The organism is Pseudomonas mandelii (assembly GCF_002251635.1).
GTDB classification, from domain to species: domain Bacteria; phylum Pseudomonadota; class Gammaproteobacteria; order Pseudomonadales; family Pseudomonadaceae; genus Aquipseudomonas; species Aquipseudomonas mandelii_B.
The window spans coordinates 1-47183 of the sequence record NZ_NMOJ01000071.1 but is presented as its reverse complement, the minus strand read 5'-3'; the positions used below and the strand labels follow the sequence as shown (position 1 = coordinate 47183).

Here is a 47183-nt window from a genome sequence, read left to right as displayed (position 1 = left end):
AGTAGCACTCAAAGGTTAATCGCCCATGCTCACCGGCCTCAACCACCTGACCCTCGCCGTCACAGACCTGAACCGCAGCGTGGCGTTCTATCAAGACCTGCTGCAACTGCGCCTCGAAGCCACTTGGGACACCGGCGCCTATCTGTCACTGCCGGGTTTGTGGCTGTGCTTGTCCGTTGATCCGCTGCGCAACTCGGGACCCGCCGCCGATTACACCCATTACGCCTTCACCCTCAGCGCAACCGATTTCCCCGTGTTCGTCGAACGCCTGCGATCCGCCAACGTGCAGGAATGGCGCGACAACCGCAGTGAAGGCGCGTCCTTCTATTTCCTCGACCCGGACGGCCACAAGCTCGAAGCCCACGTTGGCGATCTGGCGTCTCGGCTGGCCGCCTGTCGCGTGCGGCCGTATGCGGGAATGAAGTTCTTCGACGATCAGTCAGTCGATATTCCCGGGACCTGATATAGACTTGCGCCCATTCACCAAATAGTTAAAAGGTTTTCCAATGACTCCATCGTTGCTAATGGCCGTTCTCGCCTCGGGTTTTATCTACGGCATCACGCCGGGGCCGGGTGTGTTGGCGGTGTTTGGCATCGGTGCTGCGCGGGGACGACGNGCCGGGGCGGGTTTNCTNTGCGGGCATTTGCTCGGGGATGTGGTGTGGTGCAGTACGGCGCTGATCGCCATTGTTGGCGCGCGGGAAGTCGGTAGCAGTGCGTTTGATGTACTGGGCGTGCTCAGCGGGCTGTACCTGTTTTGGCTCGGGTTGCGCGCCATACGGGCGAAGCGCAGCAGCGCCGATACGCCTCAAGGCCCGGCTCGCCAGCCCTTTTGGCACGGCATTCTGTTTGGCCTGACCAATCCCAAGGCCTACCCCGTGGCAGTAGCGACGTTCACTGCGCTGCTGTCCAGTCGTGCGGAGTTGCTGCACTGGTCAATGCTGCCGTGGTTGATTGTCTTGAGCTTTGTCGGTGGTCTCATGGCCTACGCTATTCTCATTGGCATTGTCGGTGCGCGGCAGGTTCGCACCTTGTATCAACGCCATGAATTGGCGATCACCCGGTTATGCGGGGTGATGTTTATCGGTTTCGCCATCAACGCCCTCGCTCATGCACTGCCGGGGCTGGTGACGAACAAGGCTTGAGGTTGAGCGCACGGATGCGTCAATGCCCGATGGGTCATGGAGGGGCTTTTTATTGCTGCATTGTCCGGAAACGCTTATCGCACCATGGCAACCAGAAATTCCGCGCCGTTGGCGAGCTACATCGATCTCTTGCTGGACGCCGTCTGTGCGGTGGATAAACAAGGTCGCTTCGTATTTGTCAGCGCGGCCTGCGAGCGTATCTTCGGCTATACCCCTGACGAACTGATCGGCCAGCCGATGATTGATATGGTGCATCCCGCCGATCGCCAACGCACCCTCGACGCTGCACGCGAGATCATGGGCGGCGATCCCAAGCTCAACTTCGAAAACCGCTACCTGCGCAAGGACGGCGGCGTGGTGCATATCCTATGGTCGGCGCGCTGGTCTGAAGTCGATCAGTTGCGCATCGCTGTGGCCCGGGACATCACCGAGCGCAAGCAGGCCGAATCCCGGCAAGCGGCGTTGTACGCGATCTCCGAGGCGGCTCACGCAGCGGAAGATTTGCTGGCGTTGTTCAAGCGCATCCACTTGATCATCGGCGAATGGCTGCCGGCACTGAATTTCTCCGTGGCGCTGTATGACGAGCACTGCGCGCAGCTGAACTTTCCGTATCACGTCGACGACCATGAACTGCAGCCCGAGCAGCCCGGAACCATGACGGGGCGACTCTGCGCCGAGGTGATTCGCAGCGGCCAGCCGATTTTGCTGACCCTGGATCAGGACACTCTGCCAGAAGGGTTTGAGGCATCGGTCGCCGGACAGGACTCGCCTTGCTGGCTGGGTGTCCCGCTGAGCTCGCAAAATGGCACCATCGGCGCGCTGATCGTCAAAAGCGTACCGGGTGGCGAGCGCTACACCGAGCAGGACAAGGAGCTGTTGCAATACGTCTGCGCCCAAGTCGCCACCGCCATCGAGCGCAAGCAACTGCATGCCCGACTGCAGCGCATGGCGCAGTACGATCAACTGACCCAACTGCCCAATCGAGAGTTGCTGCGTGACCGGCTCAAAGACTCCCTCACGCTGGCGCGAGCGGATTCCGGACGAATGGCGCTGCTGTACGTCGACCTCGACCGCTTCAAGGAAGTCAACGACACCCACGGCCATGCGGTCGGCGACATGCTGTTGCAAGCGGTCGCCAATCGGCTCAAGGGCTGCGTGCGCGAGACCGACACCGTGGCGCGTATCGGTGGGGATGAGTTTGTGGTGTTGTTGCACAGCATTCACGCGTCGGAAGACGCTGATAATGTTGCGGGAAAAATCCGTCAGGTGCTGGCGCAACCCTTGCGCCTGGACGGGCACAGCGTAAACATCCAGCCGAGCATTGGCGTCGCGCATTACCCCGAGCACGGCACCGAGGAAAAGCAGCTGTTCCGGCACGCCGATGAGGCCATGTACGCCGCCAAGCGCCGAAATCACCAGCACCTCGGGGCGTGAAAAAATGGACCACCGTTCGTCGCGGCGATTTCATTTTTTCTAAACCTTTGCGGTGATCGAAATTCAGATTCTATGCGGGCTCCTGCTCGCCGCGATCATCACCAAGAGGTAGAGAATCATGCCTAACTCAAGAAACTCGAACTCGGGAAACTTCGCCAACGATCGAACGAAGGCGTCAGAAGCCGGTCGCAAAGGTGGGAAAACTACCACTACGACCGTCGATAAAGACCCTGCGAAACCCGACATGGGCCGCAAAGGTGGTCAGAAGTCGAAGTAGTCGCAAGGTAGTTTTGATTGAGAGGCGGGGGCGAAAGCTCCCGCTTGAATTTTTATAGAAGGAGGGCGCGACCATGAGCCGGATGGCCACCCGATTACGCACTGCCAGTTTTGTCTCGTTGCTGAGCCTGTTTGCCAACAGTGCCTTCGCCCAGTCGCCCGCCGAATTCATTAACGATGCGTCGGCCAAAGGCATGGCCGACATCGAAGCCAGTCGCCTGGCGCACCAGAAAACCGAATCCAAAGAGGTCAAGGACTACACCATCGTGGTCATCAATGACCGCACGACCGCCAACCAGCACCTGGCGAAAATCGCCAAGCAGCTGGATTTGCCGGTTGCCCCTCGCGAAGAAGTGGTCGACAAGGCCAAAGCGTTGATGCCGGAAGTGAAGGACGGCGCATCCTTTGACCAGGCTTATACCGCCAGTCAGGTGAAGACGACCCAGGAAGCCATCGAACAGCTTCAACAGGTCGCTCAGACAACCGACGTTCCGCAAATCAAAGCCTTCGCAGAGGAAACCTTGCCCAAACTGCAAAACCACCTGGAAATGGCCAGAGCGCTGCAAGCCAGTCGCTAGACCAGGCGGTTAACGCTGTTGGATGCAAACGGCGCGTGATTCACATCACGCGCCGTTTTGTTTGTGCTCAGCACTCATTCAAGTCCTGTTTGTGCTTGCTTGTAGTGGCCAGCCCCGCCAGGCCATGCACGTCTTTTTCGCCCATGGCGCGATAGTGTCTACGCAGGGCTTCCAGTTGCTTGAGGTCCAGTAACTCCAGCCCCAGCATTGCGTTCTGCGCCTCCTTGTTCACCCGCAATAACTCATCGATTTTCAGATGCAGGATGTCGGTGTCGCGGTTCTGCGTGTTCTGGATCAGAAACACCATCAGGAACGTGATGATCGTGGTTGAGGTGTTGATGATCAGTTGCCAAGTGTCGTTGTAATCAAAAATCGGCCCGCTCAACCCCCACAACGCAATCAGAATCAAAGCCCCCATGAACGTCTTGGGACTGCCGGCCCACAGGGCGAGTTTCTGTGAGATTTTTGCGAATTTCATTGCCGTGTTCCTTATAGGGATGCGCCTGATTTTCAGACAGCGACGGCGGGTTGAAAATTCGACTTAAAAACCCCAATTCTGCGACGCCCAACCTCTGTAGGCGCTGTGTAGGAGCTGTCGAGTGAAACGAGGCCGCGATCTTTTGATCTTGATCTTTNTTGACCTATCGCTCGACGAACGGTCGATATAGTTATGACCTCCGATGATTTGGCGATAAAAAACCACTCACTCAAAACCTCTTGCGCCATAGGTCGGATAGGGCAGGGCCTGCCGGTCGAGGTATCGTAGCGAACCGGTTGTGCGCCGCTGGCCACAACAACGCACCGACAGGAGAACGCAATGAGTTGGTCCGCCAAACAATACGTCGCTTTTGAAGATGAACGCACCCGCCCAGCTCGTGATTTGCTCGCGGCGATTCCGCCCGTGGACGCGCGCTCGGCCATCGACATCGGTTGCGGCCCCGGCAATTCGACCGAGTTGCTGGTGGAGCGCTTCGCCAATGCCTCGGTGCGTGGCCTGGACAGTTCGACCGATATGATCAAGGCCGCCCGCAAGCGCTTGCCGCAGCTGCAATTCGACACGGCTGACATCGATACCTGGAACGAACCGGGACCGTTCGATGTGATTTTCGCCAACGCGGTGTTGCAGTGGGTGCCCGACCACGCGACGTTACTGCCTTCGCTGGCCGCCCGACTGACCCAGGGCGGCAGCATGGCCATCCAAATGCCCGATAACCTCAACGAGCCGTCCCATCGGCTGATGCGCGAAGTCGCTGCCGATGGGCCGTGGGCCGCCAAGTTGGAGGACGCCGCCGGGCAACGCACGGAAATGGCCAGTGCCAGCGATTACTACTCGATGTTGCGACCGCACTGTGCGCGAGTCGACGTGTGGCGCACCACCTACCATCACCCGCTCGCGGGCGGGGCGTCGGGTGTGGTCGAGTGGTTCAAGGGCAGCGGCTTGCGGCCGTTTCTCGAACCGCTGGATGAGGCGGAAAAAGCGCAATACCTCAAGCAATATCAAGCCGCGATCAAGCAGGCTTATCCGGCGCTGAGCGATGGTTCGGTGCTGTTGCCATTTCCGCGGTTGTTTATCGTCGCGACGCGCTAGGGCAAAAAGGGACGGACAACGCCGAACGTTATCGGTCCCTTTGTCTGGCACTCAGGTATTCAAAAATAAACGAAGCAAAGCCGAACAACCCGATCATCGAAATGATCATGATCCCCAACTCTGAATTGTCCATGTTGATCTCTAGGTGGTAGGTGAGCCTGAAGCATAAAGTATCTGCGGTCAGGCCCAACGCAGCGCTACGGCTTCTTTACCGGCTTGCAGGCATCTATACGCAAACTATACGAGTACAGGGCACGACACTCAGCGCTGGGTACTGACCAGCATCATCATCGGTCGCTCCCGCTCTTCGGCCAGGGCCGGTTGTGCCGCCACCTCAGCATCGGTTGGCCCCCATTCGTTGACATGCCGGATGCTGAAACCTGCGCCAATCAGCGTATTGAGCAAAGTGCCGAGGGTGCGGTGCTGTTTGATCACACCTTCGGCCAGCCAGTTCGTCACCCGCTCACCTTCCCGTTGATAACTGTCTAGCGGCCAGCGCTTGTTCCCTTCGCCATCAATCAGCCAGCCCGGATTACGCGGCGCCATGAAGATTGGGTGTTCGATGGAAAATACGAAGCGCGAACCGGGTTTTAGGGCTGTGTGGATTTTGGCGAACAGACCCGGAAGATCCTTGATGTAGTGCAGCGCCAGGGAGCTGTAGGCGAGGTCGAAACTGGCTGCGGGCAGGTCGAGATGTTCCAGATCGGCGCGGGCATATTGGATGTTGTCCGCAGACGTGGTCTTGCGCGCCTGCTCCAGCATTTTTTCCGAGACGTCCAGACCCAGCACGTTGTCGGCACCGTGTTCACTGGCCCAGCGGCAGAACCAGCCGTAACCGCAGCCGAGGTCTACAACCTCCAGGCCTTTCATCGATGGCAGCATTGCTTTGAGGGCCGGCCATTCCGGTGCGGCGTCGAGGCCGCCGATGGAGCGGGGCATCTGGCTGTAGCCCTGGAAAAACTCCGGGTCGTCGTAGATGTTTTGAGTCATTTTTGGGTTGCTCAATAAAAATCACACTTTCATATCGCGGCCATTAACCCTGCTGCAATACCTTGAGCGCTGCCGAGGCCAGAAACCCGGAACGGCTTTTTTCCTCAGGATGATGCAGCACATACTCGATGCTAGCGGGTTGGGCGGGGAGGGGACATCGATCCCACCACCAGGGCGATCAGCGCACTCAGGCGAAGCTTTTGCGTCGGTTGCGACATGCGACATCCCCTTTTCACAGCACTGAACTTGTGGCGAGGGAGCTTGCTCCCGCTGACTGCGCAGCAGTCCCTCTTCGGGGCCGCTTCGCGATCCGGCGGGAGCAAGCTCCCTAGCCTCAAATGGATAAACTTTAACTAAATGGATAACGGATTTAACCGTTTATTAGTAACNGCGTTACGGAACGCCAACTGCGTCCGGTGTCACGTTAGAGCTACTCTGCATCCATGCGTCGAGCAATGACATCCAGCACATCGCAACCGTCGCGCAAGGGTACGCAACAGAGCAACGCAAAGTCGCTGAGGATCACCGCGTCAGACGTGATGTCTCCTCGCATCGCGAGGTTTTCAAGCAGCTGCGTCACGGCCAGGATTCTGTAACTGGCGGTGCTGAGCAGTGAATGCAGCGGTTGAGTGGTGTTGACGTAGAGCGAGGAAAGGTCGTCGGCGTTGCTGGTTAAAGCCATATATTCGTTTATGAATGAGTACCGTTAGTAGGGGAAAGACCTACCACTCAATCGTCGCCAAACAATAGGGTGGCAGCTGTACGCAGGTTGGCGAACCGGACAACGGTAAAACCGGCAGACCCGTAGGTCTCCCACGCACAGCTACCAAAAAAACGCAGCACAGTGCAGTCAGAAAACTCCGAAAAAGCTCGGAGTGAATCTGAATCGTTGTCATCGAGTCGCCAAACCCGATGCGTCTTTTGGACGCGCTCGGACTATAGGCCTCGTGACAAAAACACTGCAATGCGCAAGTCTACGGACAATTCCCACCGTCGTGTAGGACCTTGCCTTTCTGAAAGTCGGCTTCGCTCGAAGCCCCGAAAGATGGGCAATCGGTACTGAGTTTGGCCGCGACCGAGACATTAATGGATTGAGAGAAAATGATGCGAGAAACCTTGAGGCAAAAGATGATCGAGGTCTGCAACAAGAAAATAGAGCAGAAGGGACCGACTGTCGGGCTCTCGTTCTATGCTTTCTTTGCAAACAAAAATGATGATCCAGTGCTTTTAATGGAAGCAGCCCAATGGTGGATCGCTAAGCACAAGCTCGACCATTTTGAAAAGGCCGTAAAAATAAAGCAGATGGTAGAGCGGAAAGATTAGCTGGTTGTTTTACAGGTGCTCAAGGACATCATGCAGAGAGTATTCTGGTGTAGGCATCGATTCGAATCCATTCGAAGGATTGAAAGCGTAGCAAGGAAAACTCCGAAGCGATATCAAGGACCGGTTTTTTGTCAGGGCTGCACGTCAGGCAACACCCGCAAGCAAACTTTCGTAAGGTATCCGCAACCCGTCGTGTAGACGTTTGATCATCGCCAGGCTCAGCTTTCGCTTGTGATTCAGCACTTCGGACACTCGCCCGCTCGTACCGATAAAAGGCTCCAGGTCGCGGGCAGTCATGCCCAACTGCTCCATGCGAAATTTAATCGCTTCCACTGGGTCCGAAGCCGGCATTGGAAAATGTTCCGCCTCGTACTTCTCAATGAGTACGGCGAGGATTTCCAGCTCGTCACCCTCTGGCGAGCCGACTTGCGCTCCCCATAGCTGCTCGACGCGTGTGAGCGCCGCAGTCAGGTCTTCCTGGGAATGAATAGGTTTGATGTTCATCACACGGTCTCCGCGTTGATCTGGTCGTATTGCGCATGGGTCCCTACGAAACGGATGAAACCCAGCTGTCGTTGATAGTCGATCGCCATGATCACTCGGTACTTGTTGCCGCCCACGTTGAAAACAACCCTGCCGCCCTTGAGAATGCTCGCCGTTCTAAGCTCATCTTTGAGTGCCTGCGGCGTGGCGTAAATAGTCTTCTCCATGTGGCGATACAGCTCGACCAGCGGCGTTTTGGCCTCGATATTTTATACTAAAACTGTCATTCCCAAAAAAACGTTAACGAAACTCAGCTTAGTCGTAACCGCCGTACCGGTAAGGGCAAAAGGCAATTCCACCAAACCCCAGACACAAAAAAACCGGCCATCAAGGCCGGTTTTTTCTTTACCTGCATCTCCCGTCAAAAATCAACGTGAGACAAAAATTCGATTGGAGCGGGTGAAGGGAATCGAACCCTCGTTATCAGCTTGGGAAGCTGGAGTAATGCCATTATACGACACCCGCTCAGAGCGGCTGACGGTGCTAAAAATCGTTATAAATCAATGCATTAAAACCACATTTCTAGTCTCACTGCGTATCAGGTAATCTGCTGTTAATTCCGGCTAACAGACACCTCTAACAGACACCTTACCTGATGCTAACAGACAAACAGATACGATCAATGAAACCCGGCGAGACCGACTACACGCGATCCGATCAGCGAGGTTCTCGCGGCAGCGGTGTACTGGTAGTCAAGGTTAAAACCACCGGCGTCAAAGAGCTTTATTACGTTCGCTATATCCAGCAGAAGATCCGCCGCAAAAAGCTGGGCAATTGGCCGGACATGACATTGTCCGATGCGCGGCTCCTTTGCAGTGAGGCCGGCGAAACCGATGCGTCTGGTGGTTCACTCTCGCTGCTCCTCGATTCGTATGTTTCAAAGCTCAAGGCCGAAGGCGCGGCATCGCACGATGATGTGAAGTGGTCATTCAAGAAATACGTCACCGAGCCGCATCCAGAGATTGCGAAGCTGCCGGCCACCCTGGTTGAACCTGGCCACATCAAGGACATTCTGTCGAAGATGATTCAGGCCGGTGTGACCACGTTTACGAACCGAGTCAGAGCCCGGCTGCATGCGGCGTTTCAGCACGGACTCAACCAGGAAAACAACCCTCGGGAGTATCTGAAAGACGGTATTCAGTTCGGGCTGAAACACAACCCGGTGGCGGGAGTGCCGGTGCAGAAAGATTGGGAGAAGCCGGGAGAGCGGGCGCTATCGGTAACAGAGCTGGGCGTGCTGTGGAACCTGCTGCCGGAAGAGCTGAGTATCGTGACGTCTGAGCTAATCAAGTTTCTTATCGCCACGGGTGGCCAGCGACCTACCCAATTGCTGACCTCGGACCGGAGCATGTATCACAAGGATCACGTCTTGATCCGGGATGCGAAAGGCAAGGCGGGGGAGCGCACTGCGCACGCTGTGCCGCTTAATGAGCTGGCATTGGGTTGCCTGGAGCGATTGTCGATGATCACTGCCAAAGATGCATACCCGTTCTCCGGCAAGGATCTCACCGAATCAATTCACACCAACTCGTTGTCGCGGGCGGTCAGCAAGCTTTACTCAAGGCATAAGAAAGACTTCGCCGGACCATTCACGCTGAGGGATATTCGCAGGACGTGTAAAACCTTGATGGGGGTGGCTGGGATCAGCAAGGAAATCCGGGACCGGATTCAGGGGCATGCATTTTCTGATGTTTCGTCCAAGCACTATGACCGCTATGACTACTTCAAAGAAAAACAGGCAGCCCTGGATGTCTGGGCTGCTTGGCTTATGAAGGAAGCAAAGGTCGTAGTTTAGGGATTATTGACGTTCCATGGGTGGTCGTTCTCGACCACGAGTCGATAGCGATACAATCCCATGGAAAATAGTGGATGAGTTGGTTGCAGGTGAACACTTGCTACCGTGATAAATGGTTTACGCAGTCGATAGGGAAGATGTATGCGCGATTCGATCAAGGCTACTTTGCAAGCCTGGGTTAGCCGCTTGGAAGCTCAAACGGCCACTGAAACAGACTATGACGATTACGAATATTTTCTAGACTATAAAGTCCTTGGCGCTGCAACGTTTCTGAAACAAGTCGCTTATCAACAGGACGATTTGGAACTGCTCGCCATCGCCACTAAGGTGGAGATGCAGGTGGAGCGGCTCATCAAGGCCGAAGAGGACGCTGAAGAAGAGGCTGAGCGTGAGAGGCAGGAAATGTGGGAGCAGGTCTCTGAGGCCGATGAGCAAATTAGAGCAATTTGCATCCGCCACTTCTACACAGAGCCCGCCTTCTCGGTAGACATGTCGGAATACGTGTCGATTGTTGAAGCTTCCTCCGATTGCTTTTCTGATCCTTACAAGCTAGCCAGCCTGAGAAGGTATGTCGATGAGGAGCAGGTGCTGAATAAAGTTTTCGAGAAAGTGAAAAGCCGTCTACGGCGCACGAATTTGTCCGGGCTGGTTCCAACTTTTGATGACGTGTCGAAGGCATTTGGGATCGAGCTTAAAGAGGTATATCGCCTTGCAAACGCTCATGTGGAGAGGACGATCATGAAGTATGCCAAGGCTCAGTCTCTTGCTTAACATTTCGACTGCTATGTCTACTTCAGGGAAAACTTGCAGCCCTTGATTCAAAGGCTGCATGTTGGTAGATGAGGAAAAAGTGGTGGCCTGATCAGGCCGCTTCACGCTGACCCCACTCGGCGGGTGCGCTTTGCCAGATGGCAATTTCGGATGCCCGCCAGCCAACTCGACCAGGTGAAATGCGTACCTGTGCGGGGAACCTTTTCGCTTTTACTTCGCGCCACAGAGTTGCATGGGAAAGCGAAGTTACTCGTAGCACCTCTGCCTCCCTAAGATATCTGTCCAGTCCGTCCATTACTGACTCTCCTGGGCTCGACGTGCGATGCCTTCAGCTTGGCGCTGCTTGCTGCATTGTTCGTGGTTGCCATGGGCCCGCGACTTGTTGCACTTGTCGCAGATCGTGACCAGGTCGAGGGGCGGCATTTGCCCGCGACGGATTCGGACTGTTCGGCGAAGGGCGGTCATGGTTTCACCTGTTTGAACTCGACTACCCAGACCCTTGGGTTTGCGTCCCGGCGACGGATGACCAGAGCAGCTCAAACGATTTTAGCGGGTCAGCGCTGTAGGTCTCGATCCCCTCGACGTGCCACCAATCACCCAGCTCAGCATGATCGGTGTAGAGGCGCACGCCTTCGGCCTTGGCCTGCTCGTCGCTGATGTCCTGCAACCGCTCGACGCGCACGTCGGTGATCTCCAGCAGGATGCGGCTGGCCCAGCGGGGCATATGGATTGATGGACGCCACGCGCCCTCATACAACATTTCCTCGGTATCCGGCTTCCAGTCCGCTTTCTCGGGGATTTGCCAGAGCCCATACTCGGCAAGGGTGCAGGATGCACGGTAAATTCGCGCAGCCTCGCTTCGAAATGATCACAGAACCAGGTCTCGCGTACCCACAGTCTGTCGCCAGGCTGCCCATACGGGCACTTGAAGTCCCAGCCGGCGCTTGGCACGCCATTCAGGTGCCCATGCTTGGGTCGCCAGTACCAATCGATCGTGGCAGGCCCGTGCGGGAAGTTGCGCCGGGGAATGGCGTCGGTAACTGGCACGTCGGGCTGGAACCGGATAGGCCGTCGCGTAACCGTCTTCCGGCCTTCCTGAATTGCGCGCACCATTGGTGCACTAAATAGAATCGGGCGCTCTTTGATAGTGGCAGTGTTCATGATGCCTCCCCATTGGATAGAGGATCGGCATAAAAGACTTCCTTCGGAGCGTCCGCCCATTCCTTTCGAATAGCCTCAAAGTTGCCTTCATTCCAGCACCGCAGGAACTCCATCGGCTCTTCCATTCTTCCGGCGCCGGTCATATAGCTCACAACGGCGGACCAACATTCGTCTGCTCGCTGCAATTCTAAGTTCTCCGTTCTGAGCTGGTCGGCCAGGTGCCAAGGCGTCCAATATCCATCCTCCATGGGTACCACCAGTGGTTGGCTGGGGCCGTTCCAGCGGAGTCCATAGCGTGGCAACCCTTGTCCCTCGGGTGGACGGGGCGGCAGACCTGGCGTCAGACCTATCAGCGCGAAAATCTCGGCTTGCAGTCGAGTGAAGTGTGCGCGGTCGATCAACTCGGTTCCGACGGGTACTGCGTCAATGGCATCCCGATGGATCACCATCGTTTCCGGAAAAGCACTTTCCGTTTCCGCTACGACCGCCAAAACTTCTGGTGTATCGACGGCAGATACCTTGCCAGTCACTCGCGCTTCGATCATCGTCCACACACGTTCGTATTCCGGCCAATCCGCCTCAACAACGACGCACTCGACACGAGCGTCTTCAAGAAAGGCGTTGTTCAAGGCTTCAAGCTGCTTTGCCTTAACGAAAGCATCAGAGTCGAGTTTTGAAATTTTGAACACGACGTAGCGCTCTTCGCGCTGAAATTCATTGTTCATGCTCGGCCCTGCGCAAGAGAATGGTCGAACGAAACCTTGAACCCAGCTGCATTGCGATGTCCGCCGCCGCCGTATTGTTTGGCTATCTCGGATACGTCCATGCCGGCGTCCGTGCTGCGCAGACTGAAGATTCGACCATCAGGAGTATCGAAGTAAGACCCGGCGAAGAGCTCGCCTTCAGCCATAAGCTGCCCGGCATCGCTCGCAAACATGTATGGCAGATTGGCCACGGGCACATCATGCCCGCCGATAAGCATGCGGCGTCTGGTGGTGCTCACCAGGTCTGCTACGGTCTTTTGGTGCTGGCGATTGATGGCTACTCCATCGAGGCGTATCCAATTGATTTCGTCGGCGAAGAGGCGGTCCCAGGTCGCGAAGTTTTGTGGGTAGCTGAATAGGTCCGCCATGATCTCGCGGGTGCCTTCGAGCTTAAATAGCCACAAGTCACGATCCTCAATGTGGTTGATCAATGGCGGACGTGACTGTTCCGGGAAAAAGAAGTCCCAGGCCAGGCCCGCGCCTGATCGATTCATGTCAAAAAGGGCGTGAAGTTTGCCGGTTCTATTTTTTTCCTGTGCTTCGTAGTGCGGTTCTGCCGGCGGTATGTCGACCAGGTCAGCCATGGCCGTCTTGTGGTGATCAATCACGAGTACAGACGCGGCTGTATCTGCCAGCGCGACGAGCACGTCGTATTTGTAGGAGAAGTCGACAATGATGACGTTCTTGCCGGTGACGTTTGGGGCGGGGTCACCGTAGCGTGCAGAATGGAATTCGACATCGGATCCCAGAGCTTTTCGGACAACCCAGGCGGCGCCGAACCCGTCAGCACAGTTGCCGTGATAGATGCAGAGGGTAGCGATTTTTTGGTCACTCATGCTGCTTTCTCCTGAGCTACCGGCGCCAGAAGATCCGCCATGGCGAGCGCTTGATCGCGGAGTGCAACCGTGTCTCGTTCGAGTTTTTTGCCAGTGCGAAATGCGCTGAATGTCTCGGCCGCGATTCGCAGTTTTTCTGCGATGTCCAGCAGAGTCAGCCGATCTCGTTCCCCTAGTTTTGAGGCGGCCAAGGCGCGCTCATAGTGGGCGTACAGATGCTTGCGGTGGTCCTGCGCCTGATCAAGCATCTGCTTCAGGTCCTGGATCGTCCCTGAGCTATCGGATTGCTGAATGGCCTTGCCTTCGTCGATACCTTCGTTGCGGCCATCAATCAGGCCACCGCGATAGCCTGCCCAATAGGTGAGGCCAACAAGTACGATCAGAACGATCAGCGCGCCAACTTGAATTGTGGTCATGTGCTGTGAACCTCAGTAGAGCCCACCGCCGTGATTTTTGGTGAGAGGCCGGCGGCGGGTTGTTGCTTGGGGTTTAGTTACAGGGTGGCTTCGTACAGTGGTACGTCACCGATTGCGCTCTGGATCTTCTGCCGAACGGCGTTGTAGGCCTCTTCAAGCACCTTGTCGGGGCGCACCAGCTCGAACCACATTTGCAAGCGACCTTCCAGAATGCGATAGCGAAACCGGGCAGGGACGCAGAACGCGTCACCACCAAGGAACGGCTTCACGGCAATGAAGAATTGTTCGGGGATGCGCAGTTGGCCTGCTTCGCCGGCACGACCGTCGATTTCTTCGTTGTAGGTCAGTTGAACCTGGCCGTTGTCGAGTCGGGTGCCTTGGCGGAAGGTGATGTTTTTCTTGGCTTCGAGAGTGCGGCTGATCTCCAGCATGTCGGCAGCGCTTGGGTCGTTTGCTTCGTTTTCGCGCTGAGTGATGTCCTTGACATTCTCTTCGATGAATTCGGCGAAGGTGGCCTGATCCATGCGCTTACGGTCGGTCTCTTTCCAGCGGCCCCATTCGATGGTGGTCGGGCAGCGGTAAGTGGCGACATGGTCGCGCCAGGCGGGGCTGGTTGGTTGGTGATAGTCGATGACAGCAGAGAAGGTGCGGCCTTCGGGGCCGTTGCAGAACACTGCGGTAGCGTCATTGGCAAATCGATTCACATACGCAATGAACGATTCTGCGTCCAGCACAGTGAGTTTCTGGCGCGTGCGAGTGGGGTTCGGCAGCAGGTGTTCAAGGTCTTTGATGCTCACGCTATCGGGCAGCAGTGCAATGGGCGCCGACAGCCCTGGGTGATCAATCGGCTTGCCGATTGCTTGGGCGAGGGTGACCAGTTCTTGAATCGCTTGTTGCATTGGATGTGCTCCATTGGGTGATGCTGTGGTGAGAGGATTTGGAGTCAGGATTAGTGACTGACGTGGCGCAGTTTGTCCGGCGCCTGATCTTCGCTGACCGTGCGTAGCGGCAGGTCCTGTTGTCGTGGATCGCGGCGGGTCAGGTTGCCCTCAGGCGTCAGGAAGAACAGCGATGTGCCACGAGTCAGGATCGGTTCTTTCGCTTTGACGTCAGCCTTGATGGTCATCTGGCCGCTGCCGTCTGGCTTGTAAGTCAGCTTGATGGTCAGCTCTCCGCCCTTGCCGGTCTGGCGGATAGCGTCGATCAGGCTGTGTTGGGTTTCGCTGAGTTCATCGAGCAGACCTCCGGCTTCGATATCTCGTAACGTGTCGATGAAGGGGCGTGCTTTGCTCATGTGCTGTGCCTCATTGAGTGCTGGTTGTTTGCCCCTGGACGGCAGGGGCTACCGTTGCATTAGGCCGCTTGCTTCGCCGCTTGGGCATCGAGGTAGGCGGCCAGGTCGTGCAGGTACACAACTGCTGTGCCTTTATTCCCTGCTCCGCCTAGGCGGGTCACTTTCAACTGAATCCGCCCGGCGCTGATGCGGCGTAGTAGGTAGCGATCGCTAGATATGTGAGAGAAGTAACGCTCGCGGATGGCCGATAGCGTTGGGCATGGTGTCGCCCATTCCTTTCGCAGTTGGTCAATGGTATTGCTCACGCCGCGTCCTCCCCGAACCCCTCCAATCGGGGCACCAACTTGAGGCGGATCAATTCGGCTAGGCCTTCTTTACTTTTGCCCTTGGCAGCGGCACAAATCTGGCCTTTCGCATCGGCGACCACGGCGCCGAATGGATACTCGGGCGAGTTGGTCGGTGTTACATAGGCCACCTGGCCTTCTTGAATCACGTCGTTGACGCAGCGAAAGACTTCGGCTAGTTCCACTGTGCGGCAAGGCATGCTGTCCAGCAGGTCAATGGCTTCGCTGGCGGCCCCGATGAGCGTGGCACGGCTGACCACGCCCGGGCTGTCCAGATAGATTGGAATCAGCCGCAGGGCGCCGAGGGCTTGGGTGTACGCATTGAAGTAATTGGTTTTCATGCGGCGGCGTCCTTGTGTGTGATGGCGATGCCAAGCTTCTTTGCCAGCCATGGCACGCCGGCCTCGGTGACCATCACCACGGCGTAATGCTTGTAACGGTTGGTGGTCCCGATCTGGACGCTGCGAGGGTCTGAAAACAGATTGCCGCCGCCACGGTGGTGGCTGGCCAGGTCGCCGCTTTGCGTCAGCACGCGGAGCGCACGCAGTTGGTCGCGGAACTTACGGGGTTTGAGGCCGAGCACGGCGGCGGTTTCGTCCAGGGTGCGGTTCATTGCGCGGTCCTCAAGCGGCGAGCAGTTGGCGTACGCCTTTAATCAAGGCTTCCGACTCGTCCAGCATTCGATGTATTTGCGCATCGCGGCTGGATTGTTCCGGAGTTGGCTCGGGCGGGTCGGGGTCGGGCTTCTGGTCATCCGTCATTGAGGCCGGAGCAAGCAGGGCCGACTCAATGCGCCCATTCGCGATGTCTTGGATAAAGTCACGAAGGTGCAGATGGTTTGCTCGATCTGAGCGTTTGAGGGTCAAGTGGCCCGAGTGCCCGCCTAGGTCAACGTTGATGACTGCGTTGTCGTCGGTGAGCTCGACTTCAAAGCTTGCGTGGATGGTTTGCTCTGGTCGTTGAAGGGGGCACACGGCGGTGCCGCCAACCTGCAACATGAGGTGCAAGAGCTCTTGTTTTGCGAGTGGGATGAGATAGCTGTTCATGCTGCATCACCCCCGAACGGCCAGGAGCTGTCATCGGCGGCGGCAGTGTTGAGGGGCTTGATAGCCTCGGTGCGACCTTTGGGGCTGGTGATCACCAGCAGTCCGGTGCGGCGCTGTATGGCTTCTACGGCGGCCCGGCTACTGCATGCAGATGGGTGCAGGAAGACGGGGCAGCGGGTGTTGCTATGCTGTGTGGTTTGCATGACTCGTACTCTTGGTGAGAGGCTTACGAGTCAACATTACCTCAAGGTAAATTATTCGTTCAATACCCGTGGGTACTTTATTTTGTTTTTCAGGTAATTTTTATTTTTTATGACGAAAAAAAACCGCCCATCAGGGCGGTTGTGTTCAATGATTGATGCTCAGTAATTAATTTTGCTAGGGGGGACAATTCCACCAACGTAGTGAATTTGCTCGATCTCTTTCCGATCTATAGAGAGGCGTCCATATCCGTCGTTGACAGCCATGAGGCTGACCTCATCGTCATTTTCGTAAAGCAGCTCTTTAACCATGCACTCGCCATTGGACCTTCGCACCATTACGTATTCACCAGGTACAAGCCTGTGATTGGGTTCGCACCAAACAACCCAACCGCTACGTATGGCGGGTGCCATTGAATCCCCTTTGACTCGTAGCGAATATGCACCGGGGTCTGAGCTTGGGACGTCAATCCAGCCGTCCGCTAAACTCAAGGCCTCCCAGTATCCATCTGGTCCCAATTGCGCAGTTCCTAAAATTGACGCTCTTTTAAAGGGCCTTGAAAACTCCGGGCCTTTTTCTAGGGTGTTGAGGTCGGTCGAATGACCCTTGTCATCCAGTTTTACGCCATCGGTTGAGTCCAACGACCCCGGCGGGAGTTCCAATTTGCTCTCTATATGGCGAGCGAAATCTTCGCCAATTCTTTTACGGTTTTTCTCAATTGTCGTGAGGCATCTAGAGACATAGCTTGCCTGCCGGTCGAGCGCAGCAGCCAAGCCGGCCCGATAGCCCCGAAACCTAACGGTTAGGATTTTTTGAAGGTTTTGTCTTCGAACGTCATGAATATCCATGTTGTTGATATTCCTTCCTTGTTACTCAGAGGTAAATGTCCTGTAGGTATTGCTTTGTCATTACCTTTGGGTAATATTTGTCGTCGTGACGACTAGGAGACGCGACATGCGACCCAAAAACACAAAGCTCCTTGCATGGCTGAAAACCGCAGATGACGAGTCTGTTGCCAAGACGGGGACAACTCGCTCTTACCTGCGGGCTATTGGTTATGGCTACAAAACTGCGGGGGCGGAGATTGCTTCAGCAATAGAGTTGGCGACCGACGCGGCAGTCACTCGAAAGGATCTGAGAGACGACTGGTTGGCGATCTGGCCGGAGTTGAATAGTAACGAAGATACCTAAGGGTGCCGAGCTGGGGCCTCTCACCATAAGAATCCCCCAGCCCAGCGGTGGCGATACGCAGCACACACCATACCGCCACATGAAACACCAGCCTGAAACCTCTCACCAAAGAAACACCAGGCCGGAAGTAACGAGCTACACGTACATGCAAGTCGCTACATAGCGCGTCGGCCCAGGACCTCTCACCATAAGAATCCCCTGGGCCGACTGGAACGATGAACCGTGCTGCACAGCACGATTCGCACAGCACATCGGTCGTGGTCGTAGAATAGAGCGTGTTTGGCTCTACGGCCACACCGTAAACAGGGGATTTACGGTTATGAGTCGCACAGATCTTTTGCCGGGCGCAGGTCCGGTTCTTTCGCTACGCAAAGCCCTTTACCGGGCAGGCCATGATTATCGGGGCGGTGTGACTGCTCTGGCACTGGACATGGTCATCGATTACGACACCCTCCAGAAGAAACTAAAGCACGACGAAGAGCGCCGGTGGCTTGATCCTGATGAGCTGGAAGAGGTGATACGCCTGACGGCAAATCCCTTGTTGCTGGACGCCCTGATGCGGCCCGCTGGTATGGTCTGGTACAAGCCGGAAGCGGCGGCGCCGACCAAGGAAGCTTTGCTGGCGGTCAGCAAGGTGCTGCACCAGACCGGCCTGTTTGTTTCCAGCATGCACGAAGGTGCGGCCGACAACGTCTGGGAGCCGCGCGAAGTTGAATGCTTGGAGAAACACGGCGCCGACGTTATCCGCGCGGTGTTGGGCATCATGGCCGGGGCCAGGGAAGCGATGGAGGCCCGCCAAGATGACTGACGTTATCGATATTGCCAACGACCAGGCCGAGTACTTCCTGCAAGTGGCGTTGGATCGCCGTCCGCGCCCAACGAGCGCCGTCAGCGCGCAAATCTGTGAAGATTGCGACGAACCTATCCCGTTGCTTCGCCAACAGACGATCCAGGGTTGTGCGACCTGCGTCAGTTGCCAGGGGTTGCGGGAGCGGCGCAGATGAGTGATCACGACAATCGATTGCCTACCGCTGATTGGGCTCAGTTTTACATCGATGCATTCGGTTTGGCGTTAGTCCCGATAGAGCCCGGTGAAAAGGGTCCGAAGGGGAAGGGGTGGAACAAGCCGGGCGGCTACTTCACGGACTCGGCGAAGGCTGCCGCGTTCTGGGAAAAGAAGCCCCAGCACAACCTCGGTGTTGTATTGGGGCCGAGTCGGATCTGTTCTCTGGATGTTGATGATGTTCAGTGGGCTCGGCACGTGCTGTATGACCTGCTGGAAATTGACCTTGATGCGATGGCTCTGGTATTTCCGACTGTAGTTGGCAACCCGGTGCGCTTCCGCATTATGTTCCGCGTTCCTGATGGTGTTGAGTTGAGCCGGGTTGCACTTGCGTGGCCCAATGAAAAAGACCCTGATGGTTCGATCCACAAGACTCTGACCGCAAAGGCCAAAGCGGCAAAAGACGCTGGTGATGCAGTAGGTGAGGCCGAGGCGCGGGCCGAGGCCGACGAATATCAGCGCATCACCGTGTTCGAATTGCGTGGTGGGCCGGTGCAAGACGTGTTGCCGCCATCGATTCACCCTGGCACTGGTAAGCCCTACACCTGGCGCACACCACCAAGCTCTGTCGATGGCTTGCCCGTACTTGCGCCTGAGCTGCTGAAGATCTGGAACCATTGGGACATCTTCAAGCGTGACGCCGAGGCCGCGTGCCCGTGGGCCCCCAAGCCGAAGACACCTCCGGCGAAAGTTATCAAACGTCCACCGCCTGCCGCAGACAAGCCGTCTGTTATCGATGAATTTAATCGCAGCCACGACGTTGAAGAGCTGTTGCGGGCGCACGACTACATCAAGCGCGGCAGTAAGTGGTTGTATCCGCACAGTAGCACCGGGATGCCGGGTGTGACGGTCAGCGACGATGGTAAGGTTTATTCCCACCACGGCGCTGATCCGCTCGCGAACGGGCATCAGAACGACGCGTTCGAGGTGTTCTGTTTGTTGCAGCATGGTGGTGACCAGTCGAAGGCGGTGAAGGACGCTGCGCGGATGCTGGGTATGCAGTATTCAGTGAAGCCTGACCCGCGTGATCTTCCCCCGCCCCCATCCGGTGATTCGAGCGGGCCGCACCCGGCGGCCGCTGTCGCGCCCAGCGAAGCCGCTCCTGCATCTGACGGGGGGGCGGGGGAGGTTATGACACTTGAACACTTGCTCCGTCGTTTTGCTTTGGTCGAGGGGACCACGCACGTTTGGGACTGTGACCAATCGCGAGTGATGAAAAAATCAGCATTCGAAGCGCGGGTCGGCAAGCCGCTGGCCAAAGCCTGGTTGGATGACACGAGCAAGCGGTTGATCTCTGATGAGCATGTCCGTGACATCGAGCAGACGCGACGCATGTCGGGCAAAAAAGGTGGTGCCTTGGGCATGCCGCCTACCGATCGCTATGTGTACATCGACGGCACCAAGGATGTGTGGGACCGGGAAAAGAAACGACGTGTAGCGGAAGGCGCGGTAAAAATGGCCTTGGGTGACGCTTATGCACTGTGGCTGAACAGCAGCGAGCGGCGCACGGTGGATGTGGACCACATCGTGTTTGACCCGACCATGACCAAGGATCCGGCGGTGTACATCAATACCTTTGATGGACTGCCGCTGGAGCCGGTCAGGGACGATGCGGCTTGTGCCAACTTGCGGTGGCTAATTTCGTTCTTGTGTAACCACGATGAAAATGCGGCGCTCTGGTTGACGCGCTGGTTGGCATTTCCGCTACAGCATCTGGGCGCCAAGATGGATACCGCAGTGCTGATGCATTCCAGCATGGAGGGTTCGGGTAAGAGTCTGTTTTTCGCTGATACCTTGGGCAGACTTTACGGTCAGTACGCTGCAACAGTTGGGCAGACCCAGTTGGAAAGCAATTTCAACGCCTGGCAAAGCCGTAAGTTGTGGGCAGTTTTCGAAGAGGTCGTGAGTCGAGATCAACGCTACAACCAGGTGGGCAAGATCAAGCACCTGGTCACTGGCAAAACGGTTCGGATGGAATCCAAGTTCATCAATGGCTGGGAGGAATCCAACCATATGAACGCGGTTTTCTTGAGCAATGAGATCATGCCGTGGCCGATCAGTGACAGCGACCGCCGGATGTTGGTGGTTTGGCCCTTGGAGACTTTGCCGGTGGACCGCCAGAAAGCCATCGGCCAGGAGTTGGAGCATGGTGGCGTCGCGGCCCTTTACGGCTGGCTGCTGTCGGTTGATTTGGGCGACTTCAATCAGCGAACACGCCCGCCATCCACTGACGCCCGTGAGCGACTGGTAGCCCTGAGTCGGGCCGGCTGGCAGACATTCCTACACCTGTGGAAATACAGCGAGTTGGGTCAGGGGCTTTGGGGGCCGTGTCTTTCCACTGACCTTTACTCACTGTTCCTGGAGTGGTGTCAGCGCAACAAGGAACACGTGATGAGTCAGACGAAGTTCTCGCTTTTCATCAACTCCGAAGTGGAAAAAACGCGTTCGATACCGTGGACGGATGGCAGTAATCGCAAGTTTGGCGCGTTCTTCTTTCCGGTTGATCAGGATGCTTCCCCGCCCCCATCACTGAAGTCGGCCGAGCTTGGTGCGATGGTCGTTGCCTGGCGGGCAAAGGCGAAGCTGGCAGGCTGGAATGTGGACAACTGGGACCACATCAAGGCGGCTGCCGCATGACTACGCCTAAAAGTGTGTTGGGTGTGTCGGGTGTGTGTCGGGTTGGTTTTGGCTACCCAACACAGTGTAAGTCCTTTGTTTGCGCGGGTTTCCGGTGGTTGTGTTGGGTGTGTTGGGTTTGGCGTCGCGTGCGCGCATGCATGACGTTATTTTCACCGAAGGCGATGGTCGTAAATTTTTCTTATGCGAGGACAGAAAAACCCAACAAACCCAACACACCCAACTCAAAGTTAATAAGAGTATTGATTTTAAAGAGATTTAATTGTGTTGGGTTTGTGTTGGGTAGTGGTTTTTCTGTGTTGGGTTCGGTTTTTCGGGGGAAAGGGCGATGATCGAAGAAATGGAAGCATTGATGCAGCATTGGGGCGCCCAGCACTGCCAGGTTGGCGACGGTGGTGGTTTGGGAAGTCCGATGGCGACAATCATGCAGTACGGTGGATGTGCTCCACGTGGCACACCTGGATCGCGCGATCTGATGATGTCGGCCGGTGGTGGTATGGATCACGCCAGTACCGAGGTTGCCGCCGCAGTTGCACAGCTTGAGCGTCAGTCGGAGAAGGGCGCTCAGTTGGCTTTACTGGCTCGCAATCGTTACCTGGCCCAGCCGCCGATGACCGTGCGTGAACAGATGCGTTTGTTGCAGCTCGCCGAGGATGCAGACCGGACTTACAGGAATTGGGTTCATCGTCTGCATCAACAGGTGCAACTCATCCTCACGGTTCGCACTGCTACTACCCGGGGACTTGATCGACGCAGCGGTGCGCTTGATACCAACCTAATCCGAGCATCAACAAGCAAGCGTGCTCGGGCCTACTAACTACCGTTCGTCGGGGTGTTTTGTCGTATTGTGGTCGTATTGTGGTCGTATTCATGTCGTTTACTGACCTACCGAAAATCACCCCTTTTCGGTTTTTCCGGAGGGGGGTAAAAAGTGCCCACGATATGAAATTTGCGCCTTGGCGCTCCCCGAGCACGTGCTGTGCACTCCGTCCTGGCTTTTGTCATGACACTGAAACCCTGCCCCCCGGCGGGGTTTTCTTTTTTGTGTCCGGCACACTCCTTCACTTGAGGCACAACATGACAAATGAGCAGCAAGCGCTGGCAGAGATGCCGATCTGGTTAGTGATCGTCCTGGCTTTGGTCGGTGGCGTTTCGGGTGAGATGTGGCGAGCGGACAAAGACGGCGCGCGCGGTTGGGTGTTGTTGCGCCGATTGGCGCTGCGGTCCGGTGCCTGCATTGCCTGCGGGGTGTCGGCGATGATGCTGATGATCGCGGCTGGGATGTCGATCTGGGCAGCGGGCAGCTTGGGTTGCCTGACCGCAATGGCCGGTGCCGATGTTGCCATCGGTCTCTATGAACGCTGGGCTGCCAAGCGGTTGGGCGTCAGCGAAGTGCCCACCGAATCGAATCGCTCTGAATAGCTCTCACCCAGCCACTCGTTAAGCAGGTCTCTAGACATGAATGAATCCAGGCAGCAGCAGATGCTCGCAGGGCAATCTTCCATCGCTCAAAAAATCTTTGGTTATGTACCCATTCAATCATGCTGGACCGCTCGTGATATTCACGGCGCCGTCCTGGCTGCCAACGTCAGTGGCGCATCCGCCTATGCCATACGCCGCGCACTTGGTGAACTCAAAGATGCCGGGCTGATCAGGGAGCCAATCGGCGGAAAGTTTCGGCGCGATGTAGCCACCCCTAAATCCAACAAGGAGACAACCATGCCTCAGGCAGCCAAGCAGCCCGTTGCATTGACCAAAACAACCGCTGGAGCGCTGGACGTTTTGGCGGCCCTGTCGGGTGAAGTGGTGAGCCTGTCTGATGAGTTCAGCAAGCGCATGAAGGTGTTGGCTGGCCGCATTGAAGAGGTGGCGCTGTCGGTAGAGGCTGAGCGCGAAAGTAATGCTGAAGCCATTGTGAAAGCCAAGCGACTGCAAGAGGCGCTGCGGGAGTTTGCGTAAGTACTCGGCTTTGCGCACCCTGGGCCGTCAAGCGGCTGGGCGTCAGCGAGGCGCCTCCGGCAGGCGGCGAACAGGGGTGATGCACCGTTCCGGGGCGCCGAAAATCGCCGGGGACCCTGGGGGTATTCGGTGGGTACGGGGTCGGAAACCCGCGGGAAGTTGTTAGCGGCAGGGTTGCCAGCTTACTGAAATTCAATCCATTGAAATCGAAAGGTTCCATTGAAAAGCCGTTGAAAAGGAGGGGCTTATGACAGAACCAATGTACCTGTCAAAGAGCGCCTTCGCGGCTCGGATCGGCAGGGCGCCCAGCTACATCACCTGGTTGAAAAACAACAACCGCTTGGTGCTGACTGCCGATGGTAAACAGGTCGATGTTTCGGCCAGCGAAGCATTGATTCGCGACACCGCTGACCCCAGTAAGACTGCTGTCGCTGACCGCCACCACCAAGATCGGCTTCAGCGTGACGTTTACAGTCAGCTATCCAGCCAGGTCGAGCCGACTTCAACGGCTGCGCCGCCGCTCGCGATGGCCCCTGCGGGACAGCTCCCCGATTTCCAGAAGGCCCGCGCATTGCGCGAGCACAACCTGGCCCAGCTCGCCGAGATCGAGTTGCACAAGGCCAAGGGATCGCTGGTAGCTCTGTCGGCAGTTCAAACCGGTGCTTACAACGCCGGTCGCATGCTGCGCGATCAACTGCTGGGGATGCCTCCGCAACTGGCTCCGGAACTGGCATCGATGACCGATCCTTGGGAAATCGAAAAGCACCTCACGGCGGCGATCCGCCGCTCGCTGGAAGACGCCGAACGCATGTCTTCAGCGGACCTTGAACACGTACTGACCACGAGTTAAGCCCATGCCCACTGGAATCCCTGACGGTGCAGAGGTGTACCGCGAGGCGTATTTCCGTGGGCTACGGCCCGACCCGGACGTCTGGATCGATCAGTGGGCCGACGAGTACATGCGGATCCCGCGTGACACCGGCGCCGCTGAGCCGGGCCAGTACCGCACCTCGCGTACGCCGTATGCCCGCGAGCCCATGCGTTGTCTGTCACCGGCTCACCCCTGCAAGCGCGTGATCACCATGGTCGCGTCGCAGTTAATGAAAACCCAGATCGGTCTGAATTGGATCGGCGGCCTGATGCACATGGCGCCGTCGAATATCCTGGCGCTGCTGCCAAGCCTTGGTCTGGCCAAACGGGTGTCCTCTCGGATCGGCAAAACGATCAAGGCGACGCCGGTTTTGCGCGAACGTGTGGCGGCTAACCGCTCGCGGGATTCGCGCAACACCATGGACACCAAGGAGTTCGAGGGCGGCACGTTGTACGTGACCACCGCCGGCTCGGCCGCCAACTTGTCGGAGCTGTCAGCGCGCTACGTGTACGGCGACGAGATCGACCGCTGGGAGGTGGACATCGGCGAGGAGGGTGACCCTATCGAGCTGGCAGAAACCCGGGGTAGTACCTTTGGCCGCAACGCCAAGTTTTACTTCTCCAGCTCGCCGACGATCAAGGGCGCCTCTCGAATCTCCGACCTGTTCGATGGCAGCGACCAGCGTCACTACTACGTGCCATGCCCGACCTGTGGGCACATGCAAATCCTTGAGTGGGAGCGGTTGCACTACTCGCCGGACTTCAGCGTGGTGCATTACCAGTGCGCCGGACCTGAGTGTGACGTGCTGATCGAGGAGTACCACAAGGGCGAAATGCTCGCCAACGGCGAATGGCGAGCTCACTCCGAAGGCGACGGCGAAACGGTGGGCTTCCACCTCAACGCCCTGTATTCGCCGCTGGGTTGGATGGACTGGAAGTCACTGGCCAAGCAATTCGAGAAGGCCAAAAAGGCCCAGGCCAAAGGCGATCTTGAGCCCATGCAGGTGTTCTACAACACCCGTCTGGCGAAGGTTTGGGACGCGGCGCAAGAGCAGACCAAAGCAGACGTCCTGAGGCAGCGGGCGCGGTTGGAAGGATACAGCCTTGGCTCAATGTCAGCGGCGGTGATGATGATCACCGGGGCCGTCGACGTTCAGGCAAACCGGTTGGAATTCATGGCCATGGGCTGGGGTGCCGGCATGGAGCGCTGGGTTATTGATTTCCAGATCGTTTCGGGCGATCCCGCAGACGAACGCACCTGGGCGGCGCTGGATGAATTGCTCAAGGCTAAATATCGCCATCCGTGCGGTGTGGGCTTGGGTATTCTGGCCACCGCCGTCGACTCCGGCGGTCACCACACCGATGAGGTTTACCAGTTCTGCCGTGTTCGTCGCTGGCGCAACGTGTTCGCTATCAAAGGTGCAAGCAAACCTGGGAAGCCGGTCATTGCTCAACGCCCCTCGATGGTCGACGTGACCTGGAAAGGCCAAACCGAACGCAACGGTGCTGAGCTGTGGTTCGTCGGTACCGACACGGCAAAGGACTGGATCTACAACCGCTACCCGTTCGAATCCGGTCCGGGTGCGTTGCACTTTGCCAATGACTTGCCGGATGACTTCTTCGATCAGTGCGTCGCAGAGCGCAAGGTTGCGCGCTACGTGCGCGGTCATAAGCGCATCGAGTGGGTCAAGGGCAAAGCCGAGCGCAACGAAGCGCTCGACCTGATGGTGTATTGCCTGGCCATGGCGCATTACCTGGGCCTGAATCGCTACAAGGAGCACGACTGGGAGCGCGTGCGTCAGTCCCTGGCGCAATCGGGTCTGTTCGACGAAGCGCTGGGAATTAAACCGGTGCAAGGCGAACGGGTCGATAGTCCTGGTCCAGCAACGCCTTCTCGGCAACCGGCGTCACCACCCGTTGTTCCGCTCGTGCAAACGCGCCCCGTAGCAACACCACCTCAACGCCGCAGTTCCACCAGCGGTTACCTGAAGAGACGCTGATATGTCATTTACCCAGAAGCACCTCGACGCGGTTGAGGCGGCCATCGCTCGCGGTGAGAAAGTCGTCCGCTACACCGATCGCACCGTGGAGTACCGCACCGTCGACGAGTTGCTCAAGGCACGCGAAGAGATTCGCACGTCGCTGATCAGCGCCGCTGGACCACGCTCTCGCGTGGTCAGGCTGTATCACGGAGGCAAGGGAGTCTAATGGCCCGTCACTTTCCGACGCTCACCCGTAACGGATTCGTGTTGCCGTCGAACATCAAGGCCAGTTACGAAGGCGCCGGGGAGGGCCGACGTTCCACTGGTTGGGATGCTCCCGACAACGGGATCAACAGCATCAACACCCCGGCATTGCGCAACCTGCGTTCGCGCTCTCGGGCAGCGGTTCGCAATGACCCGTATGCCTTCAACGTTATCGATAAACGCGTCAGCAACCTGATCGGCACGGGCATCACCCCCCGGCCGACCACTGACGACGATGCTTTACGCAAATTGCTGCAGGAGCTGTGGGGCGATTGGGTCGATGAATCGGATGCGGATGAACGCACCGACTTCTACGGCCAGCAGGCCCTGGTAGCGCGCACGGTTGAAACCTCTGGTGAGTGCTTTGTGCGGCTGCGACCGCGCAGCCTGGACGAGGGTTTGGCGGTTCCGCTGCAGCTGCAGATTCTGGCGCCGGAGTTTGTCCCGCACGACAAGTACGAGAGCACCAAATCCGGCAACGTTATCCGCGCCGGGATCGAGTTCAATCCCGGCGGCAAACGGGTGGCGTACTGGATGTACCTGTCACATCCACGCGACGCGTCGTCGCTGAACGCCGGCTACAACCAGCTGGTGCGGGTGCCGGCGGCCCAGGTGCTGCACATTTTTGAACCGGTCGAGCCGGGTCAGCTGCGAGGCGTGCCGCGATTGTCGCCGGTGCTCAAGCGTTTGCGCAGTCTCGACAACTACGATGACGCGGTGTTGTTTCGCCAGGAGGTGGCCAACCTGTTTGCCGGCTTCATCAGCCGGCCGGCTCCGGACTCGGGGCAGACGCCACGAGATCCGGTCACCGGCCAGCTGTTGGATCTCGATCGTGACGGCTTCACACCGATGGTCGCGCTGGAACCCGGAACCATGCAGGAACTGGGGCCAGGTGAAGAGGTGGAGTTCTCCAAGCCACCGGACGCGGGCAACAACTACCCGGACTTCATGCGGCAGCAACTGATGGCCGCCGCCGCTGGGTCCGGCACGCCTTACGAGATCCTCACCGGCGACATGCGCGGGATCAACGACCGAGCGTTACGTGTGGTGCTCAACGAGTTTCGGCGCCGCCTGGAACAACTGCAATTCGGTGTTTATGTCCACCAGCTCTGCCGCCCAGTGCGGGCCGCCTGGATGGACATGGCCGTGTTGTCGGGTGTCCTGGTACTGGGCGATTACGCGCAAAAGCGTCGCGACTACCTGCGTACCCGTTGGGTGCCGCAAGGTTGGGCCTACATCCAACCGGTGCAGGACGTTCAGGCACGACGGATGGAAGTGCAGGCCGGCTTTGCCTCACGCAGCGAGATGGTCCTGCGCACTGGCTACGACGCCGAAACAGTCGACCTGGAAAACGCCGCCGATCTGGCGCGGGCCACCGCACTGGGACTCAACTACAACACCTTGGATGCCGTCGAGCCAATCGACGACAAGGAGCAACCATGAGCAAAAAAGCGCGACCGCGCGTTTACAACCGGGCAGGCCAGCGTGTGCAAGTTCAGGACAAAACCTGGTACGCGTTGCAGTCTAGCGGCGAGGACACCGAGAGAGTGATCGAAGTCTTTGTCTATGGCGAGATCGGCACTTGGGGCATTACTGCCAATCAATTCGTGCAGGATCTGCGCGCCATGGACGACGGCGTCTCGCCGGTGATCGCGGCATTCAACAGCATCGGCGGAGATTTGTTTGACGGGTTGGCGATGCACAACGCGCTGTCGCGTCTGGGCGAGCGCTGCACCGGCCGGATTGATGCGTTGGCCGCCAGTGCGGCCAGCGTGGCGGTGTGTGGTGCACACCGTGTCGTCATTGCATCGAACGCCATGCTGATGATCCACAACCCTTACACCTATGCCGGAGGCGACGCTGAGGACTTCCGCCGGGTCGCTGATGTGCTGGATCAGACCCTGGAGGCGATCATCGCGGCCTACAAGGCCAAGGCGTCGGACATCGATGACGCGGAGCTGCGGCGCATGGTCAACGCCGAAACTTGGCTGACGGCCAATGAAGCGGTGGCACTGGGCCTGGCCGATGAAGTCGGCGACGGCATTACGGTCAAGGCCTGCCTCGGCCAAGGGGCCGTGCTGCAGCGTTACCAGCATGCACCGGCTGAACTGGTGGCTCAACTCGATGAACCACCGGAAGTGGATCCCGACCTGGATCAGCTCGATCCACCCTTGGTGCCGCCGGTGGTCGATTCGGCCAAGTTGGCACTGATGATCACCCAGCGCTGCACGGCGGCGGGCATCAGCAATCTTGTTGAGCCGCTGCTCAGTTCGACCCAGCTCGAAAGCGAAGAGATCGTCCTGGCCGGACTTACCCGTGCCAAGGCCGTGAATGACCTGTGCGTCGCGGCCCGTTTGCCGGAGTTCAGCGCCGAGTACGTTTCAGCGGGACTGGATGCGGCGGCGGTTCGAGCCCGTCTGTTCGACAAAATTGTCACCAGCGGTAAGGGCTTTGAAATCGACAACAGCCTGCCGCTCGACCACGACCCGGCACCCAAGGTGCTGGCCAAACAACCTGATCCCACCTCGATCTGGGCTTCGCGACAAGCGGCTCAATCTGGAACCGCGCACGGCGCGAAAGGAGCAAGAACATGACCATCAAAAAAGAACCGTTCCACGCGGGTGAGTTTCTCCTGTCCGAGGGCGCTGGAAACATCTCGCGGGAAACGATCAACGTTGCCGCTGGCCCTGCGCTGAGTCCGGGTCAGGTTCTCGGTCTGGTGACGGCCACAGGCGAATTTGCGCCGTATGCTCCGGCCGCTGAAGACGGTACCCAGGCTGCCGTGGCGATTCTCTACGGGCCACTGGGAGAGTCGGACATCGTACGCCGGGGTCGCGCCGTTGTGCGCATGGCGGAGGTCAGCGAAGTGCACCTGACCGGGTTGGACCCCGAGGCCGAAAAAGACCTGGCCGCCCATTTCGTGATCGTTCGTTAAGACCGTCAATCACGTTTGCCCAGCCCGCCTTGAGCGGGTTTTTTCATTTCTGGAGAGTACCCATGGCCGAGATCGCCATTTTTGACGACGAAGCGTTTACCGTTACCGCGTTGACTGCTGCACTCAACGATCAACCCTACGTGCCGGGCCGCATCAGCGCCCTGGGCCTGTTCCGCGAGGAAGGCATTACCACCCTGACCGTTCAGATCGAAAAGGACGGCGACACCCTGGCACTGGTGCCAGCCGGGGAACGCGGCAGCTCTGGCCTGGTAGTCGCAGCCAGCAAGCGCAACTTGATCCCGTTCAACACCGTGCACTTGCCAGAACGCTTTACCATCAAAGCCGACGAGATCCAGGGCATTCGTGCATTCGGTACCCGCACCGAATTGCAGGCGGTGCAAGATGTGGTCAATGCCCGCCTAGCCAAAGCGCGACGTCAGTTGGATGCCACGCACGAATTCCAGCGCATGGGCGCCCTCAATGGCCTGATTCTCGACGCCGATGGCCAAACACCGCTGTTGGATATCTATGCATCCTTCGGAGTGCAGCGTCAGAAGCTGCCCATGGGCCTGGCCGATCAGAGTACCGAGCTGCGAGTTAAATGCGGCGAAGCACTGGATATGCAAGAGGACGCTCTCGGTAGTGTGACCAGTACCGGTTCTCGCGCCTTCTGCGGCAAGCATTTCTGGAACAAGTTGATCGTTCACAAGGCAGTCAAAGAAACCTACCTCAACAGCCAGCAAGCGGCAGCGTTGCGCGGTGATGCTCGGGAAAGCTTCGAGTTCGGTGGCATTGTTTGGGAACGCTACCGTGGCAAGGTGGCCGGTGTGTCATTTGTCCACGACGACAAGGCCCTGCTGGTTCCTGAAGGCGTCCCGGATCTGTACATCTCGGTGTTCGCACCGGCTGACTACATGGAAACGGTCAATACCCAGGGTATCCCGTACTACAGCAAGATTGAGCCGATGCAGTTCGGCAAGGGCATGGCCGGCGAAGCGCAGTCCAACCCGCTGCACCTGTGCACCCGGCCTCGCGCACAGATTCTGCTGGAGCTCTGACCGTGGGCTTTCGCGACCTGATTGCCGAGGTCGACGCGGTGGTATTCGAAACGCTGGGCGACAGCGCGCGGATCGAGGGCCGTGCTGAACCGGTGCTCGGCATGTTCGCCGCGCCCTGGTTACAGCCCAAGTTCGGCAAGCTCAACACCGGGTTGCGTGAGCCGAGGTTCGAGATCCGCGTCAGCGATTCGCATGGCCTGGAGCAGGGCATGCTGGTCAGCATTGATCTGCCCGCGCTGGATGGCGGTGGCGATTACGACCTGCTGCAGCTGGAACCGAGCGGTGACGGTCTGGTCGCCTTGATCCTGAGGATGCGCGCATGAGTGTCGGCAGTTACTTCAAGCCCTCGGCCGGTGGCGGGATGATTTCCATCCAGTCCTCGACGTCGGACCTGAAAGCGTTCGAGGACTTCGCCAAGCTCGTGCCCAAAGCCGCCGCAGCCGCGCAACGTCGAGCGATCAACAAAACGTTGGGTTGGCTGCGTACGCACATTGCCCGGGCCGTCAGTCGGCAGGAACGTATTGCCGTTGCAGCGGTTCGTCAGCGCTTGCGCAGCTACCCGGTCGCCGGCGGGGCCACCAGCGGCAAGTTGTGGTTCGGTTTGAATGCCATCGAGTCCAGTCGGATAGGTCGGGCACGACAGTCTGGTAATGGCGTGTCGGTGGCCGGTCGACGTTATCAGGGCGCCTTTCTCAAGAAGGTCTACGGCAACAAGCCCGACATCTGGATCCGCACCGCGAGCAAGCACTTCAATGCGGGCGATTATCCCGATACCACGGTGTCTTCAAATCGTGGCGCCAGTTCGGGTTGGGTGGCGGAAAACGGTAGTCGCTTTCCGCTGGCCAAAGCCAAGGTGTCACTGGAACAAGCCCGGCCGCACTTTGACAGTTGGGTCAAACGCGCCGACGCGCGCCTGCTGGAAATCTTGCGGCAGGAATTCAACTTTGAGCTGCAAAAGTATTTGAAGGGGACGACCAATGCCTGACGAGCCTTTTAGTTTTGACCAGCTTTACCGGGCAATTGAGCAGCACCTGAAGGCTAATCTGCCGGGCGTTCACGCGGTGACAGCTTGGCCGAACATCAAGGATCGCATTGCATTGCCGGCGGTGTTCATTGAACTGGCTGAGATGGAACCCGGTCTCGACATCGGCACAGGGCAGACGAGCGTCATTTGCAAGTTTGAGGCCCGAATCATTGTCGACCCCATACGCCCCCAGCATTGCCAGCAAGCCGCGCACCTGGCAGCACAGCTGGCTGTCTTGTTGCGACTGCAAACGTGGGGGCTTGAGGTAGAGCATGCCGAGTTTGTTCAGGCGATGCAGGACTGGACCAAACCGGAGCTGGATGGCTACGTGGTCTGGTTAGTGGAGTGGACGCAGCAGATCTACCTCGGCGAGGAAGAATGGCCATGGCCTGACGAGCCACCGGGTACCCTGATGCTGGGCTTCAACGACGACGGCAAAGCCGACTTTTTCAAACCTGAGGACCTGCCGTGAGTTACGCGAGCGCCGAGCATGATCGCATGATTGCAGCCATGTTGATGCCGTGTGCGGTGGTCGGTGTGGATCTGGCCGCGGGCATGGTGCGCGTCACCAATGGCGAGTGGACCAGCGCCTGGGTGCGTTGGCACAGCTTGGCCGCCGGTAAGGCGCGGCACTGGCGGTCACCGAGCTTGGGCGAGCAAGGGGTGTTGCTCAACCCCAGCGGCCAAGCCGGCCTTGGTACTTTTGTTCCGGGGCTGTACGGCAATGCTGGCGCGCCGCCGGATAACCGCGATCATGTGGAGGTTTGGCGCTTTGATGACGGTGGTTCGCTGGTCTACGACTGGCAGGCCAAGTCTTACACCATCACCTTGCCGAGCGGGACGGTGACCATCAAAGTCGCCAGTACTGAGGCGGTCGTCACCGATGCCGCCGTTACCGTTACGACCGGCAATATCAACCTGAAAGCGGCGGTGACCATCGACGGCGCGCTACACGTCACGCAGGGCATCACCAGTGCTGGGGCGATTATTGACGCCGGTGGCAACAGCAATCACCACACGCATTGATTTCAATTCCAAATCAGCCCGCCAAGTGCGGGCTTTTTCATGCCTGGAGTGGGCCTTATGAGTAAGTCTAGAACCGATGCCAATTCGAATGATACTGGCGAAGCAATCGCAGTGCCGGGATTGAAACCGGCACCGTTGGGTTTTCCGGCTATGTCTGACGCGGTTGAGGCCGTCGGGCCACTGCGCGTATTTCGCGACAAGGTTTTCACCTCGCGGACATTGATCCTACCCGGCGGCGGCACTCTTGCTGTTGTCGCGGGTCGTGTCGCTGCCTTTGGTGATGATCAATATGAGTTTCTGAAAGCGCATCCAGATTTGGAGCTATTGCCGGAGTAATCAAATGATCGGAATGGATCGCCACACCGGCCAACCCATTTCCGGCATCGCGCATCTGCGCCAGTGCATTGCCGACATCCTGGGCACGCGGGTGGGCAGTCGCCGGCACCGGCCGGAGTACGGCAGCAACATCCCCTTGTACGTCGACATGCCGGTGAACGAAGGCTGGAAAAGCTCGGTGCAGGCCGAGGCGGTCCGGGCGATCAGTCGCTGGGAGCCGCGCGTCAAGCTGGAGCGCGTCCGCGCACTCTCGGTGCTGGGCGGGCAAATCAATCTGAGCATTGCCGGCGAATACCTCGGCGACCGTTTTCTGTTTGAGGTGAGCGTATGAGCATCGTTGATCTGTCGGCGTTGCCGGCGCCGGACGTGTTGGAAGGTCTGGACTTTGAAGACACTTACGACGAAGCGCTGGGCACCTTTCGCGGCTACATGGGCGATAACTGGAGCGCGCCGCTTGAGAGTGATCCGGTGGTGAAGTTGCTGGAGGTGGCCGCCTATATGAAGGTCGCTAACCGTGCCCGGGTTAACGATGGCTGCAAGGCGCTGCTGTTGGCCCATGCGATCGGCCCTGACCTTGATCACCTGGGCGCCAATTACAACCTCAAGCGCCTGGTGATTCAGGCCGAGGATCTGTCGGCGGTGCCGCCGGTGCCGGAGGTCAAGGAGCAGGACGACCCGTTTCGCGAGCGCATCCAGTTGGCCTTTGAGGGGCTGACCACGGCCGGCCCGCGCGCAAGCTACATCCTGCATGCCCGTAACGCCTCGGGGTTGGTGATGGACGCCACGGCGGAAAGCCCGGCGCCGTGTTACGTCACCGTCACGGTGTTGAGTTCCGAAGGCAAGGGGGTGGCCAGTGCCGAGCTGCTGGCCACGGTCAAGGCGGCGCTGAATGACGAAGACGTGCGGCCGGTGTGCGATCGGGTCACGGTGCAGAGTGCGCAGATTATTGATTATCGCATTGACGCCATTTTGCACATGGCCGGCGTGGGGCCTGAAGGGGATGCCAGTTTGGCCGAAGCCAACCGACGCTTGGCGGCGTGGATCAATCCGCGCAAGCGCTTGGGCGTCGAGGTGGCCCGTTCGGCGGTCGACGCGCAATTGCACGTGGCCGGCGTGGCCCGGGTTGAGCTGGTCGGCTGGGCGGATCTGGCCCCGACCAAGGCGCAGGCGGCGTACTGCGTGGGCTATGACGTGAAACTGGCGGGGGCATCATGAAAAGCCTGCTGCCGAGCAATAGCACGCAACTGGAGCGCGCCCTGGAGGCGGCGTTTTATGAGCGAACCATTGTCCCGTTGCGCACCTTGTACAACGCCGATACCTGCCCGGTGCATCTGCTGCCGCATTTGGCGTGGGCGTGGTCGGTCGATCGCTGGGACCCCGGATGGACCGAGGCGACCAAGCGCGCGGCCATCAAGGCGTCCTATTACATCCATGCCCACAAGGGGACCATCGGCGCGTTGCGCCGGGTGGTCGAGCCCCTGGGCTATCTGATTGAAATCGTCGAGTGGTTTAACACGGTGCCGGAAGGCCCGCCGGGCACCTTTGCGCTGAAGGTCGGTGTGCTGGATACCGGGATCACCGAAGAAATGTATCAGGAGCTGGAGCGCCTGATTGATGACGCGAAACCCGTCACGCGGCACCTGACCGGGCTGGCGATCAGCCTGGAAACCCAAGGCGTTTTAGACATCAGTGTCGCCGTGTATGAAGGCGACGAAATCGACGTGTATCCGCCGGTCATGCGTGACATCGAAGTCACCGGCACCTTCGGCGTAGTCGGCCGCGAACACTCCATAGACACCCTGGACGTTTATTATGATTGATGCGAATTCGCAGTTTTTTGCGATCCTCACGAACGTGGGGATGGCCAAGCAGGCGAACGCCGACGCGCTCGGCATTCCCTGGAAGCTTACGGAAATGGGCGTGGGTGATGCCAACCTGACCGACCCGATTCCGAGCGCAACGCAAACCCAACTGATCCGCGAATGGCGCCGCCGTCCGCTGAATCAGCTCAAGATTGATCCAGCCAATCCGGCGGTGATCATTGCCGAGCAGGTCATTCCGGCCGATGAGGGTGGTTTCTGGATTCGCGAAATCGGCCTGTATGACGCGGACGGCGATCTGGTGGCTGTGGCCAACTGCGCGCCGAGTTTCAAGCCGGTGCTGTCGCAGGGCTCGGGTCGCACGCAAGTGGTGCGGATGAATTTCATTGTGTCCAGCGCTGCCAATATCACGCTGAAGATTGACCCGTCGGTGGTGCTGGCGACGCGTGAGTATGTCGATTCGAAGGTTCTGGAAGAACTGTACAAGCTCGACAGCAAGCAGTCGGTGCGCGTGGCCACCACGGCCAACATCGCGCTGGCGGGTTTGCAGCCCGTCGACGGCGTCGCCCTGGTGGCGGGCGATCGGGTGTTGGTGAAAAACCAGACGGTGGCCAAGGACAACGGTCTGTATATCGTGGCGGCTGGGGTCTGGCCGCGTGCGCTGGATGCCGACAGCAGTGCCGAAGTCACGTCGGCGCTGGTGGTGGCGGTCGAGCAGGGCGCCACGCTGGCCGACAGCCGTTGGCAGTTGGTCACGGACGGGGTGATTATTCTCGGCAGTACGTCGCTGGTGTTTCAGGACGTGACCCAAGGTTACGCCCCGATCAACTCCCCGGCGTTTCTGGGCTCGCCTACGGCGAATACGGCACCGGCTGGCAGCAATACACGGCAACTGGCCAACGCAGAGTTTGTGCGCACGGCCGTGCATGGAAGCACGTTTATTGACATCTCTGGTGCGGGCACTCTTGCGCTGACGGCCGCTGAGGCAGGGACGGGGACATTGACCTTGTTTGGCGCCTTGACCGGCAACCGCACGATTGTGGTTCCAACCGTACAGACGCGCTTGCAAGTAGTTAACAGCACCACCGGCGCCTTTTCCTTGACGGTGAAAACGGCGGCCGGCGCGGGTGTTGCGGTCACGCAAGGGACGTCCACGCTGTTGTTCGTCACGGGTGCTAATACCATCGCTCAGCAGCAGAGCGACTTTGACAGCATTGCCATGACCGGCAATCCGACGACCCCAACGCCGGCCGCTGGTGACAATGATAAGTCGGTAGCGAACACCGAGTTTGTGCAGCGCGCGAAGGGTGGCTATCGAGGATTCACCGTTCTGACGGCGGCAGCAGCATTGACGGTAGCGGATATTGGCAACTTGGTCTCGGTTAACGGGACTTTCACAGTCACCTTGCCGGCATCAAATCTCGTTAATCGAGGAGAGGCAATTCATTTTCGCAATGTTGGCGACGGAGCTGTCACCGTAGCCTGTGCTGGTGCTGACATAATTGACGCCGGCGGCATCGCGCTTGCGAACATCACATTACAGCCAGGCGCCAGCCTGGAGCTGGTCAACGCTGGGGGTACGAACTGGTGGGCATCGGGCTCGGCTCAGTTGCAATACTCCACTGTTCGAGAATCGTTCGGCGGGGTGATCGGTGATGTGCGCAACGGTCGCATGTCGGTTACAGCCCCTTCGCTAACAGCAACTTACAAGGCCGATGAACTACTTGTAATGGCTTCCTATGGAGGTCTCCATAGGCTGGTCGGCGTCAACAAGTCGATCAACTTATCTGCCGTAGGTGCGGGCGGCATGGGCGTGGCTGGCGGTGCGCCGGTCAATGGGTGGCTTGGTATTTACGTGGTCTACAACCCTGACACCAAAGCCATGGCGCTTGTGGGCGTGAATGGCACCCCCGGCGTTCTGTCAGAAAAATGCCCGCCCGCCAGCTTGCCAGCCGGCTATACCGCCTCTGCGCTGGTGGCGGTAGTTCCGATTAACGCAAGTGGTCAGTTCCCTGTTTTGGAAGTGGTGGACCGGGAGGTGATGACCTACAAGTCGATCTATGGCGGCCTCGTGGCGACACTCACGCCCGTTTCCCTTACTGCCTCAGTGCCACCCAATGCCAAGAGCATCAACATGAACGCGGCCAGCACTGTCAATGCTGCCGGGCAATGCACTGTAATCGCCGCCGGCACTGCGGCGGGCTCGGCCAACCCTGGATTTACGACGTATGTGGGCCAGTCGACGGCGGCAGGCCAGAACGTTACGTTCACGTTTCGCGACGTGCCATTGTTTACGACGCAATACATTTGGCTGCAAGCCACTGGGCCTTTGACGACCACCCAATTTAACTGCTACGGGTACAAATTCTGATGATCACTGAAACAGTTTGCGTTCAATTTTCAGACGATACCTTCAGTCGAGTAATTGGGACTTTCGGCGGCCCACAAGATCCGAGTGTGTGGCCGAATCAAGTCGAGATTGACGCTGCCGATCCTCGGTATCTGGACTATGTCGCTCGCGTGAATGGTGGGCACTCCATTGTCCTGCCCACCGTGGAGGAACTTTGTTTGCGTGTCGATCAGGCCGCAGATGCGGCCCGTGTGGAAGTTGCGGGTGATCCTCTGCGAGCTTTGGAGTATCAGCGCACGGCCGATGAGGCGCAGGCGTTCAAGGCCGCCGGCTATCCAGTGGCTGCAATCCCGCCAATGGTCGCGGCATGGGCAATCAATGGTCGAACGCCACAGCAAGCAGCTGACAACATTCTTTCCGAGGCTGAGGCCTATAGCGCCGACCTGGTGTGGATTCGAACTACCCGTTTGGCCGCCAAGGAACAAATCCGGGCGTGTATGGCCAGCGAACAGGAGGAAGACGCTGAGGAGCTTGCAAACTCGGCAGTCAACATGATCCGTGCGTTTTTTGCAGCGGCCGCCGACAGCACCGACACACCGGCGCCCGTGCCGGAGGGCGCGCAATAAAGTTCGTTAAACGCCCTGCACTGACGGGGCATTTTCTTTTCCGTTACGCGTAACACGAACCACCCCGACAGCCTCGCTCACGCGGGGCTTTTTCGTTTCTGGAGATTGATAAATGTCTACTGGATTTTTCCATGGCGTCACCACCACGCTGATCGACACCGGTGCGCGCACCATCTCGCTGCCGTCGTCGTCGATCATTGGTCTGTGCGACACCTTCACCCCGGGACTGCTGGGCGGCGGTAAGGCTCTGGCCGGCGAGCTGGTGTTGCTCACGTCCGAACGCGAAGCCATTGCCGCCTTCGGTCCTGACTCGGCAATCACCAAGGCCGCCAAGGCGATCTACGTGCGCGCCAAGGCGGTGATCGTCGCCATCGGCGTGCCCAAGCTGGAAGACGCCGCGCTGCAAACGTCCGCCATCATTGGTGGCGTTCTGGCCGATGGTCAGCGTACTGGCCTGCAAGCGCTGCTGGATGGCAAGAGCAAGCACAACGCCCAGCCGAAACTACTGATTGCCCCGGGGCATTCCTCGACGCAAGCGGTGGCCACGGCCATGGACGCCCTGGCGGGCAAGTTGCGCGCGATCGCCATCATCGACGGCCCGAACACCACCGATGAGGCGGTTATGGCTTACGCCCAGGAGTTCGGCAGCAAGCGCCTGTATCTGGTCGACCCCGGCGTCAAGTATTGGGACACCGTCGCCAGTGCCACCGTCGACGCGCCGGCCTCGGCGTGGGTCGCTGGGCTCTTTGCCTGGACCGATGCCAATTACGGTTACTGGGCGTCGCCGTCGAACAAAGAGTTTGTCGGCATCACCGGCACCAAACGCCCGATCGAGTACCTGGACGGCGACGAAACTTGCCGGGCCAACCTGCTGAATAACGCGAACATCGCCACGATTCTGCGCGATGGCGGTTATCGCCTGTGGGGCAACCGCACGTTGTCCACCGATCCGAAATGGGCGTTCGTTACCCGGGTGCGCACCTGCGACATCCTGATGGATGCGATTCAGGCCGGGCACAAATGGGCGGTCGACCGCTCGATTACCAAGACCTACGTGCAGGACGTGACCGAAGGCCTTCAGGCATTCATGCGCGACCAGAAGAACGCCGGCGCGGTGATCAACTTCGAAGTCTATGCGGACAAGGAGATGAACACGGCCAGCCAAATCGAGCAGGGCAAAATTTACTGGCGCATCCGCTTCACCGACGTGCCGCCGGCAGAAAACCCGAATTTCCTCATTGAAGTCACCAACGAATGGTTGACCGAAGTTCTTGAAACCGCCTAAGGGGGCCGCTCAATGATTCCTCAAGTTCTCTCCAACATGAACGCGTTTGTCGACGGTGTGAGTTTCGCCGGCGACGTGCCGACCCTGTCGCTGCCCAAGCTGACGCAAAAGACCGACGACTATCAGGGCGGCGGCATGTCGGCGCCGATTGAAATGGCCATGGGCCTGGAAAAGCTGGAAGCGGCATTTACCACCAACGGCGTGCGCCGCGAGTCGCTGAAGTACTTCGGTCTGGCCGATCAGACCGCTTGCACCATCGTCTTTCGGGGCGCCTTCCGGGGCCTGCGAGGCGTGGTGACGCCGGTCGTGGTCACCCTGCGCGGCGGCATCAAAGAGGTCGACATGGGCGACTGGAAGCCGGGCGACAAGGCGGAAATCAAGCACGCGATCAAGGCGGTTTATTACAAGCTCGAAATCGACGGTCGCGTGATGTTCGAAATCGACCCGCTCAACATGATTCAGGTGGTCGACGGTGTCGATCAACTGGCGGCAGAACGTTCGGCCCTCGGCCTCTAAGGACTAAAAGAACATGACTCAAGCAACCCAGGACACCAGCGAGCCGACTTTGCCGAAGTGGCTGAAGCTGGTCGATGAGAGCGTGACCGTAACGCTCAAATACCCAACCCTGATCAGCGGCGTATTGACTGATTCGCTGACCATGCGTGCGCCCAGTCTCAAGGATTGGCGCGCGTCAAAGATCGCCGGCAATGGCGACTATGAAAAGCAAGAGCTGTCGTTGTTCGGCAGCTTGACCGGGCTGTCTGAGGTCGAGCTGTTGACCTTGAAATTCAAGGACTACCAGCGCCTTACGGCGGGCTATTTTCGCCTGGTCGAAGAAGACGACGTTTAACGCCGTCACGCTTAGGGACACGGCTCAACGCTTGGCCAAAGAGACAGGGTTCTCGGCGGCCGAGATTGAGGGCCTGCCCTTCGATCAGATGCTGTGGTGGCTCACGGATTGAGCCGCCTTTGAACTACCCGACGTATAGGGCACGCACATGGCGAACAAACTCGCGCTCGGTCTGGTCATTGGCGGGGCGGTCAGCTCCACGGTGGGCTCGGCGTTCAAGGACGTCACCAGTCGCATCAAGCGCCTGGAGACGGAAGGCAAAAAAGCCCGGGTGCTGGAAAAGACCATTGGCGACACCATGCGCCTGCGCGACGAATGGCGCCGGGCGCACATGGCGGGCGAGAAGGGTGCCTCGGCGTTGCAAAAGCAACTCGAAAGCAACCTGAACAGCCTGAAGAAAGAAGGCGTGGAGGTGCGCAATCTGACCAAGGCCTATGCGGCCATGGGGCAGGCGGCGAACAAGGCCGAGCTGAAGGCCAAAGGTCACCAGCAACTCGACGAAGGCAAGCAGAAACTCAAAAGCAGTGTCGGCCAAGCGGTGGCCGCCACGGCGGCGATGGCGATCCCGACCAAGGTCAGCGCGGACTATGGCGCGATCATTCGCGACATTGCGATCAAGTCGAACATTGCCAACAAGCCCGAAGAAGCGCAGCTGTCGAAAAAGATCGTCGACACGTCGCGCGATACGGGCATGGCGCGCAATCAGGTGGCCGAGGTGGTCAACGCCCTGGTGGGCGCCGGTATGGAGCTGGACAAGGCCCTGCAATACGCCCCGACCGCCGCCAAGTTCGCCGTGGGGCAGGGCTCCGACGGTGGCGAAACGGCGCGCATGATCAACGCCCTGGGGCAGAACGCCAAGATCACCGACCCGGCGATGATGCAGAAGGCCCTGGAGGCGATCGCCTATCAAGGGCAGGCGGGCAGTTTCGAGGCGGCCGACATGGCGCGTTGGTTCCCCGAGTTGCTGGCGGGGATGGGCAAGCTGGGCATCACCGGCATGGACTCGGTGTCGCAACTGGGCGCCATGCTTCAGGTGCAAATGAAGACTGCCGGCGGCTCCGATGAGGCGGCCAACAACCTCAAAAACTGGATGGAAAAGATCGGCTCGGGTGACACGGTCGAGGCCTATAAAAAGGCCGGGATCGATTATCAGGCGTCGATGAATACCGGGCTGCAGAATGGTAAATCCACTCTGGAATCCAGCTTTGAACTGGCGCAAAAGTACATTGCCGCGACCGATCCGAAGAAAGCCGCCGCCATGGCCGAGGCCACGGCCAAGATCAGCAAGGAGGCCGACCCGGAAAAAGCCAAGGCCATGATTGCGTCCCTGGAGCAAGCCTTGCGCACCGGCGATCTGTTCGCCGACATGCAGGTCAAGGGCGCCTTGACGGCGTTCATGCAAAACAAGGAGCTGTACGCCAGTCTGAAAAAGGACTCGGCCAACGCCACCGGGATCTTGGACAAGAACCTTGAGGAACGCCGGCAATCGTCGGCGCAGAAGTGGGCGGAAATGGCCCAGGGCGCGGACGACGCCATGCGCGCGATCGGCGACGCGTTTCGCCCGGTCACCGATGCCGTGGCGGACGGGCTGACCTACGTCACCCAAGGCCTGAGCAAACTGTCGGATGAATCGCCCAAGCTGGTGACCGGGATCGGCGCGGCCGTGGCGGCGGTGATCGCCTTTCAGAGCGCCATGAGTACCTTCAAGATCGCCAAGGGCTTGCTCAACATCGGGCGCGGTTCGCTGATGGGTAACCCGAACATCCCGCAAAAAGTCATTGTGGTGGGCGGTGGTGGTGGCGGTGGGGGTGGTGGTCTGGATGCTGGCGATCTGGACAACGACGGCAAGCGCGACAAGAAGGGCAGGAAGGGCGGCCGGGGTGGTAAAGGCGGCAAGTTGGCCAGTGTCGCCTCGACCGCCGCAAACACGGCCAAGGCGGCCAGCACGGCCGGCGCTGCCGGTTCAGTCGGGCGGGCGGTGAGTGGCGTCGGTCGAACCGTGGCCTCGGGGGTCAAAGGGCCGGCGATCTTTGCGGTCGTTGAGGCGGGTCTGAAAGCCAAGGACACCTACGATAACGCGGTGACGCAGGACGAAAAGGCCGAAGGCTACGGCGCGGCTGCTGGGGGCTTGGCGGGTACGTTGTCCGGGGCTGCTGCGGGCGCCGCGTTGGGCACCCTGCTATTGCCGGTCATTGGTACGGCGATTGGCGGCCTTGTCGGCGGTGTCCTCGGCAACATGGGCGGCGACGTTTTGGGGGGCTATCTGGGCAAGGCGGCGTTTGGCACGCCCGACGAGCTGAAGCGCCTTCCGGCGGCGGGGCCGCTGATGATGGCCAATGCCGGCAAGGACATCCCGCCGGTGCTGGGCGGGATTGCCCAATCGTTCGCCCCGTCGACCACCGGGCCGCTGATGCTGGCCAATCCCGCCGCCGGCCCGGGGGCGAGTGTCGCCGCGACGACGGCCGCTGCGCCGCCGGTGTCGTATGACCCGCGCGACCTCGACTCGAAAGACGCCATGCTGATGCCGCACTTTGCCAACAAGGTGCGTTTTCCGGGTTCGGAGTTGCGTCGACCGAAAGTCATTCGTTCGGGCCTGGAAGATCCCGCGCCGCAACCGGGTGAGGCCGCTGCGCCGCCGGTGTCGTATGACCCGCGTGACCTCGACTCGAAAGACGCCATGCTGATGCCGCACTTTGCCAACAAGGTGCGCTTCCCGGGCTCTGAGTTGCGTCGACCGAAAGTCATTCGTTCGGGCCTGGAAGATCCGGCGCCGCAACCGGGGCAGGCGGCCAAGGCCATGATGCTGCCGCCGGCCAGCGCCGACGCGGCGGCGGGGGCGTTGGTCAAGCCGATGGCGGCGAAAGCGGAGGCGCCCAAGGTTGAGTCCAACGTGGCGATTCAGGCGCCGTTTTCGCTGACGGTCAACGGTGACGTCAAGGACGCCGCGCAGCTGTACGGCCAGCTCAAGCCGTTGCTTGATCAGCACTATCGCGACATGGCCAAGCAAATGGGGAGCGCTCAGCTGTTTGATGCACCGCACGTTTAATCGGGAGGGCCTATGTCTGATCAAAACAAGACTGCATTGCAGCAGTTACAGTCGGGAATGAAGTTTCTGGCCACGGCTGGGGAAACCGGCCGGCGCAGCCTGGATGGCATGTTGGGTCCGGTGAATGGGGCGATCGGGGAAATCACCGGCGCGGCGTCCGAGCTGGAGGGCTTGCCCTTCGTCGGGCCGGCGATCGGGGCCAAGCTTCAGCGCGTCATGCGGGGGGTGAATGCGGCTCAGGCCCAGGTCGGAAAAGTGGTGGCCATGTACGGTACGGCCACCCGGGCGCTGTCGCAGATTGATGAGCGTATGGGGGTGCTGAAGGAACAGGCGGGCAAGGCGGCGACGGCGATCAACAAGATCGCCGGCAAGGTCAGTCCGTCGCTGGCCAACATCGTGCCCACGGGCGCCTTTGCCACGGATCAGACGCCGGCGCCGGAGGCGGTGAAGCCGTTCCCGCACCTGCTGATCATCCAGCCGCAAGACCCCAGAGCCCCGCCGTATTTCTTCAACCTCGACACGGCGGCGTTTGATGAGTTGCGCCGCTCAACCGAATTCCGCTGGGCCTCTCAGGAACGCCTGTCGCGTCGCCCGGCGCAACAGGGCGTCGGCATCGGCGACGAAAAGATCACGCTCAAGGGCGCGATCTTTCCCGGGTTCAAGGGCGGCCTGAAGCAGCTCGACACGCTGCGCGCGCTCGGCGCCCAGCTCAAGCCGCTGACCCTGACCACGGGCTATGGCGACGCGCTCGGCACCTGGTGCCTGAAAAGCCTCGACGAAGAACAAAGCGCGCTGATGCAGGGCGGCATTCCGCGTAAACAAGGGTTCACTCTGGAGTTTGTGCGCTATGGCGACGACATGCAGAACGTCTGACGGGGATCTGTTGGACACCATCTGTCATAACTTCTATGGCCACCTCAGCGGCAGCGTGGAGGCGGTCCTTGATGCCAATCAGGGGCTGGCCGATGAGCCCCAGCCGTACCGCGACGGCGTGGTGATCGTGCTGCCGGATCTGGCGGCGCCCGCCCAAGAGCAAGTCACCTTGTGGGACTGACGCCGTCCGGAGCGCTTGCCGGCGAATCCGTTCGTTACGCGTAACGCGCCACTCCTGCCCTGAGCCCGCCTTGTGCGGGTTTTCTTTTGGAAAAAATCCATGACTCCCATGTTTCGCATCGTGGCCGATGGCACCGACATCACCGGCCTGATCAACGATCGGCTGATTCAGCTCAGCACCACCGACAAGCCGGGCATGGATTCGGACACCTTCGAACTGCGCATTGATGACCGTGACGGGCAGGTGACCTTGCCTCGGCGCGGCATCGGGATCGAGGTCTACCTGGGCTATGCCGAGACGGGGCTGGCCCGCTTGGGCCGCTACGTTGTCGACGAAGTCACGGTGTCCGGCCCGCCGGATACGATCGTGATCAAGGGCAAGGCCAGCGACATGCGCGGCAGTGGCAAGACCATCCGCAGCGGGAGTTGGGAGGGCGTGCCATTGTCGAAGATCGTCGGCCACATCGCCGCGCGTAACGGTTGGGCGCCGGGGTGTCCGGTGTCGACGAAGGTCGCCCGGGCGGACCAGCTCAATGAATCGGACTTCAATTTCATCACGCGCCTGGCTAAGCAATACGACTGCACGGCCAAGGTGGCGGACGGCAAGTTGTTGGTGATGCCGCGTCAGGGCGGGCAGACCGCCAGCGGTAAGGCCTTCGGCGCGATCACCCTGACGCGCCGTGACGTGAGTCGCTGGCAATTCAGTCTCGGCGATCGCAACACGCATAAGTCGGTCGGGGCCAAGCATCAGGACAAGAAAACCGGAAAGCTGGTGGTGGTGTCCCTGGACAATGCCGACCTGCCGGCCGGGCTGCCGGCGGTGCATACCGATCGGCATATCTACCCCGACAAAACCGCCGCTGAATCCGCCGCCAAGGCGCGCTTGGCCGCCTTCAACCGATCGAGCGCCGGCGTGCGTTTTGAGATGCCCGGCCGCACGGACCTGTTTGCCGAACGCTCGATCATCGCCCAGGGCTTCAAGGTCGGCCTCGATGGCGAATACCTTGCCGACTCCGTCGAGCAGGTTTTTACCCAAGCCGGCTGGTCGACCACCGTCGAATGCAATGGCGGCAAGACGGGCAAGGCCAGCGCCAAGGGCAATAAAAAGAAGAAGGAAACCAAGCCGCTCAAAGTTGTGACCCTGTAACCGCGCAATTGCGCACCCCAATCCGCCGAGCGCGGTTTTTTTATGCCTGGAGTTTGTATGGCCATCACCGAGCAACAGCTACAACGCATCATGCCGAACGCCCGTCGCCAAGCGGGCGTTTTTGTATCCGCCCTCAATGCAGCCATGGCGCACCGGCAAATCAATACATCGAAGCGTCAGGCGGTGTTCCTGGCGCAGGTGGGTCACGAGTCCGGCCAACTACAGTACGTTCGTGAGCTGGGCGGCGAGCAGTACCTGAGCAAATACGACACCGGTAACCTCGCCGCGAAACTGGGCAACACACCCGAAGCGGACGGTGATGGTCAACGCTATCGCGGTCGCGGTTTGATCCAGATCACCGGCCGCAACAATTACCTGCGCTGTAGCTTGGCGTTGTTTGGTGATGAGCGACTGTTGCGCACGCCTGAGCTGCTGGAATTGCCGCAATGGGCCGCCGAGTCGGCCGCGTGGTTCTGGTGGGTTCGAGAGCTGAACGCTTTGGCCGATCGTGAGGAGTTCGAAGCGATCACCCGCAAGATCAATGGTGGCCTCAATGGTTTGGCAGATCGGCTGGAGTTGTGGGGACGGGCGAGGGCGGTGCTATGCGTCTCTTCGACCTGATCCCTGCGCCGTATCGGCTGCTAGCCAACAGTCTATTGCTGACCGCGTTGGCCAGCGGATCGGCCGCGATGGCCTGGCAGGTTCAGGATTGGCGCTACGGACAGCAACTGGCGGAGCAAGCCCGCCTGCAGACCGAGACGCTGAATCAGCTGACCCATGTCGCCGCGACGCAACAACAGGCCGAGCAGGACAAACGTCTAGCTCTGGAACAACGGCTGTCGGCCAGTGAACAAACCCATTATCGAGTCTTGAGCGATGTCCAACGTGATCAAGGTCGCCTGCGTGACCGTCTTGCCACTGCTGATCTGCGCCTGTCAGTCCTACTCGACGCAACCGTTGCCGCCGGCAGCGACTCAGTGTCAGCCACCGCCGCCTCCAGCGGCGTGGTTCATGGCCCCACAAGAGCCCACCTTGACCCAGCGCATGCTCAACGAATTATCGGCATCACCGATGCCGGCGACCAAGGATTGATCGCCCTGGCAGCTTGTCAGGCCTACGCCAAAGAAGTCTCAACAGCGAAGTGAAAAGAGCGGCCGGGTTGGATGCGTCAACATCCAACCCGACCGCCGTCCCTGCAGATGGTCCCTGCAAGTCCAGCCAAGGCTCTTACTCCGTGCACGAAGCGCGGCGAGCCTAGCACCTGTTTATCCATACAGTAAAGGTCTTGCTCTCTATGTCTACACCCATCATCCCTTGGATGGGCGGCAAACGCCGCCTGGCCGACCGCCTCATTCCGCTATTTCCGCCTCACGAATGCTACGTCGAAGTTTTTGCCGGCGGCGCTGCGCTGTACTTCATGCGGCCCCAGGCTGCGCCCGTTGAAGTCCTCAACGATATCAACGGCGACCTGGTGACGCTGTACCGCGTCGTGCAGAACCACCTGGAAGAATTCGTGCGCCAGTTCAAATGGGCGCTGAGCTCACGCCAAGTGTTCGAGTGGCAGAAGATGACCCGCCCCGAAACCCTCACCGACATCCAGCGCGCCGCGCGATTCTTCTACCTGCAGCACCATGCCTTTGCCGGCAAGGTCACCGGGCAGACGTTCGGTACTGCCACCACTGGCCCGGCCATCAACCTGTTGCGGATCGAGGAAAACCTCTCGGCTGCCTGGCAGCGTCTGTCCGGCACCTATGTCGAAAATCTCCCCTGACGGATCGCGGCGGCAAGCGTTATGTCACCTTCAGTTACCGCCTTCGTGGCTGCTTTTTCTCGGGCTTCATCCCACCGATTTCTCAGCATGGCGTAACTCATGCGCAGGCCTGCTTGGTTGGCCGACTTCATGCGCCGCTGCAAAGGCAAGGTGATGGTCAGCATCAATGACCATCCGGATATCCGCCGGGTGTTCGAAGGCTTCCATTTCGAAACTCTGGACATCCGCTACAGCAACACCAATCAGCGGCAGGGAAAAGCTGAGGTGAGCGGCGAACTAGTGATCATGAATTGGCTACCTTCCGCATTGGGAGGGTTGTTCTAAAGTGAAGGATTTGGTGCGGAGCATTTTTGCTCGGTGCGGAACCGGTTCATATTAGTTTAGC

Annotated in this window: 60 protein-coding genes, 1 tRNA gene and 3 pseudogenes; 44 read left to right on the top strand and 20 right to left on the bottom strand. The window is 59.0% G+C overall.

Going from position 1 to position 47183, the window contains the following annotated elements:
* The first annotated feature begins 25 nt into the window (after positions 1-25).
* The 5 genes from fos to B7L09_RS10365 all read left to right on the top strand — a co-directional run bounded on the left by fos (position 26) and on the right by B7L09_RS10365 (position 3433).
* Positions 26-463 (top strand): fosfomycin resistance glutathione transferase, encoded by a 438-nt coding sequence (gene fos / locus B7L09_RS10385; RefSeq protein WP_094468711.1) that lies wholly within the window; start codon positions 26-28, stop codon positions 461-463.
* Between the two features lie 43 nt (positions 464-506).
* Entirely contained in the window at positions 507-1145 is a 639-nt protein-coding gene (locus tag B7L09_RS10380; protein ID WP_094468710.1) for a LysE family translocator, read from the top strand.
* A gap of 84 nt (positions 1146-1229) precedes the next feature.
* Complete coding sequence (locus tag B7L09_RS10375; protein ID WP_094468709.1) at positions 1230-2579, top strand: sensor domain-containing protein; 1350 nt, start codon at positions 1230-1232, stop codon at positions 2577-2579.
* Between the two features lie 118 nt (positions 2580-2697).
* Entirely contained in the window at positions 2698-2856 is a 159-nt protein-coding gene (locus tag B7L09_RS10370; protein WP_010462447.1) for a KGG domain-containing protein, read from the top strand.
* Between the two features lie 73 nt (positions 2857-2929).
* Positions 2930-3433: a DUF4142 domain-containing protein gene (locus tag B7L09_RS10365; RefSeq protein ID WP_094468708.1), complete on the top strand. Its 504-nt coding sequence runs from the start codon at positions 2930-2932 to the stop codon at positions 3431-3433.
* 67 nt (positions 3434-3500) lie between these two features.
* Here B7L09_RS10365 and B7L09_RS10360 read toward each other — a convergent pair whose 3' ends face one another.
* Positions 3501-3911, bottom strand: coding sequence for a low affinity iron permease family protein (locus tag B7L09_RS10360; protein WP_094468707.1), 411 nt, complete (start codon positions 3909-3911; stop codon positions 3501-3503).
* Positions 3912-4250: 339 nt separating this feature from the next.
* Here B7L09_RS10360 and tam point away from each other — a divergent pair, with 339 nt between their 5' ends.
* A complete protein-coding gene (gene tam / locus B7L09_RS10355) occupies positions 4251-5021 on the top strand; it encodes a trans-aconitate 2-methyltransferase (protein WP_094468706.1) in 771 nt (256 codons plus the stop codon).
* A gap of 261 nt (positions 5022-5282) precedes the next feature.
* On the opposite strand, the gene B7L09_RS10350 is transcribed toward tam, so the two are convergent.
* From B7L09_RS10350 to B7L09_RS10340, 3 genes and pseudogenes are all read right to left on the bottom strand, one after another.
* The gene (locus B7L09_RS10350; protein ID WP_094468705.1) at positions 5283-6011 is read right to left on the bottom strand and encodes a class I SAM-dependent methyltransferase; all 729 of its coding nucleotides are present in this window, start codon (positions 6009-6011) and stop codon (positions 5283-5285) included.
* A 43-nt stretch (positions 6012-6054) separates the two neighbouring features.
* Positions 6055-6138, bottom strand: a pseudogene (locus B7L09_RS10345) (type II toxin-antitoxin system HicB family antitoxin); the annotation flags it as partial.
* A gap of 303 nt (positions 6139-6441) precedes the next feature.
* Positions 6442-6705: a short-chain dehydrogenase gene (locus tag B7L09_RS10340; protein ID WP_094468704.1), complete on the bottom strand. Its 264-nt coding sequence runs from the start codon at positions 6703-6705 to the stop codon at positions 6442-6444.
* A gap of 407 nt (positions 6706-7112) precedes the next feature.
* Between B7L09_RS10340 and B7L09_RS10335 the strand changes: the two genes are divergently transcribed.
* Positions 7113-7334: a DUF6500 family protein gene (locus tag B7L09_RS10335; protein WP_255141810.1), complete on the top strand. Its 222-nt coding sequence runs from the start codon at positions 7113-7115 to the stop codon at positions 7332-7334.
* Positions 7335-7478: 144 nt separating this feature from the next.
* Here B7L09_RS10335 and B7L09_RS10330 read toward each other — a convergent pair whose 3' ends face one another.
* The 3 genes from B7L09_RS10330 to B7L09_RS10320 form a co-directional block, all read right to left on the bottom strand.
* Positions 7479-7838 (bottom strand): helix-turn-helix domain-containing protein, encoded by a 360-nt coding sequence (locus B7L09_RS10330; protein ID WP_094468703.1) that lies wholly within the window; start codon positions 7836-7838, stop codon positions 7479-7481.
* Positions 7838-8083, bottom strand: a complete 246-nt coding sequence (locus B7L09_RS10325; RefSeq protein WP_094468702.1) for a type II toxin-antitoxin system HigB family toxin — start codon at positions 8081-8083, stop codon at positions 7838-7840. Before B7L09_RS10325 ends, B7L09_RS10330 begins: the two co-directional genes overlap by 1 nt.
* A 185-nt stretch (positions 8084-8268) precedes the next feature.
* Positions 8269-8342 (bottom strand) — tRNA-Gly (locus B7L09_RS10320).
* A 130-nt stretch (positions 8343-8472) separates the two neighbouring features.
* On the opposite strand from B7L09_RS10320, the gene B7L09_RS10315 reads away from it, so the two are divergent.
* Both B7L09_RS10315 and B7L09_RS10310 read left to right on the top strand, forming a co-directional pair.
* The gene (locus B7L09_RS10315; RefSeq protein ID WP_042932318.1) at positions 8473-9672 is read left to right on the top strand and encodes a tyrosine-type recombinase/integrase; all 1200 of its coding nucleotides are present in this window, start codon (positions 8473-8475) and stop codon (positions 9670-9672) included.
* Positions 9673-9813: 141 nt separating this feature from the next.
* Positions 9814-10443, top strand: coding sequence for a hypothetical protein (locus tag B7L09_RS10310; RefSeq protein WP_010462425.1), 630 nt, complete (start codon positions 9814-9816; stop codon positions 10441-10443).
* Positions 10444-10534: 91 nt separating this feature from the next.
* Here the strand turns inward: B7L09_RS10310 and B7L09_RS10305 are convergent, their stop codons facing one another.
* From B7L09_RS10305 to B7L09_RS10245, 13 genes are all read right to left on the bottom strand, one after another.
* Positions 10535-10738, bottom strand: coding sequence for a helix-turn-helix transcriptional regulator (locus tag B7L09_RS10305; RefSeq protein ID WP_010462422.1), 204 nt, complete (start codon positions 10736-10738; stop codon positions 10535-10537).
* Positions 10738-10908 carry a hypothetical protein gene (locus B7L09_RS31975; protein ID WP_176457683.1) on the bottom strand — a complete coding sequence of 57 codons (171 nt, stop codon included), beginning with the start codon at positions 10906-10908 and terminating at the stop codon, positions 10738-10740. Before B7L09_RS31975 ends, B7L09_RS10305 begins: the two co-directional genes overlap by 1 nt.
* Before the next feature lie 81 nt (positions 10909-10989).
* Positions 10990-11604 (bottom strand): hypothetical protein, encoded by a 615-nt coding sequence (locus B7L09_RS10300; protein ID WP_438269317.1) that lies wholly within the window; start codon positions 11602-11604, stop codon positions 10990-10992.
* The gene (locus B7L09_RS31970; protein ID WP_010462418.1) at positions 11601-12329 is read right to left on the bottom strand and encodes a hypothetical protein; all 729 of its coding nucleotides are present in this window, start codon (positions 12327-12329) and stop codon (positions 11601-11603) included. Before B7L09_RS31970 ends, B7L09_RS10300 begins: the two co-directional genes overlap by 4 nt.
* Positions 12326-13204 carry a DHHA1 domain-containing protein gene (locus B7L09_RS10290; RefSeq protein WP_010462415.1) on the bottom strand — a complete coding sequence of 293 codons (879 nt, stop codon included), beginning with the start codon at positions 13202-13204 and terminating at the stop codon, positions 12326-12328. Before B7L09_RS10290 ends, B7L09_RS31970 begins: the two co-directional genes overlap by 4 nt.
* On the bottom strand, positions 13201-13620 hold the full coding sequence (locus B7L09_RS10285; RefSeq protein ID WP_010462413.1) for a hypothetical protein: 420 nt from the start codon (positions 13618-13620) through the stop codon (positions 13201-13203). Before B7L09_RS10285 ends, B7L09_RS10290 begins: the two co-directional genes overlap by 4 nt.
* 77 nt (positions 13621-13697) lie before the next feature.
* The gene (locus tag B7L09_RS10280; RefSeq protein WP_010462411.1) at positions 13698-14519 is read right to left on the bottom strand and encodes a YfdQ family protein; all 822 of its coding nucleotides are present in this window, start codon (positions 14517-14519) and stop codon (positions 13698-13700) included.
* A gap of 50 nt (positions 14520-14569) precedes the next feature.
* A complete protein-coding gene (locus tag B7L09_RS10275; protein WP_010462409.1) occupies positions 14570-14914 on the bottom strand; it encodes a YfdP family phage-associated protein in 345 nt (114 codons plus the stop codon).
* Positions 14915-14973: 59 nt separating this feature from the next.
* On the bottom strand, positions 14974-15219 hold the full coding sequence (locus B7L09_RS10270) for a pyocin activator PrtN family protein (protein ID WP_010462408.1): 246 nt from the start codon (positions 15217-15219) through the stop codon (positions 14974-14976).
* Complete coding sequence (locus tag B7L09_RS10265) at positions 15216-15599, bottom strand: hypothetical protein (RefSeq protein WP_010462406.1); 384 nt, start codon at positions 15597-15599, stop codon at positions 15216-15218. Before B7L09_RS10265 ends, B7L09_RS10270 begins: the two co-directional genes overlap by 4 nt.
* On the bottom strand, positions 15596-15871 hold the full coding sequence (locus B7L09_RS10260) for a hypothetical protein (protein WP_010462404.1): 276 nt from the start codon (positions 15869-15871) through the stop codon (positions 15596-15598). The genes B7L09_RS10265 and B7L09_RS10260 overlap by 4 nt, the downstream gene beginning before the upstream one ends.
* A 10-nt stretch (positions 15872-15881) precedes the next feature.
* Positions 15882-16304: a hypothetical protein gene (locus B7L09_RS10255; protein WP_010462402.1), complete on the bottom strand. Its 423-nt coding sequence runs from the start codon at positions 16302-16304 to the stop codon at positions 15882-15884.
* Between the two features lie 362 nt (positions 16305-16666).
* Entirely contained in the window at positions 16667-17353 is a 687-nt protein-coding gene (locus B7L09_RS10245) for a S24 family peptidase (protein ID WP_010462398.1), read from the bottom strand.
* Between the two features lie 106 nt (positions 17354-17459).
* Here B7L09_RS10245 and B7L09_RS10240 point away from each other — a divergent pair, with 106 nt between their 5' ends.
* From B7L09_RS10240 to B7L09_RS32780, 35 genes and pseudogenes are all read left to right on the top strand, one after another.
* Positions 17460-17696, top strand: a complete 237-nt coding sequence (locus B7L09_RS10240; RefSeq protein ID WP_010462396.1) for a helix-turn-helix domain-containing protein — start codon at positions 17460-17462, stop codon at positions 17694-17696.
* 319 nt (positions 17697-18015) lie between these two features.
* Positions 18016-18504 (top strand): phage regulatory CII family protein, encoded by a 489-nt coding sequence (locus B7L09_RS10235; protein WP_010462394.1) that lies wholly within the window; start codon positions 18016-18018, stop codon positions 18502-18504.
* Positions 18497-18700, top strand: coding sequence for a TraR/DksA C4-type zinc finger protein (locus B7L09_RS10230; protein WP_010462392.1), 204 nt, complete (start codon positions 18497-18499; stop codon positions 18698-18700). The genes B7L09_RS10235 and B7L09_RS10230 overlap by 8 nt, the downstream gene beginning before the upstream one ends.
* Positions 18697-21396: a bifunctional DNA primase/polymerase gene (locus tag B7L09_RS10225; RefSeq protein ID WP_010462390.1), complete on the top strand. Its 2700-nt coding sequence runs from the start codon at positions 18697-18699 to the stop codon at positions 21394-21396. Before B7L09_RS10230 ends, B7L09_RS10225 begins: the two co-directional genes overlap by 4 nt.
* 328 nt (positions 21397-21724) lie before the next feature.
* Positions 21725-22213, top strand: a complete 489-nt coding sequence (locus tag B7L09_RS10220; protein ID WP_010462387.1) for a hypothetical protein — start codon at positions 21725-21727, stop codon at positions 22211-22213.
* A 260-nt stretch (positions 22214-22473) separates the two neighbouring features.
* The gene (locus B7L09_RS10215; protein WP_010462385.1) at positions 22474-22818 is read left to right on the top strand and encodes a phage holin family protein; all 345 of its coding nucleotides are present in this window, start codon (positions 22474-22476) and stop codon (positions 22816-22818) included.
* 36 nt (positions 22819-22854) lie between these two features.
* Positions 22855-23355, top strand: a complete 501-nt coding sequence (locus tag B7L09_RS10210; RefSeq protein WP_010462383.1) for a hypothetical protein — start codon at positions 22855-22857, stop codon at positions 23353-23355.
* A gap of 247 nt (positions 23356-23602) precedes the next feature.
* Positions 23603-24205 (top strand): hypothetical protein, encoded by a 603-nt coding sequence (locus B7L09_RS10205; protein WP_042932317.1) that lies wholly within the window; start codon positions 23603-23605, stop codon positions 24203-24205.
* 4 nt (positions 24206-24209) lie between these two features.
* Positions 24210-26225, top strand: a complete 2016-nt coding sequence (locus B7L09_RS10200) for a phage terminase large subunit family protein (protein WP_010462379.1) — start codon at positions 24210-24212, stop codon at positions 26223-26225.
* Position 26226: 1 nt separating this feature from the next.
* Entirely contained in the window at positions 26227-26433 is a 207-nt protein-coding gene (locus B7L09_RS10195; protein ID WP_010462377.1) for a phage head-tail joining protein, read from the top strand.
* The gene (locus B7L09_RS10190; protein ID WP_010462375.1) at positions 26433-27914 is read left to right on the top strand and encodes a phage portal protein; all 1482 of its coding nucleotides are present in this window, start codon (positions 26433-26435) and stop codon (positions 27912-27914) included. Before B7L09_RS10195 ends, B7L09_RS10190 begins: the two co-directional genes overlap by 1 nt.
* Positions 27911-29065 (top strand): head maturation protease, ClpP-related, encoded by a 1155-nt coding sequence (locus tag B7L09_RS10185; RefSeq protein WP_010462373.1) that lies wholly within the window; start codon positions 27911-27913, stop codon positions 29063-29065. The genes B7L09_RS10190 and B7L09_RS10185 overlap by 4 nt, the downstream gene beginning before the upstream one ends.
* Positions 29062-29406, top strand: coding sequence for a head decoration protein (locus B7L09_RS10180; protein ID WP_010462371.1), 345 nt, complete (start codon positions 29062-29064; stop codon positions 29404-29406). The genes B7L09_RS10185 and B7L09_RS10180 overlap by 4 nt, the downstream gene beginning before the upstream one ends.
* A 62-nt stretch (positions 29407-29468) precedes the next feature.
* Positions 29469-30464, top strand: coding sequence for a major capsid protein (locus B7L09_RS10175; RefSeq protein WP_010462369.1), 996 nt, complete (start codon positions 29469-29471; stop codon positions 30462-30464).
* Between the two features lie 2 nt (positions 30465-30466).
* Positions 30467-30787, top strand: a complete 321-nt coding sequence (locus B7L09_RS10170; RefSeq protein ID WP_010462367.1) for a head-tail joining protein — start codon at positions 30467-30469, stop codon at positions 30785-30787.
* Positions 30784-31449, top strand: a complete 666-nt coding sequence (locus B7L09_RS10165) for a hypothetical protein (protein ID WP_010462365.1) — start codon at positions 30784-30786, stop codon at positions 31447-31449. The genes B7L09_RS10170 and B7L09_RS10165 overlap by 4 nt, the downstream gene beginning before the upstream one ends.
* Entirely contained in the window at positions 31442-31960 is a 519-nt protein-coding gene (locus B7L09_RS10160; protein ID WP_010462364.1) for a hypothetical protein, read from the top strand. Before B7L09_RS10165 ends, B7L09_RS10160 begins: the two co-directional genes overlap by 8 nt.
* Positions 31957-32514, top strand: coding sequence for a phage baseplate assembly protein V (locus B7L09_RS10155; protein ID WP_010462362.1), 558 nt, complete (start codon positions 31957-31959; stop codon positions 32512-32514). The genes B7L09_RS10160 and B7L09_RS10155 overlap by 4 nt, the downstream gene beginning before the upstream one ends.
* A 57-nt stretch (positions 32515-32571) precedes the next feature.
* Positions 32572-32850 carry a hypothetical protein gene (locus B7L09_RS10150; RefSeq protein WP_010462360.1) on the top strand — a complete coding sequence of 93 codons (279 nt, stop codon included), beginning with the start codon at positions 32572-32574 and terminating at the stop codon, positions 32848-32850.
* Between the two features lie 4 nt (positions 32851-32854).
* Entirely contained in the window at positions 32855-33181 is a 327-nt protein-coding gene (locus tag B7L09_RS10145) for a GPW/gp25 family protein (protein WP_010462358.1), read from the top strand.
* The gene (locus B7L09_RS10140; protein ID WP_010462356.1) at positions 33178-34065 is read left to right on the top strand and encodes a baseplate assembly protein; all 888 of its coding nucleotides are present in this window, start codon (positions 33178-33180) and stop codon (positions 34063-34065) included. Before B7L09_RS10145 ends, B7L09_RS10140 begins: the two co-directional genes overlap by 4 nt.
* Positions 34062-34670: a phage tail protein I gene (locus tag B7L09_RS10135; RefSeq protein WP_010462354.1), complete on the top strand. Its 609-nt coding sequence runs from the start codon at positions 34062-34064 to the stop codon at positions 34668-34670. The genes B7L09_RS10140 and B7L09_RS10135 overlap by 4 nt, the downstream gene beginning before the upstream one ends.
* On the top strand, positions 34663-37041 hold the full coding sequence (locus tag B7L09_RS32365; protein ID WP_010462352.1) for a phage tail protein: 2379 nt from the start codon (positions 34663-34665) through the stop codon (positions 37039-37041). Before B7L09_RS10135 ends, B7L09_RS32365 begins: the two co-directional genes overlap by 8 nt.
* On the top strand, positions 37041-37646 hold the full coding sequence (locus B7L09_RS10125; protein WP_010462351.1) for a hypothetical protein: 606 nt from the start codon (positions 37041-37043) through the stop codon (positions 37644-37646). Before B7L09_RS32365 ends, B7L09_RS10125 begins: the two co-directional genes overlap by 1 nt.
* A 112-nt stretch (positions 37647-37758) precedes the next feature.
* Positions 37759-38931 (top strand): phage tail sheath subtilisin-like domain-containing protein, encoded by a 1173-nt coding sequence (locus tag B7L09_RS10120; RefSeq protein ID WP_010462349.1) that lies wholly within the window; start codon positions 37759-37761, stop codon positions 38929-38931.
* A 12-nt stretch (positions 38932-38943) separates the two neighbouring features.
* Positions 38944-39447: a phage major tail tube protein gene (locus B7L09_RS10115; protein WP_010462348.1), complete on the top strand. Its 504-nt coding sequence runs from the start codon at positions 38944-38946 to the stop codon at positions 39445-39447.
* Positions 39448-39460: 13 nt separating this feature from the next.
* Complete coding sequence (locus B7L09_RS10110; RefSeq protein WP_010462346.1) at positions 39461-39781, top strand: phage tail assembly protein; 321 nt, start codon at positions 39461-39463, stop codon at positions 39779-39781.
* 148 nt (positions 39782-39929) lie between these two features.
* On the top strand, positions 39930-42827 hold the full coding sequence (locus tag B7L09_RS10105; RefSeq protein ID WP_010462344.1) for a phage tail tape measure protein: 2898 nt from the start codon (positions 39930-39932) through the stop codon (positions 42825-42827).
* A gap of 12 nt (positions 42828-42839) precedes the next feature.
* Complete coding sequence (locus B7L09_RS10100) at positions 42840-43700, top strand: phage tail protein (protein ID WP_010462342.1); 861 nt, start codon at positions 42840-42842, stop codon at positions 43698-43700.
* A complete protein-coding gene (locus B7L09_RS10095; RefSeq protein ID WP_042932316.1) occupies positions 43675-43881 on the top strand; it encodes a tail protein X in 207 nt (68 codons plus the stop codon). Before B7L09_RS10100 ends, B7L09_RS10095 begins: the two co-directional genes overlap by 26 nt.
* 99 nt (positions 43882-43980) lie before the next feature.
* Positions 43981-45027 (top strand): phage late control D family protein, encoded by a 1047-nt coding sequence (locus B7L09_RS10090; protein WP_010462339.1) that lies wholly within the window; start codon positions 43981-43983, stop codon positions 45025-45027.
* Between the two features lie 57 nt (positions 45028-45084).
* On the top strand, positions 45085-45648 hold the full coding sequence (locus tag B7L09_RS10085) for a glycoside hydrolase family 19 protein (RefSeq protein WP_010462337.1): 564 nt from the start codon (positions 45085-45087) through the stop codon (positions 45646-45648).
* Positions 45630-46172 carry a lysis system spanin subunit gene (locus tag B7L09_RS10080; RefSeq protein ID WP_010462336.1) on the top strand — a complete coding sequence of 181 codons (543 nt, stop codon included), beginning with the start codon at positions 45630-45632 and terminating at the stop codon, positions 46170-46172. Before B7L09_RS10085 ends, B7L09_RS10080 begins: the two co-directional genes overlap by 19 nt.
* Positions 46173-46321: 149 nt before the next feature.
* A pseudogene (locus tag B7L09_RS32785) lies at positions 46322-46795 on the top strand (DNA adenine methylase); the annotation flags it as partial.
* Between the two features lie 123 nt (positions 46796-46918).
* A pseudogene (locus B7L09_RS32780) lies at positions 46919-47122 on the top strand (DNA adenine methylase); the annotation flags it as partial.
* Between the last annotated feature and the right edge of the window lie 61 nt (positions 47123-47183).

Coding starts and splice junctions, on each gene's coding strand:
- fos (WP_094468711.1), top strand. CDS start 26: ATGCTCACCGGCCTCAACCACCTGACCCTCGCCGTCACAGACCTGAAC.
- B7L09_RS10375 (WP_094468709.1), top strand. CDS start 1,230: ATGGCAACCAGAAATTCCGCGCCGTTGGCGAGCTACATCGATCTCTTG.
- B7L09_RS10370 (WP_010462447.1), top strand. CDS start 2,698: ATGCCTAACTCAAGAAACTCGAACTCGGGAAACTTCGCCAACGATCGA.
- B7L09_RS10365 (WP_094468708.1), top strand. CDS start 2,930: ATGAGCCGGATGGCCACCCGATTACGCACTGCCAGTTTTGTCTCGTTG.
- B7L09_RS10360 (WP_094468707.1), bottom strand. CDS start 3,911: ATGAAATTCGCAAAAATCTCACAGAAACTCGCCCTGTGGGCCGGCAGT.
- tam (WP_094468706.1), top strand. CDS start 4,251: ATGAGTTGGTCCGCCAAACAATACGTCGCTTTTGAAGATGAACGCACC.
- B7L09_RS10350 (WP_094468705.1), bottom strand. CDS start 6,011: ATGACTCAAAACATCTACGACGACCCGGAGTTTTTCCAGGGCTACAGC.
- B7L09_RS10335 (WP_255141810.1), top strand. CDS start 7,113: ATGATGCGAGAAACCTTGAGGCAAAAGATGATCGAGGTCTGCAACAAG.
- B7L09_RS10330 (WP_094468703.1), bottom strand. CDS start 7,838: ATGAACATCAAACCTATTCATTCCCAGGAAGACCTGACTGCGGCGCTC.
- B7L09_RS10315 (WP_042932318.1), top strand. CDS start 8,473: ATGCTAACAGACAAACAGATACGATCAATGAAACCCGGCGAGACCGAC.
- B7L09_RS10310 (WP_010462425.1), top strand. CDS start 9,814: ATGCGCGATTCGATCAAGGCTACTTTGCAAGCCTGGGTTAGCCGCTTG.
- B7L09_RS10305 (WP_010462422.1), bottom strand. CDS start 10,738: ATGGACGGACTGGACAGATATCTTAGGGAGGCAGAGGTGCTACGAGTA.
- B7L09_RS31975 (WP_176457683.1), bottom strand. CDS start 10,908: ATGACCGCCCTTCGCCGAACAGTCCGAATCCGTCGCGGGCAAATGCCG.
- B7L09_RS10300 (WP_438269317.1), bottom strand. CDS start 11,604: ATGAACACTGCCACTATCAAAGAGCGCCCGATTCTATTTAGTGCACCA.
- B7L09_RS31970 (WP_010462418.1), bottom strand. CDS start 12,329: ATGAACAATGAATTTCAGCGCGAAGAGCGCTACGTCGTGTTCAAAATT.
- B7L09_RS10290 (WP_010462415.1), bottom strand. CDS start 13,204: ATGAGTGACCAAAAAATCGCTACCCTCTGCATCTATCACGGCAACTGT.
- B7L09_RS10285 (WP_010462413.1), bottom strand. CDS start 13,620: ATGACCACAATTCAAGTTGGCGCGCTGATCGTTCTGATCGTACTTGTT.
- B7L09_RS10280 (WP_010462411.1), bottom strand. CDS start 14,519: ATGCAACAAGCGATTCAAGAACTGGTCACCCTCGCCCAAGCAATCGGC.
- B7L09_RS10275 (WP_010462409.1), bottom strand. CDS start 14,914: ATGAGCAAAGCACGCCCCTTCATCGACACGTTACGAGATATCGAAGCC.
- B7L09_RS10265 (WP_010462406.1), bottom strand. CDS start 15,599: ATGAAAACCAATTACTTCAATGCGTACACCCAAGCCCTCGGCGCCCTG.
- B7L09_RS10260 (WP_010462404.1), bottom strand. CDS start 15,871: ATGAACCGCACCCTGGACGAAACCGCCGCCGTGCTCGGCCTCAAACCC.
- B7L09_RS10255 (WP_010462402.1), bottom strand. CDS start 16,304: ATGAACAGCTATCTCATCCCACTCGCAAAACAAGAGCTCTTGCACCTC.
- B7L09_RS10245 (WP_010462398.1), bottom strand. CDS start 17,353: ATGGATATTCATGACGTTCGAAGACAAAACCTTCAAAAAATCCTAACC.
- B7L09_RS10240 (WP_010462396.1), top strand. CDS start 17,460: ATGCGACCCAAAAACACAAAGCTCCTTGCATGGCTGAAAACCGCAGAT.
- B7L09_RS10235 (WP_010462394.1), top strand. CDS start 18,016: ATGAGTCGCACAGATCTTTTGCCGGGCGCAGGTCCGGTTCTTTCGCTA.
- B7L09_RS10230 (WP_010462392.1), top strand. CDS start 18,497: ATGACTGACGTTATCGATATTGCCAACGACCAGGCCGAGTACTTCCTG.
- B7L09_RS10225 (WP_010462390.1), top strand. CDS start 18,697: ATGAGTGATCACGACAATCGATTGCCTACCGCTGATTGGGCTCAGTTT.
- B7L09_RS10220 (WP_010462387.1), top strand. CDS start 21,725: ATGATCGAAGAAATGGAAGCATTGATGCAGCATTGGGGCGCCCAGCAC.
- B7L09_RS10215 (WP_010462385.1), top strand. CDS start 22,474: ATGACAAATGAGCAGCAAGCGCTGGCAGAGATGCCGATCTGGTTAGTG.
- B7L09_RS10210 (WP_010462383.1), top strand. CDS start 22,855: ATGAATGAATCCAGGCAGCAGCAGATGCTCGCAGGGCAATCTTCCATC.
- B7L09_RS10205 (WP_042932317.1), top strand. CDS start 23,603: ATGACAGAACCAATGTACCTGTCAAAGAGCGCCTTCGCGGCTCGGATC.
- B7L09_RS10200 (WP_010462379.1), top strand. CDS start 24,210: ATGCCCACTGGAATCCCTGACGGTGCAGAGGTGTACCGCGAGGCGTAT.
- B7L09_RS10195 (WP_010462377.1), top strand. CDS start 26,227: ATGTCATTTACCCAGAAGCACCTCGACGCGGTTGAGGCGGCCATCGCT.
- B7L09_RS10190 (WP_010462375.1), top strand. CDS start 26,433: ATGGCCCGTCACTTTCCGACGCTCACCCGTAACGGATTCGTGTTGCCG.
- B7L09_RS10185 (WP_010462373.1), top strand. CDS start 27,911: ATGAGCAAAAAAGCGCGACCGCGCGTTTACAACCGGGCAGGCCAGCGT.
- B7L09_RS10180 (WP_010462371.1), top strand. CDS start 29,062: ATGACCATCAAAAAAGAACCGTTCCACGCGGGTGAGTTTCTCCTGTCC.
- B7L09_RS10175 (WP_010462369.1), top strand. CDS start 29,469: ATGGCCGAGATCGCCATTTTTGACGACGAAGCGTTTACCGTTACCGCG.
- B7L09_RS10165 (WP_010462365.1), top strand. CDS start 30,784: ATGAGTGTCGGCAGTTACTTCAAGCCCTCGGCCGGTGGCGGGATGATT.
- B7L09_RS10160 (WP_010462364.1), top strand. CDS start 31,442: ATGCCTGACGAGCCTTTTAGTTTTGACCAGCTTTACCGGGCAATTGAG.
- B7L09_RS10150 (WP_010462360.1), top strand. CDS start 32,572: ATGAGTAAGTCTAGAACCGATGCCAATTCGAATGATACTGGCGAAGCA.
- B7L09_RS10145 (WP_010462358.1), top strand. CDS start 32,855: ATGATCGGAATGGATCGCCACACCGGCCAACCCATTTCCGGCATCGCG.
- B7L09_RS10140 (WP_010462356.1), top strand. CDS start 33,178: ATGAGCATCGTTGATCTGTCGGCGTTGCCGGCGCCGGACGTGTTGGAA.
- B7L09_RS10135 (WP_010462354.1), top strand. CDS start 34,062: ATGAAAAGCCTGCTGCCGAGCAATAGCACGCAACTGGAGCGCGCCCTG.
- B7L09_RS32365 (WP_010462352.1), top strand. CDS start 34,663: ATGATTGATGCGAATTCGCAGTTTTTTGCGATCCTCACGAACGTGGGG.
- B7L09_RS10125 (WP_010462351.1), top strand. CDS start 37,041: ATGATCACTGAAACAGTTTGCGTTCAATTTTCAGACGATACCTTCAGT.
- B7L09_RS10120 (WP_010462349.1), top strand. CDS start 37,759: ATGTCTACTGGATTTTTCCATGGCGTCACCACCACGCTGATCGACACC.
- B7L09_RS10115 (WP_010462348.1), top strand. CDS start 38,944: ATGATTCCTCAAGTTCTCTCCAACATGAACGCGTTTGTCGACGGTGTG.
- B7L09_RS10110 (WP_010462346.1), top strand. CDS start 39,461: ATGACTCAAGCAACCCAGGACACCAGCGAGCCGACTTTGCCGAAGTGG.
- B7L09_RS10105 (WP_010462344.1), top strand. CDS start 39,930: ATGGCGAACAAACTCGCGCTCGGTCTGGTCATTGGCGGGGCGGTCAGC.
- B7L09_RS10100 (WP_010462342.1), top strand. CDS start 42,840: ATGTCTGATCAAAACAAGACTGCATTGCAGCAGTTACAGTCGGGAATG.
- B7L09_RS10095 (WP_042932316.1), top strand. CDS start 43,675: ATGGCGACGACATGCAGAACGTCTGACGGGGATCTGTTGGACACCATC.
- B7L09_RS10090 (WP_010462339.1), top strand. CDS start 43,981: ATGACTCCCATGTTTCGCATCGTGGCCGATGGCACCGACATCACCGGC.
- B7L09_RS10085 (WP_010462337.1), top strand. CDS start 45,085: ATGGCCATCACCGAGCAACAGCTACAACGCATCATGCCGAACGCCCGT.
- B7L09_RS10080 (WP_010462336.1), top strand. CDS start 45,630: ATGCGTCTCTTCGACCTGATCCCTGCGCCGTATCGGCTGCTAGCCAAC.